Origin of the sequence: Pseudomonas khavaziana, from assembly GCF_019145205.1 — a bacterium.
In the GTDB taxonomy this organism is placed as follows: domain Bacteria; phylum Pseudomonadota; class Gammaproteobacteria; order Pseudomonadales; family Pseudomonadaceae; genus Aquipseudomonas; species Aquipseudomonas khavaziana.
In genome coordinates this window covers 564672-622342 of sequence record NZ_JAHSTT010000002.1, presented here as the reverse complement: position 1 = coordinate 622342, position 57671 = coordinate 564672, and the positions used below count along the sequence as shown (strand labels likewise).

Sequence of the window (57671 nt, the reverse complement as noted above, 5' to 3'; positions counted from 1 at the left end):
TCGGTGAGGTTGGGGAACTCGCCCACGGTGCGGATGCCCAGCGGGTTGATGATCTTGCCGAAGCTGGTCAGACGGCGGGCGTAGCCCTTGTCATGGGTCAGCATTTCAAAGAAATCCTGGCCATGACCCTGGGTGAAATCGGTGCCGATGCCGATGGCGTCTTCGCCGACGATATTCATGGTGTATTCGATGGCTTCGGCGTAGTCGTCGATGGTCGAGTCGATACCTTTGGCCAGGAACGGCGCGAACATGGTCACGCCGACAAAACCGCCATGATCGGCGATGAACTTGAGCTCTTCATCGGATTTGTTGCGCGGGTGCTCCTTGAGGCCCGACGGTAGGCAGTGGGAATAACACACCGGCTTTTTCGATTCGAGGATCACCTCTTCGGAGGTTTTGGACCCGACGTGTGACAGGTCGCACATGATGCCCACGCGGTTCATCTCGCCGACGATTTCGCGACCGAAACCTGACAGGCCACCATCGCGCTCGTAGCAACCGGTGCCCACCAGGTTCTGGGTGTTGTAGCACATCTGCACCACCCCCACGCCGAGCTGCTTGAAGATCTCCACGTAGCCGAGCTGGTCTTCAAACGCATGGGCATTCTGGAAGCCGAAGATGATGCCGGTCTTGCCTTGTTCCTTGGCGCGGCGGATGTCGGCGGTGGTTTTTACCGGGATCACCAAGTCGCTGTTCTCACGGATCAGGGTCTGGCTGGCAACAATGTTATTGATCGTGGCCTGGAACCCTTCCCACACCGACACGGTGCAGTTGGCGGCGGTCAGGCCACCCTTGCGCATGTCCTCGAACAGGTCGCGATTCCACTTGGCAATGATCAGCCCGTCGATAACGATGCTGTCGGCGTGCAATTCGGCTGGGCTCATCAGGCGTCCCCTTATTGGCGATTCATGCGCCGAATCGTATGCCGGCGCTTTGGGGCCAGCATATGCCCAGGGATCGACGGAGCCGGGTGCAAAAACGACAGGGGAATTGCCGAAAGCGTCAATCCGCGACAAAGGCTATGTAGACATGCCTGCTGGGCGGCTGTTCTTTGTCTTACGCTTGAGCCAGAATTGCGCATCACTTGATATGAGACGGCGCAATGAAATCGATTTTCCTGGCTTTGGCACTCATCGCAACCACCGCCCACGCAGCCGAAGACACCGACAGCACACCGTGCGACGGCATTGAAAACGACAAACAGACCCTGGCCTGCGCCGCCTACAACAAAACCACCGCCGAGCAACTGCTCAAGGATAACTACCAGGGCCTGCTGGAACGCATGGGTTCGATCTATGGCAGCGACAAGACCAAGCTGGCCGACATTACCGCACGTCTGAAGGACGCCCAGCAGAAATGGGAAAAATTGCGTGACGCCGATTGCGCGGTAGATACCTTCCCGGCGGTGAACGGCAGCAAGGACTATGCGATTGCGCAAAATGATTGCCTGGCACGGATGAGTGATGAGCGGTCGGAGTTTTTGGAGTCGATTGGGCAGGAGTAAATGCCCCCCACAGCCATGCCATGGGGGACACCCTTACATTCAAGTCATGAAGGGTGACTTGAAGCGGGGCTTGGGCAATACCAATGGAGGGCTGGGATCGTAGGCGTAATCCAATGCGGTGATATCCATTACATCGCGGATACGATTGGTCCAGGGTTCGAGTACGTCATCGAAATTGTGCCCAGGCGGACCACCCTCCATTGGACAATAATGAGGTGCCAGGGTGGGTTTACCCAGCTTCATCTTCGCCTGCCAATCGGCCCAGATCTTGTCGACGAAGCAGTGATGCAGAAAAAACACCGGATCCTCAGGTGAGGTCATCGCCAGCATGTTGCCACCGATCCACAGGTGAACTCGATTGTGCAACTGCGAACCCGGGGTGGTGACTTGCGGGTCACCCTTCTGGGTAATCCAACCTTCCAGACGGTTTCGAAAACCTCTATTGAACGGGCTGGCGTTGTAATAGGGCTCGTCATAGATTTCTTCGTTCATTGCCTTGTTCAAATCGTCAGGCGTCGGCAACGTAAAGACCCATTGCCCAAACTGCCGTTTCAGACCCGGCTCTGGTAGACCGTCTTGCGGATACCCGGGTACGTCCCAATTATTAAATTTGTGTGCAAAGGGCCCATCTTGCACCCTGAAGTAATCTTTAGGATCACCGTTACCGCCTATCAGCCCCCATACCGGTGAGATCCAGGGCTCTGCCGCGTCCAATGTCCAATCCCAGTAAGGGATCGCTACTTCTTTTTGAGTGACGCGCAGAATGACCGCTTCCAACTGCAGCAACATTTCACGGTGCCAAGGCAAAAAGGCAGGGCCCAAGTGCGCACCGTTACGATAGTCGGGGTCCTGGGGTTCATGAGGATGGACAGTAGGTACCATTACTGCGTGGTGCCAATGGACAAACTTGTCGTATTCTTTCGCGGCTTTGACCGCCAACAACGCATTGAGAAATTCCATCCACTCATGCCCGCTCAATGTGCGAATTTCCTTACGTATCTTCATTGCGCAACTCCTTTGTAGGAAGGCGTGGAGCTACGAGAACTCCTGTCCCGAATCTAGATGCGGGTCCCACTAAGGTCTACTGTCAGATCTGACAGTTCAGGCACTACCTCCGACAAATGGTCGAAACCTCTGCACCTCGCCGAGCCTGTTACCATGCACGACTTCTTCACGCGTTCAAGGCAACGTCCATGACCCTCTGCGGCATCGAAATCAAAGGCAGCGAAGCCATCATCGCCCTCGCAACCCTGGACAACCAGGCGCTGACCCACGTCGCCCTGGCCACCAAGAAAATCGCCCTGGATGACGACGATGAGGCCGCCAACGTCAAAGCCTTCGCCGCCCAGGTAAAGGCCTTCGTGCAGGACAACAGCATCCAGCGCATCGCGATCAAGAAGCGCAGCAAGAAAGGTGAATTCGCCGGCGGCCCGACGACGTTCAAGATTGAAGGGGTGTTTCAATTGCTGGAGGGGGTTGAGGTGACGCTGCTGTCGCCGCAGACCATCAATGCGCAAAACAAGAAGCACACCTTTGACCTGCCGGCGACGCTCAACAAGTATCAGCACGAGGCGTATAAGACCGCGTGCTCATGCCTGATGAAGAAATAACCGCGATCAACTTTTGACGCAGTGCTCCAAGCCGTGCCCGCCGCCTTCGTATTCAGGACCGTAGTAATACTTGACGAAGGACACCTTGCCTTCCGGGGTCGGTGTCACTTGTGCCACGCCCACGCCAAAGTCTTTCAAGGCCGGATCGGTGTGGGCAAAGTAGATGCCCAGCGTATCCGAGGTGCCGGCGGCCATGCCTTCATAGCGGGACTTGTCCTCCAGGGTCAGGGTGAAGGTATAGGCGGCGTACTTGCCAGTGCTTTGCTTGGCATCGAGTTTCATCTCGACAACGCCCTTGAAGTTGCCGATATGTTTATCCTGGCCGTTACATTCATAACGCCCGCTGTAATCGGCGCCAGTAAAAGGCACTGGCGCCTGGGCAGCCCACAGCGGGGTGGAAACGAGGGCCATCACAGCAACGAGTTTTTTCAGCATGCCAACCTCTCAGGGGTTACGTAGTGGCGCTCCTGACGTAGACGCTTGATTTTCAAAGCACTTGGTCAGAAGCAACATGGAGACCCATGGACGTTAGCAGGCTCTTTCTATAGGTCGTAGTTAACGGCAAAAAACAAGAAACTTCCGACAGCTTTTGGGACGTTCTTTACAAGATACGTCTGACGCTGTCTTAGTGTGATGTACGACTTTTATGCCGTAGCCAATCACCGAACGACTTGTCCTCCAAGGCATAGCCCCCCCGGCTCGACTTCCACACCAGCTCCTTGTCGCGCAAGGCATCGATACACGCCTGGATGGTCTGGGTGCCCGGCACCACGTCACTGCCCATATCCTCCAGTTTTTTGCTGACTGCCGTAAGGGTGCTGTCAGTGAATGGCGCAAATGGCTCATTGGCGTGTGAACGCTCCACCATCACTTCCAACACGGCACGTTGCGGGACGGTCAGGGCGTTCCAGGCGCTTTCGAATTCGGTCCACACCCCGGCGCGCAGCAGTTCGGCGCGACTGTGCAACAGTTGGCCCAGGTTGCTCGCCTCCCCCAGTTCCAGTGCCACTTCACCAATGATGGTGCGCAGCATCTCGGGACGACGGCCTACCAACTCAAACGCTTCGTCGATATCCGCTGCTTTGAACTGGTTGGTCTTGGCCAGATGGGCGTTGAGGTGCGCCGTGTAAGCTTGGGTGAACTCTTTGCCCAGCAAGGGGAACGGCGTGATGCTGGAGCCGAAAAACGGTTGGCTTTTACCCAGCACCAAATGCGCGAGCTTGTCGCGATTAGAGCCGGTGAACACCAGGTGCAAGCCACTGCCCTCGCCTTCACGGCCCTGGTTAAGCTGATCCCGCGCGGCCTTGAGCGCAAACATGGAGTTAAGGCCAGCTTCAGTGGTCAGCGCGTGTTGCGCTTCATCGATCACCAGCACCACGGTTTTTTCGGCGGCGCTGTGGAGTAATTCCAGCGCTTGCGTAAGCGTCGCCCCGGCCGGTAGTTGCGGCGTGGTGAAATCCCAGGACACTGTGCGTAGAAAACTGAGTTTTTCGATACCGATATTTTTCGCCAGCTTGCGTACCCCCTTTTCAAAGGGCACCAAGGCACCGGCGATAGCACTGGCGATCAGGTCGGCAGGATCTTTTTCCTTGTCGGCCCACAGGTCGACATACACAACCAACCAGCCATGGGCCTGGCATTGCGGGACGAGATCTTCACGCAGGAACGTACTTTTGCCCGTACGGCGCGGGGCCGCGAGAAACAGGCCAGAAGTGAAATCCTGGATACCGGCCCCCACCAGGCCATCGACAATGCTGCTTGCCAAGGTGGGGCGGCGGAACACAAAGCCGCCGTGCTTGGACATGGTTTTATACTCAATTATGAAAGAAACTATAAATTATAGTTGCGAGTATAATTAACTATAATTGCCCGTCAAACCATCTCCCGTCGCCGATCCTCTCTCGGGCACTTGGCAAACCTGGCTCGATAGCTACGGGTGAAATACGACGGCGACTCAAAGCCGCACGCAATACTCACCTCCAGCACACTCATGCCGCTCTGGCGCAGCAGGTTCCGGGCTTTCTCCAGGCGCAGGCCGAGATAGAAGTTGCTCGGCGTGTCGTTGAGGTGCAGACGAAACAGCCGCTCCAGCTGGCGCCGGGTGACCTTGATCGCCTCGGCCAGGGCCAGGGTGCTCAGGGGCGGTTCAGTGTGTTGCTCCATCTCGCCAATCACCTGCACCAACTTCTTGTTGTTGATGCCATAGCGCGTGGCGATCTGCATGCGCTGGTGGTCTTTGCGTGGGCGGATGCGGCCGAGCACGAATTGCTCCGAGACCTGGATCGCCAGGTCAGGGCCGTGGGCCTGGGCGATCAGGTCGAGCATCAGGTCGATGGACGCGGTGCCGCCGGCGCAGGTGATGCGGCGGCGGTCTATTTCGAACAGTTCCTGGGTCACGCTCAGGTGTGGATAGGACTCTTTGAAGGCGTCGATGGCTTCCCAGTGCAGGGTCAGGCGGTGACCGTCGAGCAGGCCCGCCTCGGCCAGCACGCAGGCCCCAGTATCGATGGCACCGAGGGTCACTGCGTCGTGGTCGAGACGACGCAGCCAGTGTTCCAGGGCCGGCGTGGCGAACTGCAAGGGTTCGAAGCCGGCCACCACCAACAACGTCGCGCCTTTTTTCAGCGGCTCCAGTGCAGCATCAGCGTTGACCGACATGCCATTGCTCGCCAGCACCGCGCCGCCATCGGCGCTCAAGATGTGCCAGCGGTACAGCTCGCCGCGAAAGCGGTTGGCGACTCGCAGCGGTTCCAGCGCGGAGATAAAGCCGATTGCAGAGAAACCCGGCATCAGCAGGAAGTAGAAATCCTGGGACATGGTGGCGCTCTCGTAGGACGGGCAGCGTGGTCACTGTGATACGCCAGTTCAACCGTCCATTCAAGAGCACAGGTCGCTGCAGTGCAAGAGTCGGTCGCCGCCGTGCGTTTTGTTGGCACTCAAGCTGCGTAACTTGATGCCACGGCGCACAAGACGCCGGACCCCACAATAACGACCTGCCGAGGGATCCACCATGAACCGACTGATCAGCCGCTGTGCGCTTGCACTCAGCGCCAGCGCTATTTTGAGTACCCACGTGATGGCAGCGGACGCCGCTTCTTGCCAGAACGTGCGCATGGGCGTGGTGAACTGGACCGACGTCATCGCCACCAGCGCCATGGCTCAAGTGCTGCTCGACGGCCTCGGCTACAAGACCAAGCAAACCAGCGCCTCCCAGCAAATCATCTTCGCCGGCATCCGCGACCAGCGCCTGGACCTGTTCCTCGGCTACTGGAACCCGCTGATGACCCAGACCATCACGCCGTTCGTCAACGCCAAACAAGTCAAGGTCCTCGACAAGCCCAGCCTGGAAGACGCCCGCGCCACCCTGGCGGTGCCCACCTACCTGGCGGACAAGGGGCTGAAAACCTTTGCCGACATCGCCAGGTTCGAGAAAGAGCTGGGCGCCAAGATCTACGGCATCGAGCCAGGCTCAGGCGCCAACACTCAGATCAAGGCGATGATCACCAAGAACCAGTTCGGCCTGGGTAAGTTCCAGTTGGTGGAGTCCAGCGAAGCCGGCATGCTCGCCGCCGTGGACCGTGCCGTGCGGCGCAAGGAGGCCGTGGTGTTCTTCGGCTGGGCGCCGCACCCGATGAACATCAATGTAGCGATGACTTACCTCACCGGCAGTGAAGACGCCCTGGGCCCGAACGAAGGCAAGGCCACTGTCTGGACCGTGACAGCGCCGAGCTATGCCGAGCAGTGCCCCAACGTGCACAGACTGCTGACCAACCTGACGTTCACCGCCGCCGACGAAAGCCGGATGATGCAGCCGTTGCTGGATCACAAGGACGCCCTGGAGTCCGCCAGACAGTGGCTCAAGGACCACCCGCAGGACCAGGCGCGCTGGCTGGAAGGGGTGACCACCTTTGACGGCAAACCGGCTGCGACCCAACTGCAATTGACCAACCAATAACCCACTGTTCATCACCGCTTCGCAGCCCATAACGGCTGCGAACGGCACCACTACGCCCGTAAGGAACCGCCCATGAACCACGACGTCATCATCACCTGCGCACTCACCGGTGCTGGCGACACGACCGCCAGGAGCCCCCACGTGCCGGTCACGCCCAAACAGATCGCCGCCGCCGCCGTAGAAGCCGCCAAGGCCGGCGCCACTGTGGTGCATTGCCATGTACGCGACCCGCAAACCGGCAAGTTCAGCCGCGACGTGGCGCTGTACCGCGAAGTGATGGAGCGCATCCGTGAGGCCGACATCGACATCATCGTCAACCTCACCGCCGGCATGGGTGGCGACCTGGAGATCGGCGGCGGCGAAAATCCGATGGCGTTCGGCCCCAACACCGACCTGGTCGGCCCGCTGACCCGTCTGGCCCACGTCGAGGAGCTGTTGCCGGAGATCTGCACCCTGGACTGCGGCACCCTCAATTTCGGCGATGGCGACACCATTTACGTGTCCACTCCGGCGCAACTGCGGGCCGGTGCCAAGCGTATCCAGGCGCTGGGCGTAAAGGCCGAGCTGGAAATCTTCGACACCGGCCATCTGTGGTTTGCCAAGCAGATGATCAAGGAAGGCCTGCTCGATAACCCGCTGTTCCAACTCTGCCTGGGCATCCCCTGGGGCGCACCGGCCGACACCACCACCATGAAAGCCATGGTCGACAACCTGCCCGCCGACGCGGTGTGGGCCGGCTTCGGGATTGGCCGCATGCAGATGCCGATGGCGGCGCAAGCGGTGCTGCTGGGTGGCAACGTACGGGTCGGCCTGGAAGACAACCTCTGGCTGGACAAAGGCGTGCTCGCCACCAATGGCCAACTGGTGGAACGCGCCAGCGAAATCCTCAGCAGACTGGGTGCGCGAGTCATGACCCCGGCCGAGGGCCGAATCAAGATGGGCCTGACCAAACGCGGTTAAAAAATGTGGGAGGGGGCTTGCCCCCTCCCACATTGAGCTGATTCCAAAAAAGAACTTTGAATACTTCAGGAAATTCACCAATGAGCTTTATCACTGAAATCAAAACCTTCGCAGCCCTGGGCAGCGGTGTAATCGGCAGCGGCTGGGTATCCCGCGCCCTGGCCCACGGCCTGGACGTAGTGGCCTGGGACCCGGCGCCCGGAGCCGAGGTTGCCTTGCGCAAACGCGTCGCGAACGCCTGGGGTGCCCTTGAGCAACAAGGATTGGCGCCTGGTGCATCTCAAGGCCGCCTGCGCTTTGTGAGCACCATCGAAGAATGCGTCAAAGACGCCGATTTCATCCAGGAAAGCGCCCCGGAACGCCTGGAGCTGAAACTGGATCTACATAGCCGGATCAGCGCGGCGGCCAAGCCCAATGCACTGATCGGTTCGAGCACGTCCGGGCTGTTGCCGAGTGAGTTTTACGAAGGTTCCACACACCCGGAACGCTGCGTGGTCGGCCACCCGTTCAACCCGGTCTACCTGCTGCCACTGGTGGAAGTGGTCGGCGGCAAAAACACCGCCCCCGAAGCGATCCAGGCCGCGATCAAGGTGTATGAAGCCCTCGGCATGCGCCCGTTGCATGTGCGCAAGGAAGTGCCTGGGTTTATTGCTGACCGTTTGCTCGAAGCGCTATGGCGCGAGGCGTTGCACCTGGTCAATGACGGCGTGGCGACCACCGGTGAAATCGATGACGCGATTCGCTTTGGTGCCGGCTTGCGCTGGTCGTTCATGGGCACCTTCCTCACCTACACCCTGGCGGGCGGTGATGCCGGCATGCGCCACTTCATGGCGCAGTTCGGGCCGGCGTTGCAGTTGCCGTGGACTTATCTACCAGCGCCTGAACTGACCGACAAATTGATTGATGATGTGGTCGATGGCACCCGTGACCAATTGGGCAGCCACAGCATTTCGGCGCTGGAGCGCTACCGTGATGACTGCCTGCTGGCGGTGCTGGAAGCCGTAAAAACAACCAAGGCCAAGCACGGCATGAGTTTCGCCGAATAACAGGACCCTAAAATGCCCGCATTGACCACCTATACCACCCAGGTCCTTCCAGCGTGGGTGGACTACAACGGCCACCTGCGCGACGCGTTCTACCTGCTGATCTTCAGCTACGCCACCGATGCGCTGATGGACGCCCTGGGCCTGGACAGCGACAACCGTGAAGCCAGCGGCCACTCGCTGTTCACCCTGGAGCTGCACCTGAACTACCTGCACGAAGTGAAGCTCGACGCCGAGGTGGAGGTGCGCACCCAACTGATCGCCCATGACGCCAAACGCCTGCACCTCTACCACAGCCTGTATAGGGTGGGCGAAGACCGCGAGCTGGCGGGCAACGAACAGATGTTGCTGCACGTTGACCTCGCCGGCCCACACGCGGCGCCGTTCACTGCGACCACGCTGGAAAAACTCACGGCCATCAGCGCTGCACAGGCCGAGCTGCCAAAACCTGCCCTGCTTGGCCGCGTCATCGGTTTGCCGGTCAGGAACTGAGCCAAAAAAAGCCCCGGTCCAGCCGTGACTGGATCGGGGCAGAGTGCCTTGTGTGAGCCGTGCATCCCGAGGGTGACCAAACCATCAAGCTGCGTGCCTGGGATTGAGTGTGCCGAATCCTTCTAAAGGTGAGTGACCCGAAAACGACCTGTTCATAGCCATCCGAGCCATTCGTTGATTCTGCCCTTGCCGACCGGCCGGGGGCCTACCAGAATCCAAGTCAGTTCCCGCTCCCTACACCAGGATGAACGTCATGATGCACGCGGATTTGATTGACCAGGATGACCTGCTGAGCCAACTACGCTCGCTGGGTTTTGAAGTGTCCAGCGGTACCACCGCCGAGCAGGCTTGCGAGTGTGCGGTGCGCGGTTTGAGCGAGGCGCGGGCCAAAGCGCTCAAGGGTATGGTTGAAAAGATGTACAGCGGCAGTGCGACGATTTTGCCGGCGGTAAGGCAGGCGATCGACAAGCAGTTGTTGCCGGCTTTGATGCAGTTCAAACAGAACTCAGGCGTCTGACAGATCGCTATCGGGGGCAAGCCCCCTCCCACCTTTGGAATGCATTCCCCTGTGGGAGGGGGCTTGCCCCCGATGCAGGCGACCCGGTTTAAAGCCTTACACTGGCAAACGTCGATTCATTCCTGGCCTGGCTCAACGCCGACATCGGCCCCGACAACGGTGACAGCACCAACGCCTGGGGAATCGGCATCATCGCCACCTGCTGGGTGGTATTGGAGCCGACGCGCTCATCGCGCGGCGGTATGCCGAAGTATTCGCGGTAGCACTTGGAGAAGTGCGGCGTGGAGACAAACCCGCACACCGACGCCACTTCGATGATCGACATCGGCGTTTGCTTGAGCAATTGCCGCGCGCGGATCAGGCGCAGCTTGAGGTAGTAGCGCGATGGCGAGCAATGCAGGTATTTCTGGAACAGCCGCTCCAACTGCCGACGCGACACGGCGACATACACCGCCAGTTCATCCAGGTCGATCGGCTCTTCCAGATTGGCTTCCATCAGCGCGACGATTTCCTGCAGCTTCGGCTGGTTGGTGCCGAGCATGTGCTTGAGTGGCACGCGTTGGTGATCCTGTTCGTTGCGGATGCGCTCGTACACAAACATCTCGGAGATCGCCGCCGACAATTCACGGCCGTGGTCGCGGCTGATCAGGTGCAGCATCATGTCCAGCGGCGCGGTGCCACCGGAGCTGGTGAAGCGGTTGCGGTCGAGAGTGAACAGGCGTGTGCTCATGGATACCCGCGGGAAGGCTTCCTGCATCGACGCCAGGCATTCCCAGTGCACACTGCAATCAAAACCGTCGAGCAACCCCGCGCAAGCCAGGGCCCAGCTGCCGGTACACACCGCGCCGAGACGTCGGGACTGGCGCGCCTGGCTTTGCAGCCACGACACATGTTCACGGGTGACGGTGCGTTGGATACCCACGCCGCCGCACACGATGACAATGTCCAGGGCCGGCGCTTTATGCATGGAGGCATCGGGGGTGATCTGCAGGCCATCGCTGGCCCATACCTGGTTGCCGTCGACGCTCAGGGTCGTCCAGCGGTACAGCTCGCGGCCGGACAACTGGTTGGCCATGCGCAGCGGTTCCACTGCCGAAGCCAGGGAAATCAGCGTGAAATTGTCCAGCAGCAAAAAGCCAATGGATTGAGGCGCACGGTTCTGGGGTTGGGCCCCGGAGTTGAACGACGTCATCGCGGTATCTCCTCACACAAAGCGGGTGTTGGCCTCAGGCGAGGCTCTTGTTATGGCGGTCGTCCTCAGGAAGGCGACGCTTTGAATTGATAGAGCAAATGCCATGCCTAAATTGGATGGCTATTCAATAACTCCTGAAAACGACCTGTTGACGCGTCTATATAAGCCCGCGCCTGGGCAGCCCGACAGGTCGGATTGCGAGTGATGTTCAAGGGGTGTGAGCAGATCGGTAGCACTTGTGGGAAGGCGCTTTGCGAGCGTAGGAAAAGTCTGTCACCCAAAGCACATTGCGCGGGTGATCGTGTAGGAATAGTTCGGAAGCTACTTATCTATTTGCGACGCGCTAAAAGGTGGCGTTTTTGGTTGGAATGTTCACTTTATGAGCAGTGTTGACCGGACCACCGCTACCGGGAGCAAGCCCCCTCCCACACTTGACCGAGTTCCAACATGAGAATGTGGTCAAAAATGTGGGAGGGGGCTTGCTCCCGATGCAGGCGACTCGGTCTCAGCACTCAACAGCACTCACCGCCAACCCACCCCGCGAGGTCTCTTTGTACTTGTCATGCATATCCGCGCCGGTATCGCGCATGGTGCGGATCACCCGGTCCAGGGAAATAAAGTGCTGGCCATCGCCACGCAGGGCCATTTGCGCCGCGTTGATCGCCTTGACCGCCGCAATCGCATTACGCTCGATGCACGGTACCTGCACCAGCCCGCCCACCGGGTCGCAGGTCAGGCCGAGGTTGTGTTCCAGGCCGATTTCAGCGGCGTTGCACACCTGCTCAGGTGTGGCGCCGAGAATCTCGGCCAAGCCGGCCGCAGCCATGGCACAGGCGGAACCGACCTCGCCCTGACAGCCGACTTCAGCACCGGAGATCGAGGCGTTCTTCTTGCATAGAATGCCCACCGCCGCCGCGCCGAGCATATAGTCGACCACGTTGGCTTCGGTGACTTCCTCACTGAATTTCATGAAGTAGTGCAGCACCGCCGGAATGATCCCCGCCGCGCCATTAGTCGGTGCCGTGACCATGCGCCCGCCGGCAGCGTTCTCTTCGTTGACCGCCAGGGCGAACAGGTTCACCCATTCCATGGCGCTCAGGGTCGAGCCGATCACATTGGGTTTGCCCAGTTCCTGCAAGCTGCGGTGCAACTTGGCCGCGCGGCGGCGCACGTTCAAGCCGCCGGGGAGGATGCCTTCGTGCTTGAGGCCCTGCTCCACGCAATCCTGCATGGCGCGCCAGAGCTTCATCAGGCCACTGCGGATTTCCTCTTCGGAACGCCAGGTTTTTTCATTCGCCAGCATCAGCTCGGCGACGCGCAGGTTATGGGTCTTGCACAGCTGCAACAGCTCCACTGCGCTGGAGAAATCGTAGGGCAGTTCAGTGCGATCCATGTCCGCCACCCCGCTCTGGGCCTGGGCCTCATCCACCACAAACCCACCGCCGACCGAATAGTAGGTATCACGGTGCAGTTCGCCGTCATCGCCCCATACCACCAGGGTCATGGCATTGGGATGGAATGGCAGGTTTTCGTCGAGCAGGCGCATGTCCCGCGCCCATACAAAAGGCACCGGCAGGCGGCCGTCGAGCAGTAGAGTGTCGGTTTCGCGCAAAGTGTGGATGCGCACGCCGATCTGCGATGGGTCGATCGCATCGGGCCACTCGCCCATCAGGCCCATGATGGTGGCGGTGTCGCTGCCATGGCCGATGCCGGTGGCCGACAGCGAGCCGTAGAGCTGAACCTCGACACGCCGCACCTGTTCCAGCAAGTCACGTTCACGCAATGCCTGGACGAACAGCGCCGCGGCGCGCATGGGGCCGACGGTATGAGAACTCGATGGCCCGATGCCGATCTTGAACAGGTCGAAAACGCTGATAGCCATTAACGTATAACTCCTCGATAAGCACGGGCCGGGCTTGAACGAGGTGCTACGCTCAGATCGCCCAGATGGCGGCATCATCAAGCTTTTATTGCCGCTCACGGCGTCTCACACCGACGCATCCATGCTCACCAGCGTCGCTCGCGTGTGATCGCCTGTTTTGGCCGTTTTTTGCGGTGCAGAGGGATGAAAACAGCAGTTTTACCTTCGGAAAAACCTGTAAACGACGTCATCGGTACTGGATGCGACCCTCCCTGTACTGGATACGACGCCCCCTGTAGGCGTCAGATTTTCACTGGTACATGATCAGTTACGACTCGTTTGCAAGGCACCGTGCCAGAGCTGTTGTCGCACGCTCCAACCGCAACACTTATAAAGTGCGGCCTACGCCGCCAGAAAAAACACAGGAGAGCCCTATGAAAGCTTCACCCTCGTTGTTGTTGGCCGCCATGTTGAGTCTGCCAGCCCTGGCACACGCTGCAGAACCGGAACAGTGCAAGACCGTCAACTTCTCCGATGTCGGCTGGACCGACATCACCGTCACTACCGCGACCACCAGCGAAATCCTCAAGGGCCTGGGCTACAAGCCGCGCACCACGATGATTTCGGTACCGGTGACCTACAAGTCCCTGGCTGACGGCAAGAACATGGACATTTTCCTCGGCAACTGGATGCCGACCATGGAAAACGACATCAAGCAGTACCGTGATGCCGGCACCGTGGAAACCGTACGCGCCAATCTGGAGAACGCCAAGTACACCCTGGCGGTGCCCGAGGCGCTGTACGACAAAGGCCTGAAAGACTTCGCCGATATTGTCAAATTCAAGAACGAGCTGGGCGGCAAGATCTATGGCATCGAGCCGGGTAACGACGGCAACCGCACAATCCAGACCCTGATCGACAAAGACGCCTTCGGTCTCAAGACCGCAGGGTTCAAAGTGGTCGAGTCCAGCGAAGCCGGCATGCTTTCCCAGGTCGAACGCGCCTCCAAGCGCAACCAGGCCATCGTGTTCCTCGGCTGGGAACCGCACCCGATGAACACGCGCTTCAAGATGAAGTACCTGACCGGAGGGGACGACTCGTTCGGCCCCAACTACGGCCAGGCCACCATCTACACCAATACGCGCAAGGGCTACACCCAGGAATGCAGCAACGTCGGCCAGTTGCTGAAAAACCTGGTGTTCACGCTGGACATGGAAAGCACCCTGATGGGTAACGTCCTGGACGACAAGATGAAGGCAGACGCCGCCGCCAAGGCCTGGCTGCAGAAGAACCCGCAAGTGCTCGACACCTGGCTCGCCGGTGTCACCACCGTTGATGGCAAACCAGGGCTCGACGCCGTTAAAGCTTACCTCGCCAAATAGCACCCGCTGACCCCGGGCCGGTGCGCTGGTCCGGGATGTTTTCCCTTCGCATGTGGACATTCACTACCATGCTGACTGAACAGAAAATCCCACTAGGCCAGTACATCGCTGCCTTCGTCGATTGGTTGACCCAAAACGGTGCCAACTACTTCGACGCAATCGCATCGACACTGGAAACGATGATCCACGGCGTGACGTTTGCGCTGACCTGGTTCAATCCACTGGCATTGATCGGTCTGATTGCGCTGCTGGCTCACTTTATCCAACGTAAATGGGGCCTGACGGTCTTTGTCATCGCCTCCTTCCTGCTGATCCTGAACCTGGGGTACTGGCAGGAAACCATGGAAACCCTGGCACAGGTGCTGTTCGCCACCCTGGTCTGCGTGGTCATCGGCGTACCGCTGGGCATTGTTGCCGCGCACAAGCCGATGTTCTACACCATGATGCGGCCGGTACTCGATCTGATGCAAACCGTACCGACCTTCGTCTACCTCATCCCTACCCTGACCCTCTTCGGGCTGGGTGTGGTGCCTGGGCTGATTTCCACGGTGGTGTTCGCGATCGCCGCGCCGATCCGCCTGACCTACCTGGGTATCCGCGATGTGCCGCAAGAGCTGATGGACGCCGGCAAGGCCTTCGGCTGCTCGCGCCGCCAGTTGCTCTCGCGCATTGAACTGCCCCACGCCATGCCGAGCATCGCCGCCGGTATTACCCAATGCATCATGCTGTCGTTGTCGATGGTGGTGATTGCCGCACTGGTGGGTGCCGACGGCCTCGGCAAGCCGGTGGTCAACGCACTCAACACGGCCGATATCGCCTTGGGCTTTGAGGCAGGCCTGGCCATCGTGCTGCTCGCCATCATGCTCGACCGTATCTGCAAACAACCCGACGCTAAAGTAGGGGGTGATGCATGAGCATTATCCGATTCGACAAAGTCGACGTGATCTTCTCCAAAGACCCGCGCGAGGCGCTCAAGCTGCTGGACCAGGGCATGAGCCGTAACGAAATCCTGAAAAAGACCGGGCAGATCGTCGGCGTCGAAAACGCCAGCCTGGATATCGAGAAAGGCGAGATCTGTGTGCTGATGGGCCTGTCGGGCTCCGGCAAGTCGAGCCTGTTGCGCTGCATCAACGGCCTCAACACCGTGAGCCGTGGCCAACTGTTTGTGGAGCATGAAGGGCGCCAGATAGACATCGCCTCTTGCACCCCCGCCGAGCTGAAAATGATGCGCACCAAGCGCATCGCCATGGTCTTCCAGAAGTTTGCCCTGATGCCCTGGCTGACGGTACGCGAGAACATCAGCTTCGGCCTGGAAATGCAGGGTCGCCCGGAAAAAGAACGGCGCACCCTGGTGGATGAAAAGCTCGAACTGGTGGGCTTGAGCCAATGGCGCAACAAGAAGCCCGATGAGCTGTCCGGCGGCATGCAGCAGCGTGTCGGCCTGGCCCGCGCGTTGGCGATGGACGCCGATATCCTGCTGATGGACGAACCCTTCTCGGCCCTCGACCCACTGATTCGCCAGGGCCTGCAAGATGAACTGCTGGAACTGCAACGCAAGCTGAGCAAGACCATTGTGTTCGTCAGCCACGATCTCGATGAGGCGCTCAAGCTCGGCAGCCGAATCGCGATCATGAAAGACGGCAAGATCATCCAGTACAGCGTGCCGGAAGAAATCGTGCTGAACCCGGCGGACGACTATGTGCGCACCTTCGTCGCCCACACCAACCCGCTGAACGTACTGTGCGGGCGCAGCCTGATGCGCACGCTGGATAACTGCACGCGGGTCAATGGTTCGGTGTGCCTGGATCCGGGCGGCGACTCATGGCTGGACCTGGCTGAAGGCAACACCATCCAGGGCGCACGCCAGAACGGCGTGGTGATGAATTTGCAGAACTGGGCACCAGGGCAAGCGGTGGAGGATTTGGGTCGGGTCCCAACCCTGGTGGACTCCAATATCGGCATGCGCGATGCGTTGCAGATCCGGTATCAAACGGGGAACAAGCTAGTGCTGCATGACAACAACAAGGTGGTGGGGATCCTGGGCGACAGTGAGCTTTACCATGCCCTGCTAGGCAAGAATCTGGGCTGACAGACACTCAAAAACCAACTGTAGCAACTGGGTCAATGTGGGAGGGGGCTTGCTCCCGATGCAGTGTGTCAGTCAGTACATCTGCTACTGAGACACCGCTATCGGGAGCAAGCCCCCTCCCACATTTAATCTCTATTTCAACACAGAGCAGGTGGTGTCAGTGAGGACACCACCAGGCTTCGACTATCAGCTATAGACACGGCCAAGGAGCTGCCGATGGCTTTCGAACTGATCGAGCACATCCCGGGTAATTTGCTCCTGGGTGAAGCCCATCAGGTCATATTCCTGCGGCCCGTTATGCAGGTACACCTCGGCACGGTAGTAGCGGGTGCGTTCTTCTTCGGGCAAGTCGTTGGGCGCCGACGAGTAAGCATCCAGGCTCACTTCATAGACAAACGGGTTGCCCTCTTGCATCTCGATGCGTACGCCGATACAGCGCTTGGATTTGCCCAACAGCGTCTGCACTTCCAACCCTTGATCACGCAGCGCAAGCGCCGCTTCTTCAAGCGCTGGCGTTACGTGCTTGTCCATAAAACGTTGCACGGTGGCCTGGCTCGGTTGCAGGTCCAGGGCTGTCAGACGCTCGCTGAAACCACGACGCCCGCGCTCAGCCAATTGCGCCTGCTCCTGTTCGATGGCCACATCCTGGCGCATGGCCTTGTGCAAGCCGAACATAAACAGGATCAGCACCACCGAAAACGGCAGCCCCGCCAGCACGACCATGGTTTGCATGGCTTCGAAGTTACCGGCAAACAGCAGGCCGATGGTCACCAGGGTGATCACCACCGACCAGAAGATTCGCAACCAGTGCGGCGCATCTTCATCCACATTGCCGCCTTTGCAGGACAGGTTAGCCATCATCACCGCGCCGGAGTCCGCCGGGGTCAGGAACAGCACGAAGCCCACGAAAATCGACACGCCGATGACGACTTTCGACGCCGGGTAATGCTCAAGCAGTTGGTAGATGGCCATGGAGGGCTGTTCCAGCGCCGTCTTGCCCAACTCCACGGCACCATGGTTCAACACCAGATCCAGGGCCGAGTTACCGAAGATCGACAACCACGCCAAGGTGAAGCCCAGCGGGATCAGCAACACGCCGGCCACCAGCTCACGCACGGTACGACCCCGGGAAATACGTGCGATGAACATGCCCACGAATGGCGCCCAGGAAATCCACCAGGCCCAGTAGAACAGGGTCCACAGGCCCATCCAGCGTTCGGTCTTGGCACCGTCGCCTTCATACACATAGAGGTCGAAGGTTTTCAGGATGATGCCGTTGAGGTAATCACCGGTGTTCTGCACCAGGCCGTTGAGCAGGTGCAGGGTCGGGCCGAACAGCAGCACAAAGATCAGCAAGCCGCTGAACAGCACGATATTCAGGTTGGACAGACGGCGAATGCCGTTTTCCACACCCGACACAGCGGCGATGGTCGCCACGGTGCTCATTACGATGATCACGATCAACAGGTTGGTGTTGCTGTGCTCCATGCCGAACAGGTTTTCCAGCCCCGACGACACCTGCATCGAGCCGATCCCCAGGTTGGTCACCAGGCCCAGCAGGGTCACGAACATGCCGAAACCGTCTACCGCGTGGCCCGCCGCGCCCTTGACCCAACGCTCGCCCATCAGTGGGTACAGCGCCGAACGCAAGGCCAGCGGCTGATTGTGACGGTAGGCAAAGTACGCAACAGCCAGGCCGACCAGTGCATAGATCGCCCAGCCGTGCAGGCCCCAGTGCAGGAAGGTCAGTTGCAGCGCCTGGCGGGCCGCACCATTACTGGCCGCAGCGCCCTCGGGCGGGTTGAAGTAATGGTCCAACGGCTCGGACGCACCGAAATACAACAGCGAAATACCGATGCCCGACGAGAACAACATGCCGGCCCAGGCGCCGTAACTGAAGTCCGGGGTGTCGTCTTTACTACCCAGTTTCAATTTTCCGTAGGACGAAAACGCCAGGCCGACCACAAACACCAGGTAGGCGGCGATGACCACCATGTAGTACCAGCCAAAGCTTTTGGAAAGCCAGGCCTGGGCGACGCCGAGCATGCGCCCGGCCTCCTGCGGGGCGATGATCAGGATGGCGGTCAACAACAGAATCAGCGCGGTGGAGGTGTAGAACACCCAACCGTTGACCCGGACCTTTTCCGGCGGGGTCTTTATAAGAGAGGCAGAACTCATGGCGCAGATGCTCCAGGCAGTGCGAGAGAGAAACACAAGGCAGCGGTTATCCCGGGACATCGATTTTTCGGCAGTCGACGGACGGGTGTTATAAAGACACCCCGAAATTCTTGAGCCCGCCGAAGCGGTGATCAGGCTCTGGTATGGCCTGTTTCAAGGGTTTTGCAGGTGTCAGCGGTTGCGGCCAGCAGGTAGGAAACATCTGTAGGTAGCGACCATTTGTCGCAGATCTTATTCTTTGTTGATTGAACGTTCAATCAAAACAAAATAGACTGGCCCTCAAGCCGACGGACGTTCTTCGCCCATCGGCAGGCCTAAGGAGAGGTGCTACATGCCCAAGGTCGGTATGCAACCCATACGCCGCCAGCAATTGATCGAAGCCACCTTGACGGCCATCGATCAGGTCGGGATGGGAGATGCCAGCATTGCGCTGATTGCGCGTCTGGCCGGCGTCTCGAACGGCATCATCAGTCACTACTTTCAGGACAAGAACGGCCTGATCGCAGCGACCATGCGCTACCTGATGAATGCGCTGATCGAGAACGTCCAGGAACGCAGGCGCGCCTTGAAGGATGACAGCCCACGGGCACACCTTCAGGTGATCATCGAAGGCAACTTCGACGCCAGCCAGGTCAACGGCCCGGCAATGAAAACCTGGCTGGCCTTCTGGGCCACCAGCATGCATCACCCGTCATTGCACAGGTTGCAGCGGATCAACGATCACCGCCTGTATTCCAACCTGTGCTGCCAGTTCCGCCGTGCGATGCCGTTGTCCGAGGCTCGCAGCGCAGCCCGCGGCCTGGCGGCGTTGATCGACGGTTTGTGGTTGCGCGGCGCCCTGTCGGGAGACGCTTTCGACACGGAGCAGGCGCAACGGATCGCTTACGAATACATGGATTTCCAATTGGCCAAGCAGGTGAGTTAGAGCACTTATAAACGCTCAACCCCTGAACGTCCGCCGCTCAGTGTTGCCACAACCCCATGGCCCACTGATCGGCGGGTAACGCCAACCACTTATGCACTTGCGAGGACTTTATGGCCCGTTTCGACCTGCAAAAACTCTACATTGACGGCGGCTACAGCGACGCTGGCAGCGATGCCACCTTCGAAGCCATCAACCCGGCTAACGGTGAAGTTCTCGCCCAAGTGCAACGCGCCACGAAAGAAGACGTCGAGCGTGCCGTGGTCAGCGCTGAAAAAGGCCAGAAGGTCTGGGCTGCCATGACCGCCATGGAGCGTTCGCGCATCCTGCGTCGTGCTGTCGACATCCTGCGCGAGCGCAACGATGAACTGGCCGCCCTGGAAACCCTGGACACCGGTAAAGCCTTCTCCGAAACCAAGTACGTCGACATCGTCACCGGCGCCGACGTGCTGGAATACTACGCCGGCCTGGTGCCTGCCATCGAAGGCGAGCAGATCCCGCTGCGTGACACCTCGTTCGTCTACACCCGCCGCGAGCCGCTGGGCGTAGTGGCCGGTATCGGCGCATGGAACTACCCGATCCAGATCGCCCTGTGGAAGTCCGCCCCGGCCCTGGCGGCCGGTAACGCGATGATCTTCAAGCCAAGCGAAGTCACTTCGCTGACCACCCTGAAACTGGCCGAGATCTACACCGAAGCCGGCGTTCCAGCGGGCGTGTTCAACGTCTTGACCGGCAGCGGTCGTGAAGTCGGCACCTGGCTGACCGAGCACCCGCGCATCGAGAAAGTCTCGTTCACCGGCGGCACCGACACCGGCAAGAAAGTCATGGCCAGCGCTTCGAGCTCATCGCTCAAGGAAGTGACCATGGAACTGGGCGGCAAGTCGCCGCTGATCGTGTTCGAAGATGCCGACCTGGATCGCGCCGCCGACATCGCGATGATGGCCAACTTCTACAGCTCCGGCCAGGTCTGCACCAACGGCACCCGTGTATTCGTGCCCAAGCACCTGCAGGCTGCGTTTGAAGCCAAGATCCTTGAACGCGTTGCGCGCATCCGTGTGGGTGACCCGCAGGACGACAACACCAACTTCGGCCCGCTGGTCAGCTTCGCCCACATGGAAAGCGTGCTGGGCTATATCGCCAAAGGTAAGGAAGAAGGCGCCCGCCTGCTGTGCGGCGGCGACCGCTTGACCGACGGCGATTTCGCCAAGGGTGCCTTCGTGGCCCCGACCGTGTTCACCGATTGCACCGACGAGATGACCATCGTCCGTGAAGAAATCTTCGGCCCGGTGATGAGCATCCTCACCTATGAAACTGAAGAAGAAGTGATCCGCCGCGCCAACGACACCGACTTCGGCCTGGCTGCTGGCCTGGTAACCAAGGACCTGAACCGCGCCCACCGCGTGATTCATCAGTTGGAAGCGGGTATCTGCTGGATCAACGCCTGGGGCGAGTCCGACGCCAAGATGCCGGTCGGTGGCTACAAGCAATCCGGTGTGGGCCGTGAGAACGGCATCAGCTCGCTGAACAACTTCACCCGCATCAAATCGGTACAGGTTGAGCTGGGCGATTACGCCTCGGTGTTCTAAGAGCCGAGCCTTGTATTGCCTGTAAGGCCGCCATCGGGCCAAACCCCCTTCCACCTTTGACTGTGTGAACCCGATCAAATGTGGAAGGGGGCTTGCCCCCGATGAGGCCTGACCTGACTAGACTTCAAAGAGGGTGCATCCAATGTCCCAAGAATACGATTACATCATTGTGGGTGCCGGCTCCGCCGGTAACACCCTGGCGACCCGTCTGACCGAAGACGAAGGTGTCACCGTTTTGCTGCTGGAGGCCGGTGGCCCCGACTACCGCCTCGACTTCCGTACCCAGATGCCAGCCGCCCTGGCCTTCCCGCTGCAGGGCCGCCGCTACAACTGGGCCTATGAAACCGATCCAGAGCCACACATGGACGGTCGCCGGATGGAGTGCGGCCGCGGCAAGGGCCTGGGTGGTTCGTCGCTGATCAACGGCATGTGCTACATCCGTGGCAACGCCATGGACTACGACAACTGGGCGAAGCTGCCGGGCCTGGAAGACTGGACCTACCTCGACTGCCTGCCGTATTTCCGCAAGGCCGAAACCCGCGACATCGGCCCCAACGACTACCACGGTGGCGAAGGCCCGGTCAGCGTGACCACGCCGAAAGCGGGCAACAACCCGCTGTTCCACGCCATGGTCGAAGCCGGCGTACAAGCCGGCTACCCGCGTACCGAAGACTTGAACGGTTACCAGCAAGAAGGCTTCGGCCCGATGGACCGTACCGTCACGCCGAACGGCCGTCGCGCCAGCACCGCACGCGGTTACCTGGACACGGCTAAAAAGCGTTCGACCCTGACCATCGTCACCCACGCCCTCACCGACAAAGTGTTGTTCGAAGGCAAGCGAGCCGTAGGCGTGCGCTATCTGATCGGCGCCGCCGAAGAGCGCGTCGAAGCCCGCGCGCGTAAAGAAGTGCTGGTGTGCAGCGGCGCAATCGCTTCGCCGCAACTGCTGCAACGCTCCGGCGTCGGCCCGGCCAAACTGCTCGAAAGCCTCGACATCCCGGTGGTCCACGACCTGCCAGGCGTCGGCGAAAACCTGCAGGACCACCTTGAGCTGTACCTGCAATATGCGTGCACCCAGCCGGTGTCGCTGTACCCATCATTGCTCTGGTACAACCAGCCTGCGATTGGTGCCGAATGGCTGTTCAACGGCACCGGCATCGGTGCCAGCAACCAGTTCGAAGCCGGGGGCTTTATCCGTTCGCGTCCGGAATTCGAATGGCCGAACATCCAGTACCACTTCCTCCCGGTGGCGATTAACTACAACGGCAGCAACGGTGTGAAAGAGCACGGTTTCCAGGCACACATGGGCTCCATGCGTTCGCCTAGCCGTGGCCGCGTGCAATTGAAGTCGAAGAACCCAAGGGACTACCCGAGCATCCTCTTCAACTACATGGCCACCGAGCAGGACTGGCAGGAATTCCGCGACGGCATCCGCCTGACCCGTGAAATCATGCAGCAGCCGGCGCTGGATCCCTACCGTGGCCGCGAAATCAGCCCGGGCATCGAAGTGCAAACCGATGAGCAACTGGACAAGTTCATCCGCGAGCACGCCGAAACCGCGTTCCACCCGTCCTGCTCGTGCAAGATGGGCACCGACGAGATGGCCGTGGTGGATGGCGAAGGCCGCGTGCATGGCATGCAGGGCCTGCGGGTGGTGGATGCGTCGATCATGCCGATCATCACCACTGGCAACTTGAACGCGCCGACGATCATGATCGCCGAGAAAATCGCCGACAAGATCCGTGGCCGCAAGCCACTGCCGCGCAGCAGCGCCGACTACTACGTGGCAGGCGATGCGCCGGTGCGTGGCAAGCCGTTGCGTGAAGTGGGGCCGACTGCGCAGTAACTGAAACACCGCGGCGCCTTCATGGGGAGCAAGTCGAATCGTCGCACCGCCCCTCCCACATTTGACTGTATTTACACATCTGGATTTGTGAACACAGTCAGTGTGGGAGGGGCGGTGCGACGATTCGACCTGCCCCCGATGAGGCCCTGACAGACACCACAAAACCTCCCCCTACACTTTCCTTGATCAGCTCCCCGCCCCGGCCTACTCTGTTGGTCTGCCGCGCGCTGAGCCGCCCACAAGGAAGGCCCCATGTTCGAACACCACACCATACTCAAAAAGCACTTCAGTGCCCTGCGCACCCGCGCTGAATTCTTCTCGCTGCGCTACGTGCGCGAATCCGGCCAGTACCTGTCGGTGCGCAAGAACGTCGCCGAACCGCCACATTTGGGTCACGACGAAGGCGCCATGCTGACCGTGCGTCTCAATGGCGTGGAAGCCTACGCCGCAACCAACGATATTTCCCTGGCCGGCCTGCAAGCTGCCCTTGAACGCGCCGAACAGCAAGCCCGGCTGATCCAGCCCCACGCCCTGCTCGACCTGCGCCAGCAGCCAGTTTCCAGTGATGTCGGCGACTACCTGTCTCCCGACCTCGAGCAGCCCTTCCCGTCCCTGAGCGATTGCTACCAACTGCTGGGCGACGAGTCTGCCGCCGTGCCCAAGGATGAGCGCCTGGTGACCTGGGAAGTCAGTCTGGGTACCACCCAGGTTGAACAGATTTACCTCAACAGCGCCGGCGCGCAATTGCGCCAGGCCCAGCGTTTCGTCTTTCCCGGCCTGAGCGTCACCGCCTTCGATGGCGACGACAGCCAGACCCGCACCCTGGGCGGTACCAACTTCGGCCAGCAAGGCAGTGCCGGCGTGATCCAGCGCTTTGGCCTGGTCGGCGCTGCCAGCCAGGTGGCCGACGAAGCCCTGCAATTGCTGCTCGCACCGAACACGCCCCAAGGCCCACGCGACCTGCTGTTGATGCCCGACCAGATGATCCTGCAGATCCACGAATCCATCGGCCACCCGCTGGAGCTGGACCGTATCCTCGGTGACGAGCGCAATTACGCCGGCACCAGCTTTGTGAAGGCCAGCGACTTCGGCCATCTGCAATACGGCTCACCGCTGCTCAACGTGACCTTCGACCCGGACATTCCCGAACAGCTCGCCAGCTACAGCCACGACGACGACGGCACCCGCGCCAGCAAGCAATTCCTGATCCGCGATGGCCTGCTGCTCAAGCCCTTGGGCGGTGCGTTGTCGCAATTTCGCGCCAACCTGCAAGGCGTCGCCAACAGCCGCGCCTGCGGCTGGAACCGCCCGCCCATCGACCGCATGGCCAACCTGAATATCGAGGCCGGCGATAAAAGCTTCGCGCAACTGGTGGGCGGCATCGAACACGGCATCCTCATGTCGACCAACCGTTCGTGGTCCATCGACGATGCGCGCAACAAGTTCCAGTTCGGCTGCGAGTGGGGCCAGTTGATCGAAAACGGCGAACTCAAGGGCGTGGTGAAGAACCCTAACTACCGGGCGATTTCCGCGCAATTCTGGCGCAAGCTCAGCGCCGTCGGCGATGCCAGCACGTTCAAGGTATTGGGCACGCCGAACTGTGGCAAAGGCGAACCCAACCAGGTGATCCGCGTCGGCCATGCATCGCCGGCCTGCGTGTTCAGTAACGTCGACGTATTTGGGGGAGATGCCTGATGGATAACTTCAAGGCATTGGTGGACTGGCTCAAGCAAGCCATCACCGACAAGGAACAATTTCACCTCGGCTACGCGGATGAGGCGTCCGAGTTCGTACGCTTCAACCACGCCAAGGTGCGCCAGGCCGGACAGGTGCAACAGGCCAGCCTGAACCTCAAGCTGATCGACGATGGTCGCCATGCGGACCTTGGCATCACCTTGTCCGGCGAGCCGGAACTGGACCGCCAGCGCCTCGCCGATGGCCTGGAACAACTACGCCAGACCCTGCCACTGCTGCCCCAGGACCCTTACCTGCTGCTCAACCACAACGCCTGGCGAAGCCACAACGAACAACTGCGACCACTGCCGGACCTGGCCCAGGTGCTGCAAGACATCAGTCAGGCTGCCGAAGGTGTGGACCTGGTCGGTTTCTACGCAGCCGGGCCCATCAGCCGTGGGTTCGCCAGCTCGGAGGGTGCGTTCGGCTGGCATCGGGCCAATAGTTTCAACCTCGATTTCAGCCTGTTCCACGCCAATGGCGAAGCGGTAAAAGCCAGCTACGCCGGGCACACCTGGAACAGTGCCGAATTCAGCGCCCGCTTGCAGCAAGCGCGCGAGCAGCTGACGTTTCTCGGTCGCCCGCTGCACAACCTGGCGCCCGGCCAGTACCGTGCCTACCTCGCCCCGGCGGCGCTGGAAGAGATCATCAGCATCATCACCTGGGGAGGGTTCTCCGCCCAGGCCATCGCCAGCAAAGGCAGTTCATTGCAGCGCCTGTATGCCGGTGAGCAATCACTGAGCCCGCTGGTGACGCTTGGTGAGCAGATCAGCGGCTCCCTGAGCCAGGCGTTTTCCACCGAGGGCTACCCGCGCGAGGACGTCACCCTGATCGGCGCCGGCAAGGCGCGAGGCCAACTGGTGAATTCGCGCAGCGCCGCCGAATATGGCTTGAGCGCCAACGGCGCCAGCAGCGATGAGTCGCCCAGCGCCTTGCAAATGGCGCCAGGCAACCTGGCCCAGGCCGATATCCTCAAGCAGTTGGGCACCGGCCTGTATATCAGCAACCTGTGGTACCTGAACTATTCCGACCTGCCGGCGGCACGCCTGACCGGCATGACGCGCTTCGCCACGTTCTGGGTGGAAGACGGCAAGATCAAGGCGCCGGTCGGCACCATGCGTTTTGATGACAGCGTCTTCCAGTTGCTCGGTTCGCAATTGGAAGCGCTGACCGCTGATCGGGAGCTGTTGCTGTCGGCCAGTACCTACGACCAGCGCAACACGGCCTCCAGCCTTCTGCCTGGCGCCTTGGTAAAACGCCTGACGCTGACCTTGTAAGCACCGGCTCCCTGTGGGAGCGGGCTTGCTCGCTCCCACATTGGACTGCATCTCTCCTGCGCGGCCTGTTGTCGCCTGCAAAAAACCTCGATATAACGGTTGGTGGCCACCCGCCACCCCACCCACGAGAGCACGACCTTGCCTGGGAAAGGGCAAGCTGGAGCGTTGACATGAATCATGGAAGTTTTGTCATTGAAAAGCTGGTCAAGCACTACAACGTTCATGTTGAGCAACTAGGAAACAATCCGGAAAAGAAAACCGTACTGATGGTCAACGGCGCGCTCTCCACTACCCGCTCCTTTGCCCGTACCAGCAAATGCCTGGCCGAGCATTTCAATGTGCTGCTGTTCGACCTGCCCTTCTCAGGCTATTCACGCGAACACAACACCGACCTCGACCTGGTCAACAAGGATGACGAAGTACAAATCCTGCGTGCCCTGGTGGAACGCTTCGAGGTCGACCATCTGGTCTCGGCCTCGTGGGGCGGCATCTCCACGCTGCTGACCCTGGCGCACAACCCGCCCTCCATCGAAAGCTCGGTGGTGATGGCCCTGGCGCCCAACCTCAATCTGGCCATGCTCGAATACGTGGAGCGCGTGCGCGTGTTAATCGAGGCCGATGACAAGTCTGCGGTCGGCCACCTGCTCAACGAAACGGTCGGCAAATACCTGTCTCCCCGCCTCAAGCGCAACAACCACCGGCACCTGTCGAGCATGACCAGCAGTGAGTACCGCCAGGCACGCTTTCATATCCACCAGGTACTGGACTTGGGCGATGGCAACTACCTGCCCGCACTCCAGCAGATTAAAACCCCAGTGCACTTTCTCAACGGTACCCTGGATGAATACACCCCGGCCACGGACGCCCAATTGTTCAAACAGTATGTAGGCCGCAGCAGCTTCGCCGTTGCCGCACACACCGGTCACCTACTGGACCTGGAGTCCCGCGAGGCGGCATTGGCAGTGCACCGCGCGTTGTTGGATTTTCTCGTCGGAGAGCATGCAGCGTTATCGGGCATGGATGAACCGCCAGTGGGAAAAAGCTTAAGGGTTAGCGCATAATCGCCAACACATAGCCTGCTAACCAAAGGGTCTCCATGCCGAATCGCGCCCCTCTCGATGCCAAGACCGCCCGCTGGCTACCCTGGGTGGTAGCAATTGCCTTCTTCATGCAGTCGCTGGATGGGACGATCCTCAACACCGCACTGCCGGCCATGGCCCGGGACCTGGCAGAAAACCCGTTGCGCATGCAGGGGGTGGTGATCGCCTACATGCTCACCGTCGCCTTGCTGATTCCTGCATCGGGCTGGATCGCCGACCGCTTCGGCACCAAGAAAATCTTCTTTGGCGCGATCATGCTATTCAGCATCGGCTCGCTGCTGTGTGCATTGTCCAGCAGCCTGACCATGCTGGTGGGTGCACGGGTGATCCAGGGCTTGGGCGGTGCACTGATGCTGCCGGTGGGGCGCTTGGTGGTACTGCGGGCTTATCCGCGCTCCGAGTTGGTGCGCATCATGGGCTTCATCACCATCCCTGGCCTGCTCGGCCCGTTGCTGGGCCCGACCATGGGCGGCTGGATGGTGCAGTACCTGACCTGGCACTGGATCTTCCTGATCAACCTGCCGGTGGGCATGATCGGCTGTTACGCCGTGTGGAAGTTCATCCCCGACCTGCGCGGCAGCGAGCGCACGCGCTTCGACGGCCTGGGTTTCCTGCTGTTCGGCGCAGCCATGGTGTTGATCACCATCGCCATGGAAGGCCTGGGCGAACTGCACCTGCCGCACCTGCGGGTAATGTTGCTGCTGTTCGGCGGGCTGGCGTGCCTGGCGGCGTACTGGTTACGCGCCGGGCATATCGATAACCCGCTGTTCTCCCCAATACTGTTCAAGACCCGCACGTTTGCCGTGGGCATTCTCGGCAACCTGTTTGCGCGATTGGGCAGCGGCGCATTACCGTTCCTGGTGCCACTGCTGTTGCAGGTGGCGCTGGGCTACTCGCCGTCGGAAGCCGGGATGAGCATGCTGCCGCTGGCGGCGGCGGCGATGTTTGCCAAGTCCGTGGCCCGGCCGCTGATCGAGCGCCTCGGCTACCGTATCGTACTGACCGGCAACACCTTGGCCCTGGGCCTCATGTTGGCGAGCATGGGCCTGGTCAGCGAGCACACGCCCTACCCGTTGCTGTTGGCCATGCTGGCGGTGCTGGGGGCGATCAACTCCCTGCAATTTACCGCGATGAACACCGTGACCCTGATCGATCTCGACGACGCCCAGGCCAGCAGTGGCAACAGCTTGTTGTCGGTGGTGGCGCAATTGTCCCTGAGCCTGGGCGTGGCCTGCGCCGGTGCATTGCTCGGCGGCTTTACCGCCGAGGCGGGCAACGACGGCGTGGAAAGCGTGCTCGGGGCCTTCCAGTTGACCTTCCTTACTGTGGGCATCATGGCGATGCTGGCGGCGGCGATCTTCCTGCAATTGTCGCCAAAAGACGGCAAAAGGGTAGTCAGCCGCGAGCACGATATCGAGCACTGACGGGCTTCTCGTCGAGAACTTGCAGGGAAAATCCCACGGGACTGGTACACTGCGCGACATTTTGTTTTGCAGAGCCAGTCCCGTGACTACCATCGCCACCGCTTTTAATACTTTGCCCCTGTCCGCCGCCATGCTGGCTAACCTCGACTCACTGGGTTATGTCGAGATGACGCAGATCCAGGCGCAAAGCTTGCCGGTGATCCTCAAGGGGCTGGACCTGATTGCCCAGGCCAAGACCGGCAGCGGCAAGACCGCCGCCTTCGGCATCGGCCTGTTGAACCCGATCAACCCACGTTACTTCGGTTGCCAGGCGCTGGTAATGTGCCCGACCCGTGAGCTGGCCGACCAGGTCGCCAAGGAAATCCGCCGCCTGGCCCGCGCCGAAGACAACATCAAGGTGCTGACCCTGTGCGGCGGCGTGTCCCTCGGCCCGCAGATCGCTTCCCTGGAGCATGGCGCCCACGTGATCGTCGGCACCCCGGGCCGTATCCAGCAGCACCTGCGCAAAGGCTCGCTGGTGCTCGACGGCTTGAACACGCTGATTCTCGATGAAGCCGACCGCATGCTCGACATGGGCTTCTACGACGCCATCGAAGACATCATCAGCAAGACCCCGCCCCGCCGCCAGACCCTGTTGTTCTCGGCCACCTACCCGGTCAGCATCAAGCAACTGGCGTCCAAGTTCATGCGTGCGCCGCAACAGGTCAAGGCCGAAGCGTTTCACTCCGATGACCAGATCGAGCAGCGCTTTTACGAGATCTCCCCGGAAGAACGCATGGATGCAGTGACCAAGGTCCTGGCGCACTTCCGCCCTGCTTCCTGCGTGGCGTTCTGCTTCACCAAGCAGCAAGTGCAGGAAACCGTGGATCACCTGACGTCCAAAGGCATTTCCGCCGTCGGCCTGCACGGTGACCTGGAACAGCGCGACCGTGACCAGGTACTGGCCATGTTCGCCAACCGCAGCACCTCCGTGCTGGTCGCCACAGACGTCGCCGCCCGCGGCCTGGACATCGACTCGCTGGACATGGTGATCAACGTCGAACTGGCCCGCGACTCGGAAATTCACATCCACCGCGTCGGCCGCACCGGTCGTGCCGGTGAGACCGGTATCGCCATCAGCCTGGTGGCGCCGTCCGAAGCGCACCGCGCCCAGGCCATCGAGCAACTGCAGAAGTCGCCGCTGAACTGGGATCAACTGGACAACCTCAAGCCGCAAAGCGGTGGCCCGCTGCTGCCGCAGATGAGCACCCTGTGCATCGCCGCCGGGCGTAAAGACAAGGTCCGCCCAGGCGACATCCTCGGCGCGTTGACCGGTGAAGCCGGCATCCCGGGCACCCAGGTCGGCAAGATCGCGATCTTTGATTTCCAGGCATTCGTGGCCGTGGAACGCGGGATCGCCAAGCAGGCGTTGCAGCGCTTGAATGATGGCAAGATCAAGGGCCGGTCGTTGCGCGTGCGGATCCTGTAAAACGACCTTTAATCCAATGAAGATCCAATGTGGGAGGGAGCAAGCCCCCTCCCACATTTGACTGTATTCCAATTCAGAATTTGTATGAGGACACCGTTTTGCGCTCGACCGAAGTTGTGATCATTGGCGCCGGCGCCGCAGGCTTGATGTGCGCACTGACTGCTGCCGGACGCGGGCGCAAGGTGATGCTGATCGACCACGCCAACAAAGCCGGCAAGAAGATCCTGATGTCCGGTGGTGGGCGCTGTAACTTCACCAATATGTACACCGAGCCGGCCAACTTCCTTTCGCACAATGCACACTTCTGCAAGTCGGCCCTGGCGCGCTATACCCAGTGGGATTTTATCGCGCTGGTGGCCAAGCACGGCGTGCCCTACCACGAGAAGAAACTCGGCCAGCTGTTCTGCGATAACAAGTCCAGCGACATCCTCGGCATGCTGCTCGATGAATGCATCCAGACCGGCGTGAGCCTGCACCTGGACACTTCGATTGAGGAGATTGCCAAGCTCGACAGCGGCTATCAGCTGCAGACCACCCTGGGCGAACTGCGCTGCGAATCCCTGGTGATTGCCACTGGCGGTTTGTCGATCCCCACGCTGGGCGCCACCGGTTTTGGCTATCAAGTCGCCAGGCAATTCGGCCATGAACTGCTGCCGACCCGCGCCGGGCTGGTGCCGTTCACCATCACCGACCAGCTCAAGGAATTATGCGGCGAGCTGTCCGGCACTTCGGTGGATTGCCTGGTCAGCTGCAACAACCAGAGTTTTCGCGAGAACATCCTGTTTACCCACCGAGGCCTGAGCGGGCCGGCGATTTTGCAGATCTCTTCCTACTGGGAATCGGGCGACACGGTGGAAATCAACCTGTTGCCCGATCATGACGCCCATGACTGGCTGCAACAGCAACAGGCCGAGCATCCCAACAGTGAGTTAAAGACCCTGCTGGGGGAGATTTTCACCAAGAAGATGGCCAACCTGCTGGCCCAAAGCTGGTTCGAATCCAAACCGATGAAGCAGTACACCCACGCTGAAATTGCCGATATCGCGCAAAAACTTGGGAGCTGGCAACTCGTACCGGCCGGCACCGAGGGCTATCGCACTGCTGAGGTAACCTTAGGTGGAGTGGATACGCGGGAGGTGTCGTCCAAGACTATGGAGTCGCTGAAAAGCCCTGGCCTGTACTTCATCGGTGAAGTGCTGGATGTGACCGGCCACCTGGGCGGGTTCAATTTCCAGTGGGCCTGGGCATCTGGTTACGCAGCCGCACAATACGTCTGACACAACGCAGTAAAAATGTGGGAGGGGCGGTGCGACGATTCGACTTGCTCCCGATAACGGTGGACCAGTCAACTCATCAACTGACTGACGCACCGCTATCGGGAGCAAGCCCCCTCCCACATTGGTTTTGTAGGGATCTTGAAAAATTTGCTGTTGGATGTGATCACCACCCTTGCCGTGGCGTCCTTGATAGCTCAATTTAGCGACACTGTCCCGGAAGACTCCAGACTTCATGTCATCGACCTCGTTCAAGCAGTCCATGCGGCGCCTGTGGGCGCTGGATAAATTCAGCTACAGCGTACGGGTGTTCATCGCCCTCACCGGCAGCATGGCGCTGTGTTGGTACCAGGATGAAATGACGCTGCTGATCCCGCTGTTCCTGGGGATTATCGCCAGCGCCCTGGCCGAGACCGATGACAGTTGGCAAGGCCGCCTCAATGCCTTGGCGGTGACGCTGGTGTGTTTCAGCATCGCTGCGCTGTCGGTGGAGCTGCTGTTCCCCTACCCCTGGATCTTTGCCATCGCCCTGGCCCTGGCCAGTTTCTGCCTGACCATGCTGGGCGCGTTGGGTGAGCGCTATGGCGCGATTGCCTCGGCCACGTTGATCCTGTCGGTCTACACCATGATCGGCGTCGACCAGCGCGGCGGCGCCGTCACCGACTTCTGGCATGAACCGTTGCTGCTGGTGGCCGGCGCCGCCTGGTACGGGGTGCTGTCGGTGCTGTGGCAGGTACTGTTTTCCAACCAGCCGGTGCAGCAGAGCCTGGCGCGATTGTTCCGTGAGCTGGGGCGTTACCTCAAGCTCAAGTCATCCTTATTCGAACCGATACGCCAGTTGGATGTGGAAGCACGCCGTCTGGAACTGGCCCAGCAAAATGGCCGGGTGGTCGCGGCGTTGAATGCGGCCAAGGAAATCATCCTGCACCGCGTCGGCAACGGTCGGCCGGGCTCGAAGGTCAGCCGCTACCTGAAACTCTACTTCCTGGCCCAGGACATCCACGAGCGCGCCAGTTCCTCCCACTACCCCTACAACGCCCTCACCGAAGCCTTCTTCCACAGCGATGTGCTGTTCCGCTGCCAGCGCCTGCTGCGCCAGCAAGGCAAGGCGTGCCAGACCCTGGCCGAGTCGATCCAACTGCGCCAGCCGTTCATCTATGACGACAGCTTCGCCGAAGCCCTGGGCGACCTCAACGCCTCCCTGGAACACCTGCGCATCCAGAGCAACCCGGCCTGGCGTGGCCTGTTGCGCTCGCTGCGCGCCTTGGCGGCCAACCTGTCCACCCTCGACCGCCTGCTGGGCGATGCCAGCAACCCCGATGCCCTGGCCGACGCCACCGACAGCAACCTGCTGGACCGCGCCCCGCGCAACCTCAAGGAAATGTGGACACGCCTGCGCACCCAATTGACGCCGACCTCACTGCTGTTTCGCCACGCCTTGCGCCTGTCATTGGCGCTGACCATCGGCTACGGCACCCTGCATGCGATCCACGCGTCCCAGGGTTACTGGATCATCCTCACCACCCTGTTTGTCTGCCAGCCCAGCTACGGTGCTACGCGGCGCAAGCTCGGCCAGCGCATCATCGGTACCGCCATCGGCCTCACCGTGGCCTGGGCGCTGTTCGACCTGTTTCCCAACCCCGTGGTGCAATCAATGTTCGCCATCGCCGCGGGCCTGGTGTTCTTTATCAACCGCACCACGCGCTACACCCTGGCCACGGCGGCGATCACCCTGATGGTGCTGTTCTGCTTCAACCAGGTGGGCGATGGCTACGGGCTGTTCCTGCCGCGCCTGTTCGATACCTTGCTCGGCAGCCTGATCGCGGGCCTGGCGGTATTCCTGTTCCTGCCGGACTGGCAAGGCCGGCGCCTGAACAAAGTGCTGGCCAACACCCTGACCTGCAACAGCATCTACCTGCGCCAGATCATGCAGCAATACGCCGCCGGCAAACGCGACGACCTGGCCTATCGCCTGGCCCGCCGCAACGCCCACAACGCCGATGCCGCGTTGTCCACCACCCTGGCGAATATGCTGATGGAGCCGGGGCACTTCCGTAAGGAAGCCGATGTGGGCTTTCGCTTCCTGGTGCTGTCCCACACCCTGCTCAGCTATTTGTCGGGGCTGGGTGCGCACCGCGAAACCCAGCTGCCGGCCGATGTGCGCGAGCATTTGATCGACGGCGCCGGGCAGGCCCTGGCGTTGAGCATCGACGAGATCGCCAGTGGGCTGGCGAATAAACAGCCGATTGCGATTCAGAGTGATGCCGAGGAAGCACTGGCGGCAGAGCTGGAGCAAATGCCCGATGAGATCGACGAAGGGCAACGGTTGGTACAGACGCAGTTGGCGTTGATTTGCCGGCAGTTGGGGCCGTTGCGCACGTTGGCGGCGCATTTGATCAAAGATACCCGCGCGGCTTAGGCCGCTATCGGGAGCAACCACCCTCCCACATTCGATTGGTGTACGCCGGTCCCTTGTGGGGGGGGCTTGCTCCCGATGAGGCCCGCAAGAACGCTACATCCCATGCGCCTTCATCAACCGCGCATAACTGCCATCAGCCTTCATCCTGGCAATCTCCCGATCAAAACCGGCGACGATCTGGGCATGCTCGGGGTTCTTCAGGCTGACCAGGATGTGCAGGCTGTTCTGGCTCAATGGCTTGCCCACAAAGACCACGGCATCGCGCACCCGCGGCGACTCCCGCGCCAGGTAATAGCGCGCTACGTATTCATCCTCCAGCGTCAGTCGCACACGCTGCGCCGCCAGCATGCGCACGGCCATGGCGAAGTTGTGCACTGGCACTTTCTGCAACTGGGTGTCTTGATCGAACGCTGCCGAGTAGGCGTAACCGCGCACCACGGCGATGGCCTCGTCGTGCAGTGCGTCCAGGCTGTGATAATCGATGGCATCGTCGCTACGCTTGAGAAAGCGCACACGGTTAAGCAAGTACTCGCCGGAAAACTGCCCCAGATGCGTGCGGTCCTCGTTATACCAGGCGTTGATCAGCACATCGTAGCGCCCATCCCCCACGCCCTTCAATGCGCGTGCCCAGGGCACCTGTTCAAAATCACTGGCATACCCGGCACGGGCCAGGGCCGTGCGGACGATATCAGTAGCCAAGCCGCCATTGACCAAGGTGGCATCAGTAAACGGTGGCCAGCCATCCGCCACCAGGCGCAAACGTTGTGCCAGCGCCGGTTGAACCAGCAACAACACTGCGATCAAAGCAACGGCACGAGTCAATCTCGGCATGCTTAAAGTCCTTGGCGGGCAGGCGATGGCCTGATAACAGTAGCTCATCAATGAGCTTGCATTGCAGATTACACAAAGAAGCCCGCGGCGCATGCACAGAATGATGGCAAATTGACGCCATTCACAAAATAGCCAATTTTAGACAGCAGCGCCCGTCGCGCTTACTATTCCTGGCAAGTCTTTATAAGAGCGCACATCATGACGGTTGATTGGGTCTGCAAACATCACGACGACTTGGGCAAGGAACAGCTGTACACCATCCTGCGCCTGCGCAGCGAGGTCTTCGTCGTCGAACAAAAATGCGTCTACCAGGACATAGATAGCCAGGACCTGGCGGGTGACACTCACCACCTTATGGCCTGGCAAAATGATGAGTTGGTGGCCTACCTGCGGCTACTCGACCCGGAGTCCCAGGGCGGCGATGTGGTGATCGGCCGCGTTATCGTTGCGCCCGTGGCACGGGGCAGCGGGCTGGGGCATCAGATGATGGATGAAGCGCTCAAGCGCATAGAGGATATCTGGCCGCAAATGCCGGTTTACCTGTCGGCGCAGGCACATTTGCAGGGATATTACGCACGGTATGGATTTGTGGTGGCGGGCGAGGAATACCTGGAAGACGATATTCCACATATCGGTATGCGGCGGGTTTGAGGGCCTCATCGGGGGCAAGCCCCCGATAGCGCCACCGCCACCGCCGAACTCAGGGATAACCCAACACCTGCTTGATAGACGCAAGATTGGCCTCGATCCACCGCCGATCAATCGCGCCCCACTCACGAATCCGATAATGCCCGGCATGGTTGCGCGCCCCTTCTTCCTGCTCAAACTCGCAGACGATATCCAGGTCCGCCAACGCCGCAATCGTGTCCTGGGCGGTACGCCGGGGCATGCCGGTGGCTTCGGTGAGCGCCGGCACGCTGCTGGCCAACTGGCTGTCGATCAGGTACGCCACGTACAGGCGCCGATAGAAGCTGCTTTTGGTCTTGCTCACATCCATGGTCAGTCGCCTTGTGCTCAGGGTTTGCCTTGCAGGTCTCGCCAGGTGAGGTAGACCCGTAGGTCGAACTCCACCTGATGGTAGTCCGGCATCATGTATTGGCAGAGTTTGTAGAACGCCTTGTTGTGGTCCGATTCTTTGAAGTGGGCCAGCTCGTGCACCACGATCATGCGCAGGAACTGCGGTGCCGCCTCCTTGAACAGCGAAGCGATGCGAATCTCCTTCTTGGATTTGAGATTACCGCCCTGCACCCGCGAAATCGTGGTGTGCAAACCCAGGGCACGATGGGTCAGGTCCAGACGGTTATCGAACAGCACCTTATCAATAGAGGGTGCGTTGCGCAGGTGTTCCTGCTTCAACGCCAGGGCGTAGGCGTACAGGGCCTTGTCGCTCTGCACGGTGTGGCGTTCGGGGTAACGCTGTTCCAGGTAGGCGCCCAACTGGTCGTTGGCGATCAGTTGGCGCACTTGCTCCTGTAGCGCAGCGGGATAGGCCTGGAGGTATTTCAAAGCGGTCATGGAGTCTGCAAGGTAATTCGGACGGGCGCCAGTGTAGCCAATTCAAGGCAAACGCGGGTACGACCAACCCGCAATGTCCTCGGCCATCAACGGCGCCGCCGCCCAAGGTCCCTGGATGTGCGTGCAGCCATTGGCCTTGAGCCACTGAACTTGCTCAAGAGTCTGCACCCCCTCGGCAATCACCAGCACATCAAAATGCCCACATAACTGGATGATACTGTGTGCCATCGCCGCATCCCGCGTCGAACCGGGCAGGCGCGCCACCAGTTGCGGGTCAAGCTTGAGGGTGTCGAACTGCAAGTCCCGCAAATGGGCCAGTGAGCAGTGACCTGAACCAAAGTCATCCAGGGCAATACGCACCCCAATCCGGCGCAATAGCTGCAGCTGTTTGGTCGATTCCTCCAGGTTACTCATCAGGCAGTTCTCGCCGATTTCCACCTCCAGTTGCCGCCCCTGCAGCCCATATCGCTCCAGGATCTGCTGCAGTTGGCTGGCCAGGTTGGGCATATTGAACTGGCTGCTGCTCAGGCTCACGCTCAGCACCAGCTCAGGGTCGAAGATGCCCTGCCAGGCCTGGCGCTGGGCAGCGACTTGCTGGTAGATCCAGGCGCTCAACTGGCTGATCAACCGCGCCTCTTCCAGCAGCGGCAAGAACAAACCCGGGGGTACATCGCCGACGCTCGGATGCTGCCAGCGCAACAACGCCTCGACGCCACGCAAACGTCCGTCCACCGCACAAACCTGGGGCTGGTACACCAGGGTGAAATCCTTGTTTTGAATGGCGGTGCGCACGCTGTCTTCAAGCATGAGGCGCGAACGGGCGCGTCCGTTCATTTCCTGGTCGTAATATCGATATTGCTGACGGCCGGCACGCTTGGCTTCGTACATGGCAATGTCCGCCGCGCGCAACAGGCCATTCAGGTCGGAGCCGCAATCAGGGAACGTCGCAATCCCGATGCTGACGCCAAGCATCACGTCCAAGCCGTCGACCTGCTGGCACACAGACACACGCTCGATGAGCTTTTCCGCGATCTTCGCCGCCTGTTCGGCGAATTCCAGTTCCAGCAATGCGGTGAACTCGTCCCCACCCATACGCCCGAGAATATCGTAGGAACGCAGGCAGGCCTGCATCTGTTCCGACACCCAGCGCAGCACGCGGTCGCCAGCGTCGTGGCCCAGCGTATCGTTGACCCGCTTGAAGCCATCCAGGTCCAGATACAGCAACACCAGCGCCTGTTCGTTGCGTTCGCTGCGCAACAAAGTGTTCTCCACGGCCTGATGAAATCCTCGACGATTGAGCAGCCCGGTCAACGGGTCGGTCACCGCTTGGAACTCCAGTTGCTGATGAAGATGGCGAACCTCGGACATGTCCAGCACCGTCACGACCATAGCCTTCTGCTCGGCGGGCAAGGGTGCACAGGACAACGCCACCGGCACCTGCTGGCCGCGCCCCGTACGCAAAATGGCGTCATGCTGGCGCCATGTCTCGCCTCTGCGATACGCCTCGTACATCGGGAAGCCCAACCAGGCGGGCACATGGGGTTTTTGCAGGAAACTCAGGAAACTCTCACCCTGCAGCTCATCCATCGTGGCATTCAACAGTCGTGAAATGGCCGGGTTGGCGTACTCGATCACACTGGCTTCACCCACCACCAGAATGCCCTCGGCGGCGTTATCCAGCACCGAGGCATTGAAGGCGCGGGCCAGTTCCAGGTCATGGCTCAGGCGCTGCAAGGCACGGCGGTTGCGCTGATGCTCAAGCAAGGCTTGCACCTTAGGCTTGAGGATATGCGGGTCAAACGGTTTGAACAGGTAGTCGATCGCCCCGCTGGCATAGCCTTCAAGCACTGCCGCGGGGGATTGGGCGGTGGCTGTCAGAAAGATAATTGGCGTCATGCGCGTACGTTGGCTGCCACGCATCAAGCGCGCCACCTCGAAGCCGTCCATACCGGGCATGCGCACGTCCAGCAGCACCAAGTCGACATCGTGGGCCAGCAGCAACTCCAAGGCCTCCATACCGGACGTGGCGGTGATCACCTGCCAGTCTTCACGTTGCAACAGCGCACGCATGCTGACGAGGTTTTCCGGGTAGTCATCGACCACCAGGAGAACCGAACTTGCACCGCCGGGTTGTGGAGCGCCATCCATGCTACGTCTCTTCCGTAAGGAGCTGCACCGGTCACTTCTGATACAAAGGCCGGATAAACACTGAGGGCTCACTCTAGCCCCGGTTCCAAAAAAGCAGAAGTGACGCAGATGCCCTCATTGCACCAAAGCCAAGGAAGCCGACTAACGGTAAGGCCCTGTAGCCCGCGATTCATGGGCAACATGGCTTTTTGGCATTCCTCTGACGCCAATAAATTGCCAGCAATTGTTTAACAATCGTACGAGCAGCGCCTATAAAGAACCGGTAAGGCCTGCGGGCCAACGCTTTCACCCTCTGTAAAAGGCCAACACCATGATCGACCTTTCCACCTGGAACCTGAGCATTCCGGTCGGCTCCCCGCCCACGACCATCGACACCCCGAGGCTACTGAGCGGCTTCAACGATCAATACTTCCAGGCCGAAGGCAGCGACGTGCAGTTCTGGACCCCCGTTACCGGCACCCGCACCGAAAACGCCATCTACCCACGCAGCGAACTGCGCGAAACCTACGCCGACGGCCGCTTGCGTAACTGGACCTACCCCGAGGCCGACAACTTCCTGCGCGCCACCCTCGCGGTGAACCAGGTGCCCTCCTCCGGCAAGATCGTGATCGGCCAGATCCACGCCTATGACAGCCAAAAGCCGCTGATCAAGCTGGAGTACCAGTTCAAGGAAAAAACCCAGACCGGCAACCTCGTCGCCAAGGTGCGCATGCGCCCGGATGAAGCCGACAGCCGGGTGATCATCGTCGCCTCCAATGTGCCGCTGGAGAAGAGCTTCACCTACGTGATCAACCTCAACAAAGCCGGGCTGCTCAGCGTGTATGCCGCCGACAGCGAGTGGAATGAACGCATAGGCGCGGCCTGGGGCGACAAGCCGTTGTACTTCAAGGCCGGGGTGTATGTGCAGGACAACAGTGGGGACAGCCAGGAAGGCGCGCGGGTGACGTTTGCGAAGTTGGATATTGATCACGAGTAAATGGATTAGCCTATTTCGAGTAGGCAACGTCCGATAAGCCCACGGATCATTCCCCGATAAATCCAGACGATTAAATCCCCTGTGGGAGGGGGCTTGCTCCCGATAGCAGTGTGTCAGCTCCAATAGCGGTGACTGACCCACCGCAATCGGGAGCAAGCCCCCTCCCACACTTGCCCCGCTTGGCCTGAGAGCCCGGTGCTAGTCCTACAGGACCGTTGCGGCCAGTCAATTCGCAGCTTATAGTTCCCCCGTCGCTGGCTGAACAGCGATAGGGTTTCGCAGCCCTACAGAGTTAAACCGCACCCGTCAAAACAGTCCCGGTATTCTTGCCGATGGCCGTCTTTGTTATGGCGGCTGTGCGTGGGAGACCTTCGGGTCTGCCGGGTCTTAACTCCTCGGTCTGCGAACCCGCGTACAGCTGCCACCTAATTTGTTTCGCAGCAAACGGTGGTCAATCTTCTTTCGAGTTAAGGATTCACCATGACCCAACAACTACCACCCCGCCGCTTCACCCCCTGCACCGAAACCGCCACCGATCACCCCGTGCTCCTGATCGACAGCGACGCCCCACTGCTCGACCTCCACGCCTGCCTGCGCGAACGCCTCAACGCGGCCCTTGAACACCTCAACCTGATGGCCTGTTCCAGCCTGCCGGACTTCGCTGAGCGCGACCTGAACAACATCGCCAACACTGCACGCATACTGGTTCAGGACGTGAGCGATGTGTTTCGAGTGATTGAGCATCGAGGGTTCGATACGCTCAGCGCCGTCTAATCAAACTCCGGCAAAAACCCGCATGTCTGCGGGTTTTTCATAGATCATATTTAAATAATCCTCTCGCGGGCCCGTCCTTATCCCGCGATAGCTTCGCCTAGCTACTGAGAAGGCAATGTAAATTTCGCCGGACCTTTTGAATTCACCAGCTCAAAAGTACAGTTTGTGATATTGCCATTTTTACATTCCTTTTCCTCACTCCAAGCGTTGCCTTTAGCCACTGGAGGTAAGGTAAATCGCTTGGACAGCCTTAAATAGTCATCCTTGCCTTTGCCTCCGTAATTGCAGATCACATAGCTATAAGGCAACTTCGTTTCGCTGTCTGCTCCCTGCTTGATCGCCGCGCCTAAAAACTCAAATTCCGCAGCCATCGAGCTATCTTCAATGAGCTGCTCGCCATTCCATTCCTGCTCGCCATCTGAAAATCGAATGCTCACCGCCTTGATAGTTGAGACATCCGGGCACGTTAGGGGCGCGGCATAGGCATTCCCCGTCAGCGCCAATGCGCTGACCAAAGTGATGCTTGGAAGGCACTTCAAAAGATGCGAATAGTTCATAGCGTATTCTTCCCTGGTTGATTTACTGCCCCCCCAGTGTGCGGAAATTAACGGCGAACGATACTGTCAACTTTGACAGTTTTAAATTGAAATTCGAAATAAGCGATGGAATATTAATAACTTCAAAAAGGCGTAGCTTTGGAGAACCTGTCCCTTCGCTAAATAAATCCGCTGTCCTTAATCAGTTCAAGCCATATAGCTAATAGCCAAACGTTATAAAAAACTGTCATCTTTGACAGGTCACGCCCCCCAGCAAATCTCTTAGTATTTCTCACGTCACTGAAGAGACGAAACACCTACCTATCTTTAAACAGAATGAAAGGAATATCATCATGGGACAACTCGTCGGAAACTACTTCGGCTCTTACGGCGGCGATCACATTTACCTATATATTACTAGCAGTGATGACATCGGCGGTCCAGTTACAGCCACTGCCAGCGTGAATGGACAAACCGGCACACTCACAGGACATCAAACCATCGGAGCAACCACCACGACTATTATGTTGACAGGCACTATCGGAAACAACTCTGAAAGCTGGACCTTCAATACTTCCGACTTTAGAACGTTAAGTGGCGGTCGTAACTTCGCAGGCCCAAATGGGGTTTGGACATATCAGGGCTTCGGGCTGGGCCGACAGTAACAATCGATTAAAAACAGTTGCTATTCGACTTTTTCATGCGCACGACATGATTCTTTCCAAGCATACCAGCGTAATAAGTTAAAAGCTTATGGCTTTTTAACGAAACCAAAAAAAGAACCCACACACTGTGGGTTCTTTTTTTAAGGCCTAAGGCTCAATTCACCTTAGCGTTCAACTCACCTTTCAAATACCGCTGGTACATCGCTTCCAACGAAATCGGCTTGATCTTCGAAGCATTGCCGGCAGTACCGAAAGCTTCGTAACGCGCGATACACACATCACGCATCGCCGTCACAGTCGCACCGAAGAACTTACGCGGATCGAACTCGCTCGGATTGGTGGCCATCAGGCGACGCATCGCACCGGTGGACGCCAGGCGCAGGTCAGTATCGATGTTGACCTTGCGCACGCCGTACTTGATGCCTTCGACGATTTCTTCAACCGGTACGCCGTAGGTTTCTTTAATGTCGCCGCCGTACTGGTTGATGATCGCCAGCCACTCTTGCGGTACCGAGGAAGAGCCGTGCATCACCAGGTGGGTATTAGGGATGCGCTTGTGGATTTCCTTGATGCGGTCGATGGCCAGCACGTCGCCAGTAGGTGGCTTGGTGAACTTGTAGGCGCCGTGGCTGGTGCCGATGGCGATGGCCAGGGCGTCGACTTGGGTCTTCTTGACGAAGTCGGCAGCTTCTTCCGGGTCGGTCAGCATCTGACTGTGATCGAGCACGCCTTCGGCGCCGATGCCGTCTTCTTCGCCGGCCATGCCGGTTTCAAGCGAACCCAGGCAGCCCAGCTCGCCTTCAACCGATACGCCGCAGGCGTGAGCCATGGCGACGGTTTGTTGGGTGACGCGTACGTTGTATTCGTAGTCGGTCGGGGTCTTGCCGTCTTCGCCGAGGGAGCCATCCATCATCACCGAGCTGAAACCCAGCTGGATGGAGCGCTGGCACACGTCAGGGCTGGTGCCGTGGTCCTGGTGCATGCACACCGGGATATGCGGGAATTCTTCGATGGCGGCGAGGATCAGGTGACGCAGGAACGGGGCCCCGGCGTATTTGCGCGCACCGGCCGAAGCCTGGACGATCACTGGGGAGTCGGTCTTGTCAGCGGCTTCCATGATGGCGCGCATCTGCTCAAGGTTGTTGACGTTAAAGGCTGGAACGCCGTAGCCGAATTCGGCTGCGTGGTCCAGCATTTGACGCATGCTGATAAGTGCCATTGTGTTGTCTCTCCCGGTCGAGGGTCGTTAATCGTGCAAGCCTGCCGTAGCGGCGGCTGCTATTCAAGTTATTGCAGATCAAGGGGTTGAGCCTTGTGCTGCTGAATCGTTATTGCTGGTGTAGCCGACTCAAATTCCAATCTGAAACCGAATCAATGTGGGAGGGGGCTTGCTCCCGATAGCGGTCATCCTGACACCTGTGTGCGGGCTGACACACTGCAATCGGGGGCAAGTCGAATCGTCGCACCACCCCCTCCCACATTTGGGTCTCATTTCATGATCTCAGTTGGCCTTACAGCCGCGCCCGATCAAATCATCGGTGGCCACCCAGTAAACCAGGCCTTCCTCACCCTTGGTGTGAAACGCCAACTGGCCATCGCTGTACAGCGCGCCCGAGGCCGCCACGTCCTGCTTGAGACGGTAAACCTGGTCCGAACCACCGAGGCGTACATCCACCTCGCTACGGGCCTGGTTAGCAAAGCGCCAGTTGACCTCGGCCTTGCTGTCGCAGGTCCAGGTGGTCCACTTATCGGCAGGCTCTGCCTTGTTAAACATGTTCATGCTGCTGCAGCCAGCCAACAGGGCCAGGGCTGCCAGGGCGAAAACGCCTTTCATTGCCAATCCTCGAACGGCGACCCCGGAAGGCCGCCTTTGCTGTCGGTTAGTGGATCAGACCCGTCATGGGCAGCCCTGTTCCTGACCGTTGGGCGCGGAATCGTATTTCTCCAGCCGTTCGTTGCCGATGCGCTTGTTGATCACCGGCATGGTCTCGGCTTGCCAGTCAGCCTGGTAACAGCTTTTTTTCAGCGGGGCCTTGGCGTTATCCACCTCGGGCGCCGCACTTGGCGTGCTGCTGCAGCCGGCCAGCAGGCCCGCTGCGACTACCAGTGCCAACGACTTGATCATGGGAACACTCCTTTTCCTGATCATGCGAGCCTTAGCCCTTGGCTCGGGTTTCCAGCACTTCCACGGCTGGCAGCACCTTGCCCTCGACGAACTCGAGGAAAGCGCCGCCACCGGTAGAAATGTAGGAGATCTGATCAGCAACGCCGTATTTATCGATGGCCGCCAGAGTGTCGCCACCGCCGGCGATGGAGAAAGCCGAGCTTTCGGCGATCGCCTTGGCCAGTACCTTTGTGCCGTTGCCGAACTGGTCGAACTCGAACACGCCCACCGGGCCATTCCACAGAATAGTCTGGGATGCCTTGAGCAGTTCGGCGAAGTTGGCCGCAGTTTGCGGGCCGATATCCAGGATCATGTCGTCAGCGGCCACGTCAGCGATGAGCTTGACGGTGGCTTCGGCGCTTTCAGCGAACTCTTTGGCAACGACCACGTCCACCGGCAATGGCACGCTGACTTTGGCGGCGATGGCGCGGGCGGTATCCAACAGATCCGGCTCATACAGGGACTTGCCCACCGGATGGCCGGCTGCGGCCAGGAAGGTGTTGGCAATGCCGCCGCCGACAATCAGCTGGTTGCAGATCTGGCTGAGGCTATTGAGTACATCCAACTTGGTGGAGACCTTGGAGCCGGCGACGATGGCGGCCATCGGCTGGGCCGGAGCGCCCAGGGCTTTGCCCAATGCATCCAGTTCAGCGGCCAGCAGCGGGCCGGCAGCGGCGACTTTGGCGAACTTGGCCACACCGTGGGTCGAACCTTCGGCACGGTGCGCAGTGCCGAAAGCGTCCATCACGAATACATCGCACAGCGCGGCATATTGCTGGGCCAGTTCGTCGCTGTTCTTCTTCTCGCCCTTGTTGAAGCGCACGTTTTCGAACAGCACGATGTCGCCAGGCTTAACATCAACGCCACCCAGGTAGTCAGCCACCAACGGCACATCACGGCCCAGGGCCTTGCTCAGGTATTCAGCTACCGGCTTGAGGCTGTTTTCAGCAGAAAACTCACCTTCGGTCGGGCGACCCAAGTGGGAGCAGACCATCACGGCCGCGCCTTTTTCCAGGGCCAGCTTGATGGTCGGCAGCGAGGCCAGGATTCGCGCGTCGCTGGTGACAACACCGTCCTTGACTGGGACGTTGAGGTCTTCGCGGATCAGTACGCGCTTACCTTGCAGATCGAGGTCGGTCATCTTCAACACGGTCATGGGTCGCAGTTCCTGAATTACTGTTGAGGTTGTTTAGAAGCGATGTGCAGATAATGTTCCGCAACATCCAGCATTCGGTTGGCAAAGCCCCACTCGTTGTCGAACCAGGCCAGGATGTTCACCAGCCTCGGGCCGGAAACGCGAGTCTGGCTGGCATCGACAATCGCCGAATGCGGGTCATGGTTGAAATCGCAACTGGCGTGGGGCAACTCGGTGTAGGCCAGCAAGCCTTTGAGCGGGCCGCTGGTGGCGGCCTCGCGCAGGATCCGGTTGACCTCCGTCGCATCGGTGTCGCTGACGGTTTGCATGGTGATATCCAGGCAAGACACATTCACCGTCGGCACCCGTACGGCTTTGGCCTGGATTCGCCCGGCAAGTTCCGGCAACAGTCGCTCGATGCCGCGAGCCAAACCTGTGGACACCGGAATCACCGACTGGAACGCCGAACGCGTACGGCGCAGGTCTTCGTGGTGATAGGCGTCGATTACCGGTTGATCATTCATCGCCGAGTGAATCGTGGTGATCGACACGTAATCAACGCCGATCGCCTGATCCAGCAGGCGCAACAACGGCACGCTGCAGTTGGTGGTGCACGAGGCGTTGGACACCAGCAGCTCATCGCCGGTCAGGCAATCCTGGTTGATGCCGTAGACGATGGTGGCATCGACATCTGCCTCGCTGGCCATCGGCTGGGAAAACAGTACACGCGGCGCGCCGGCATCGAGAAAACGCTGGCCATCGGCACGAGTGTGATAGGCACCGGAGCATTCCAACACCAGGTCGACGCCCAGCGCCGCCCAGTCGATGCCCTCGGGCGTGGCACTGCGCAACACTTTCACGCAGTCGCCATTGATATGCAGACAATCGCCGTCGACCCGCACTTCGCCGGGAAAGCGGCCGTGGGTGGAGTCAAAGCGTGTCAGGTATTCGATACTGGCCATATCGGCCAGATCGTTGATCGCAACAATTTCAAACCCGGCCGCCGCCCCTCGCTCGAACAGCGCACGCAAGACGCAACGACCAATGCGGCCGTAGCCGTTGAGTGCAACTTTGTAAGGACGCGGTTGGGGCATGGGGTTCTCGCATTGTGGGCGACACAAACCACTGTAGGAGCGAGCTTGCTCGCGAAGAACTTGAGAGCGCCGCGTTAAACCAGAAACACTGCGTTATCGTTAACGATCTTCGCGAGCAAGCTCGCTCCTACAGTAGAGGCGGTGACCAGTGGGCCACCGCGTTAGCGCCTTAGTCTTCCAGCAGCTCTTCAGCCTGACCCAGGATATTTTCCAGGGTGAAACCGAACTCTTCGAACAACGCTGGTGCCGGCGCCGACTCACCGTAGGTGGTCATGCCGATCACGCGGCCTTCCAGGCCCACGTATTTGTACCAGTAGTCGGCGTGGGCCGCTTCGACAGCGATACGCGCGCTGACCTGCAAAGGCAACACCGACTGCTTGTAGCCGGCGTCCTGGGCTTCGAACACGCTGGTGCACGGCATGGATACAACACGCACATTGCGGCCCTGGGCGGTCAGCTTGTCGTAGGCCTGGACGGTCAGGCCCACTTCGGAACCAGTGGAGATCAGGATCAGCTCCGGTTCGCCGATGCAGTCCTTGAGCACATAGCCACCACGGCTGATATCGGCGATCTGCGCGTCGGTACGCACCTGGTGTTGCAGGTTCTGACGCGAGAAGATCAGTGCCGAAGGGCCGTCCTTGCGCTCGATGGCGTGCTTCCAGGCCACGGCGGATTCGACCGCGTCGGCCGGGCGCCAGCAATCCAGGTTCGGCGTGGTACGCAGACTGGTCAGTTGCTCGACCGGCTGGTGCGTCGGGCCGTCTTCGCCCAGGCCGATGGAGTCGTGGGTGTACACATGGATCACGCGTTTCTTCATCAGTGCGGCCATGCGCACGGCGTTACGGGCGTATTCCATGAACATCAGGAAGGTCGCGCCGTATGGCACCAGGCCGCCGTGCAGGGACACGCCGTTCATGATGGCGCTCATGCCGAACTCGCGCACGCCGTAGTACATGTAGTTGCCGCTGGCATCTTCTGCCGAGACACCTTTGCAACCTTTCCACAGGGTCAGGTTGGAACCGGCCAGGTCGGCCGAGCCGCCGAGAATCTCAGGCAGCAGCGGGCCAAACGCGTTCAGGGTGTTCTGGCTGGCTTTACGGCTGGCGATGGTCTCGCCCTTGGCTGCGACTTCAGCGATGTAGGCCGAGGCTTTCGCCGAGAAGTCGGCAGGCAGGTCACCGGCCAGACGGCGTACCAGCTCGTTGGCCAGTTCCGGGAATTCGGCGGAGTAGGCAGCGAAACGCTGGTCCCATTCGGCTTCGGTGGCCAGGCCTTTCTCCTTGGCATCCCATTCGGCGTAGATGTCGGCCGGGATTTCAAACGGGCCGTGGTTCCACTTCAGCGCCTCGCGGGTCAGGGCGATTTCCGCGTCACCCAGTGGGGCGCCGTGGCAGTCTTCTTTACCTTGCTTGTTCGGAGAGCCGAAGCCGATAGTGGTCTTGCAGCAGATCAGGGTCGGCTGTGCGCTCTTGCGCGCGGTGTCGATGGCGATCTTGATTTCTTCAGGATCATGGCCGTCGACGTTGCGAATCACCTGCCAGTTGTAGGCTTCGAAACGCTTGGGGGTGTCGTCGGTAAACCAGCCTTCGACTTCACCGTCGATGGAGATGCCGTTGTCATCGTAGAAGGCAATCAGCTTGCCCAGGCCGAGAGTGCCAGCCAGGGACGCGACTTCATGGGAAATGCCTTCCATCATGCAGCCATCACCCAGGAACACGTAGGTGTGGTGGTCGACAATGTCGTGGCCGGGGCGGTTGAACTGCGCGCCCAGGACTTTTTCCGCCAGCGCAAAGCCTACGGCGTTGGCCAGGCCTTGGCCCAGGGGACCGGTGGTGGTCTCCACGCCTGGGGTGTAGCCGAATTCCGGGTGGCCCGGGGTCCGGCTGTGCAGCTGGCGGAAGCTCTTGAGGTCGTCGATGGTGACGTCGTAGCCGGTCAGGTGCAGCAGCGAGTAGATCAGCATCGAGCCGTGGCCGTTGGACAGCACGAAGCGATCGCGGTCGGCGAACGACGGGTTGCTCGGGTTGTGTTTCAGGTAGTCACGCCAAAGTACCTCGGCGATATCCGCCATGCCCATCGGGGCACCGGGATGGCCGCTGTTGGCTTTTTGCACGGCATCCATGCTGAGGGCACGAATGGCGTTGGCACGCTCACGACGGCTGGGCATCGCTGATCTCCTGGAGTTTGCTTAAAAGAAACGGAAAAAAGGACCGGCATTTTCCCTCAGCCACCGCCTGCGGGCAATGACAGATAGTCACTTGAAGGGCTTTTTCCCCAGGTTTCTACAGTTATCCCTTGCAGAACCCTGCCACAGGTTCGTCTAAGGGTTATAGCGGTGGCTTATAACCGCCACTTATCGATCAATATCAAAACTTTTTGATATTGACCTTGCGGGGATCCCAACCCGTCACTAGACTGCTGGCCTTATGAACATACCCGTGCCCTCCCTGCGTCCTGACGATGGCGATGAGCTTGCAGCCTTGTGCAAGGCCGCTGGCGATCCGTTGCGCTTGAACGTATTGCGTGCACTGGCCAACGATTCTTTCGGGGTATTGGAACTGGCGCAGATCTTCGCCATCGGCCAGTCCGGCATGAGCCACCATTTGAAGGTGCTGGCCCAGGCCGACCTGGTGGCCACCCGCCGCGAAGGCAATGCGATCTTTTACCGCCGCGCCCTGCCCCACACCGAACAGTTGGGCGGCAAACTGCACGCGGCCTTGCTTGAGGAAGTGGACAACCTGGGCCTGCCAAGCGATGTGCAAGCGCGGATCGGCCAGGTGCACGGGCAACGCGCCGCCGCCAGCCAGGACTTTTTTTCCCGGGTTGCCGACAAGTTCCGCGCCCAGCAGGACCTGATCGCCGGGCTGGCCCAGTACCGCGAAAGCGTGCTGGCGCTATTGGACAAGCTGAGCTTCAGTGATAAGGCCACGGCCCTGGAAGTCGGCCCTGGCGACGGCGGTTTCCTGCCGGAACTGGCGCGCCGCTTTGTGCAGGTCACGGCGCTGGACAACAGCCCGGCGATGCTGGAGCTGGCGCGCCAGCTGTGTGAACGCGAAGCCCTGGGCAATGTGCGCCTGCAGTTGGCCGACGCCCTGGATGACACCGGCCTGCGGGCCGATTGCGTGGTACTGAACATGGTCTTGCACCATTTCGCCGCCCCGGCCGACGCCCTCAAGCAAATGGCCGGGTTGCTGCACCCCGGCGGTAGCCTGCTGGTGACGGATTTATGCAGCCACAACCAGAATTGGGCCAAGGAGGCCTGCGGTGATCTCTGGCTGGGTTTTGAACAGGACGATCTGGCCCGTTGGGCCACCGCTGCGGGACTCGTTCCCGGGGAAAGCCTCTATGTAGGTTTACGTAATGGTTTCCAGATTCAGGTCCGCCATTTTCAGCGGCCGGCTGGCGACACTCACCATCGGTAAATATCAGGAAAACATCGAGATGAGCGAATACTCCCTTTTCACCTCCGAGTCCGTGTCTGAAGGGCATCCGGACAAAATCGCCGACCAGATCTCTGACGCGGTGCTGGACGCTATCATCGCTGAAGACAAGTTCGCCCGCGTGGCGTGCGAGACGCTGGTGAAAACGGGCGTGGCGATCATCGCCGGTGAAGTCACCACCACCGCCTGGGTCGACCTGGAGCAGATCGTTCGTGATGTGATCACCGATATTGGCTACAACAGCTCCGACGTCGGCTTCGATGGCGCGACCTGCGGCGTGATGAACATCATCGGCAAGCAGTCGCCTGACATCAACCAGGGTGTTGACCGTGCCAAGCCTGAAGACCAGGGCGCCGGCGACCAGGGCCTGATGTTCGGCTACGCCAGCAACGAGACCGACGTGCTGATGCCGGCGCCGATCACCTTCTCGCACCAGCTGGTGCAGCGTCAGGCCGAGGCGCGTAAATCCGGATTGTTGCCATGGCTGCGCCCGGACGCCAAGTCCCAGGTGACCTGCCGCTACGAAGGCGGCAAGGTCGTGGGGATCGACGCCGTTGTATTGTCGACCCAGCACAACCCGGACGTGTCCTATGCCGACCTGCGCGAAGGCGTGATGGAGCTGATCGTCAAGCACGTGTTGCCTGCCGAGTTGCTGACCAAGGACACCCAGTTCCATATCAACCCGACCGGCCAGTTCATCATCGGCGGCCCGGTGGGCGACTGCGGCCTGACCGGGCGCAAGATCATCGTCGACAGCTACGGCGGCATGGCCCGTCACGGCGGCGGCGCGTTCTCCGGCAAGGATCCCTCCAAGGTTGACCGTTCCGCGGCTTACGCCGGTCGCTATGTGGCCAAGAACATTGTGGCTGCCGGTCTGGCCGAGCGCTGCGAAATCCAGGTTTCCTACGCCATCGGCGTGGCCCAGCCGACGTCGATTTCGCTGAATACCTTCGGCACCGGCAAGATCAGCGATGACAAGATCGTCAAGCTCGTACGTGAGATCTTCGACCTGCGCCCCTACGCGATCACCACCATGCTTGACCTGCTGCACCCGATGTACCAGGAAACCGCAGCCTACGGCCACTTCGGTCGTACCCCGGCGCAGAAGACCGTTGGCGACGACACCTTCAGCACCTTCACCTGGGAAAAAACCGACCGCGCCAACGACCTGCGCACTGCCGCCGGCCTGTAAGCGTTCGCGCGACAGATAGAAACACCCGGTAAAAAGCCCCGAGCAGTCGGGGCTTTTTTGTGGGCACTTGGATGACTTAGGCTGTGCACCCTTCTTCGAGCAAGGATGCTCATGATGCATAGGTTCATGGCTTTTTTTCTCAGTGTTCTACCCGGCTGGGCGTGGGCAGAGGCATGCCCCGATGACGCTCACGCGCAACTCGATACCTTGACCAGACAGGTCAGCCAGTGGGACGACAGTTACCACCGCCAGGGCCATTCCCCCATCAGTGACGAACTCTACGACCAGGCCCGTCAGCGCCTGGCGCACTGGTACGAATGCGCTCACCAGCCCCTCCCGAAGGCTGATAATCCGCTGGCCAGTTCACGCGGCACATTACGCCATCCGGTCGCGCACACCGGCCTGGGCAAGCTGCTGGACGAGTCGGCAGTCAGTGACTGGCTCAGCACCCGTCACGATGTATGGGTCCAGCCCAAGGTCGACGGCGTCGGGGTGACGCTGGTGTATCGACAGGGCCGCTTGCACCAGCTCATCAGCCGGGGCGACGGACTGCTGGGGCACGACTGGTCAGCCTCCGGGCGCAGGATCCCGGGCATCGTGCAACAGTTGCCAGACGCAGTGGATGTGGTGTTGCAAGGCGAACTTTACTGGCGCCTGAACCACCACGTGCAATCGATGAAGGGTGGGCTCAGTGCACGCAGCAAAGTGGCTGGTTTGATGAACCGTCGACAGTTGAGCGATGCCGAGGCAGCAAGGATCGGCTTATTCGTCTGGGCCTGGCCCGATGGTCCGAGCGATTTCAACGAACGCCTGGCTACCTTGACGCACTGGGGCTTTACCGACAGCCAGCGTTACAGCCACCCTATCGAGAACATCAGCAAAGCTGCATATTGGCGCACGCACTGGTACAACGCGCCACTGCCCTTCGCCAGTGATGGCGTGGTGCTGCACCAGGCCGCGCGGGCGCCCGCCGAACGCTGGCAGGCCAGCGCCCCCTATTGGGCGGTGGCCTGGAAGTATCCGCCGGTGAAAGCCCTGGCGCTGGTGCGCAACGTAGCGTTCCAGGTCGGGCGTACCGGGCGTATTACCCCCATCCTCGAGCTGGAACCCGTGCGCCTGGATGATCGGCAGATCAGCCGGGTCAGCGCCAGTTCATTGAAACGTTGGGAGACCCTGGATATCCGCCCTGGCGACCAAGTGTCCATCAGCCTGGCAGGCCAGGTGATTCCCCGGTTAGATGAGGTGGTCCTGCGCAACGCCACAAGGGTGGATGTGCAGGTTCCCGATACCCGAGCCTTTCACGCCCTGAGCTGCTGGCAACTGGACCCCGGCTGCGAAGATCAATTGCTTGCCCGCCTGACCTGGCTGAGCAGCAAACAGGGCCTGGCCTTGCCGCATATGGGCCGTGAAACCTGGAACATATTGATCCAGGCGGGTCTAATCGCAGGCTTTCTCGATTGGTTAACCCTGGATGCGGCGCAGCTTGCTACCATTGAGGGCTTCGGTGATCGCACCCGCGCGCGGGTGCTCGACAATATTCAAAGCGCCCGGCAACGCCCTTTTTCACAATGGCTCAAGGCCTTGGGCGTACCACCGGCGGCGCGCAACAACCTGGAAGGCGACTGGCAGGCGTTGGTTGCCAAAGACACCCAAGCCTGGCTGGCCTCGGACGGCATCGGCCCGGGACGTGCGGCGCAACTCAGCGCTTTTTTTCGCGACCCGCAGGTACGAGCCTTGGCTGAAACATTACGTGGGGCCGGGATAGATGGGTTTTGACCCCCCAGCCACCTGATTGCGACCTTGGAGCTTTATATGAAATTTCTCGCCCCCCTTGCCTTACTGACCCTCGCAAGCTTCACGGCCACGCCACTGTTGGCCGCCGAAGAAGCGCAACCGCTCACCGGCTGTGCCGCCAAGCGCCAGGCCATCAGCACCCAGATCGAACAAGCCAAAGCCCACGGCAATAGCGCCCAACAGGCCGGGCTGGAGAAAGCCCTGAGCGAAGTCACCGCCAACTGCACCGACGCCGGCTTGAAAAAAGAACGCGAAAACAAGGTGCTCGACGCCAAGCACGAAGTCTCCCGCCGTCAGGCCGACCTCGACAAGGCCATGAAAAAAGGCGACCCGGACAAGATCAACAAGCGTAAGGACAAACTGGCCGAGTCGCGCAAAGAACTGCATGACGCGGTGGAAGAACTCGACCAGTAAAAACGATCAATGATCGCGGAACTGTTTATGGCAGGCGCTGCAGGCATCTTCGACTTTCTGCACCGCAGGCTGGAGATTGCTGGCCTTGTAGGGCTGCACTTGGCTGGCGATCACCAATTCACCGGTGGCTGCCTCAAGGTCGCGGGCCAGTTGCTGGAATTGCGCCTGTTTTTGCCAGACATCGTCCTTGGCGCTGGTGTGGTCTTCTTCACGCACACTCGGGAAATGCTTCCACGGTTCATGGGACAAGGCGTCCAGCTTGACTGCGCCATCGGCGAACTTGGCGCCGTCGAACGGGATACGTCCACGCAACATGCCGCCCAGGTCTTCGCCGGTCTTGAGCATCTGTTTGAAGATCGCCTTGCGCTGGCCCAGCGGGGAATTGGGGTCGACACCACCACAGGCGGACAAGGCCAGGCAGGCCAGCAGTACAACGGTGAGTTTTTTTAACATTTTGATGGCTTCAAGGTCACGGAAAACGGCGGCCAGTATCCTCGCACCGCCCACAAAGACCAATAGCCCTATTAATAATAAGGGTTGCCCCCCTGCAGCGACGCACGGGCAATCGTTTCAGGAATTGCCTAGATGAATGTCAGCTTGAAACCCTGGAGCCGCCGCCTGGCGTGGGCTCTGCCAATGATCGCGCTGCTGGCCGGCTGTGATGCAGGTAAAGTCACCGACAAAGAAGTCGCCAAAGAAGAAGCCAAGCCTCACGCCGTCGCCACCTATGTGAGCGCGCCTTGGGAAGCCTTGCCGGTTGTCGCCGACAGCGACTTGCTGGCCGGGTTTGAATCCTGGCGCAGCGCCTGCCAGCGCCTCAAGGCCGACCCGGTGTGGGGCACGACCTGCGCGGCAGCGGCCAGCGTGCCGGGCGAAGCCGTGGCGGTCCGTGGCTTTCTCAAGGAGCATCTGGATGTATTCGGCCTGCGTTCGGCTGACAACACGCCACACGGCTTGATCACCGGCTATTACGAGCCGGTCTACCCTGGCAGCCTGACCAAAACCGCCAGCGCCCACGTGCCGGTATACGGTGTGCCGGATGACCTGATCATCGTCAACCTCGAGAGTATCTACCCGGAACTCAAGGGCAAGCGTCTGCGCGGGCGCCTGGAAGGCCGCGTACTCAAGCCCTACGACGACGCCAGCACCCTCAACAGCCAAGGCTCGACCGCCAAGCCGATTGCCTGGCTGACTGACCCGATGGACCTGCAATTCCTGCAGATCCAGGGTTCGGGGCGTATTCAACTGGCGGGGGGGCGCCAACTGCGTGTCGGTTATGGCGACCAGAACGGCTACCCCTATCGCCCTATTGGCCGTTGGCTGGTAGAGCAAGGCGAGCTGAAAAAAGAAGAGGTGACCATGGGCGCCATCAGTGCCTGGGCCAAGGCACACCCGCAGCGCATTCCAGAGCTGCTGGCGAGCAACCCCAGCTACGTTTTCTTCAGCGCCCGCCCCGACAGCAACGAAGGCCCGCGCGGTTCGCTGAACGTGCCATTGACCGCCGGCTATAGCGTGGCGGTGGATCGCAAGGTGATCCCGCTGGGTAGCCTGCTGTGGCTGTCGACCACCAAACCCGACGGTTCACCGATCATCCGGCCTGTCGCAGCCCAGGACACCGGCGGCGCAATCACTGGCGAAGTGCGGGCAGACCTGTTCTGGGGCACGGGCGATGCGGCAGGCGAGCTGGCAGGGAATATGAAGCAACAGGGACAGATCTGGATGCTGTGGCCAAAGGGTGCGCCACTCCCCCAGTTACCAGAGGCGCCAGCTGGTACCTGACAAACGCTGAAGATCAAATTTGGGAGGGAGCTTGCCCCCGATTCGATGCGACAGTCGATGAATATGTCGACTGATACGCCGCCATCCGGAGCAAGGCCCCTCCCACAAGGTTTCTGCGTCAAGCGTTAGATCGAGACGAAGAAGAAACTCGCAATCAACACCATCCCAACAAACCACACCAGCGAACGTAAGATCGCCCAGTCCGCCAGGTAGCAAATGATGTACAGCAGACGGCTGGTGATAAACAGCACCGCCAGCACATTGATCGTCACCAGTTCTGCTGTACCGGCCAGGTGCGCGATGATCACTGCCGCAGCAAACGCCGGGGTTACTTCAAAGCTGTTGAGCTGGGCACTGTGGGCGCGTTTGGCGAAGCCTTCGAGGGTATCAAGGAAGGCCCGCGGGTCGTGGTTTTGCCGGGGCCCGAACTTGCCGCCGCTGAACTTGGCCACACCCGTGCACAGGTATGGCAGAAAAATTGCGATCAACACACACCAGAAAGCCACTGTCATCACTCATTCCTTTTTTGGATTTATCTGACGGTTAGAATTTCATCACGAACATGCCGATCAATACCAACCCACAGGCTATGAGCCGTGGCCGGCCGAAAGGTTCTTTCAAATAACGCATGCCGAACAGCACCACCAGAATCACGCTGACTTCCCGCAGCGCGGCGGCCTCGGCAATCGAACCCAACTGCATGGCCCAAAGTACCAAAGCGTAGCTCAACAATACACATAACCCCACGCTCAGCCCCAACCGCCACTGGGTGCGCCAGAACAGGCTGAACGCTGCGCGCCTACGCACCAACGCCAGTAACGGAAACGGCCAGGCGCTGAGCAGCGTCAGCCAGACCAGGTAATCGAATGGGTGCGACCAACGCCGCAATGCCTGTCCATCCAGAAAGGTGTAGCAACCGATGCACATACCAATCAGCAACACCACCGGCAGCATTGACCACGGCAACCGATCACCGCCCCCACCCTGCCACAACAGGCACAACATGCCGAACGGGATCAGCAAAATGCCCAGGATCTGCTGGGTACTCAGCACCTCGCCGGCAAACGCCAGGGTCAGCATCAGCACGACCAAAGGCGATAACCCGCGCATCAGCGGATACACCAGGCCCAGGTCACCGACCCGATAGGCCTGGATCAACAAATAGCGGTAGAGCAATTCAAACAGTGCCGAGGCGATGATCCACGGCCAGATGTCCAGCGGCGGCAAGGCCACAAACCCTACCGCAACCACCACGAACAGCAGCGCCACGCTGTCCATGCAGGCGATGACCAACAAGCGTTCGCCACTGAACTTGATCAAGGTGTTCCACGTCGCATGCAATAGCGCCGCTACCAGCACCAGAGCTGTTGCTACCACCAGGACCTCCGCAATTGATTCTTCATGTAACTGCACCTGTTTATACTAAACCCTGCTTCGGCGCACCTCGTGTGCCTACATTTCCCCGCTCCAAGGATCCCGGATGCTTGAACTTGTCGCCGCCTTCATTTGCCTTACCACCCTGCTCACCTATGTGAACTTCCGTTTCATCGGCCTGCCGCCAACCATCGGCGTGATGGTCACCGCGCTGATCTTCTCGCTGATCCTGCAAGGCCTGAGCGTGCTCGGCTTCCCTGGCCTGGAGGAACGCGTCCAGCAACTGATCGGCCAGATCGATTTCGGCGATCTACTGATGAACTGGATGCTCTCGTTCCTGCTGTTCGCCGGCGCCTTGCACGTCAACTTGAACGACCTGCGCAGCTATCGCTGGCCCATCGGCCTGCTGGCAACCTTTGGTGTGCTGATCGCCACCGTCGTGATCGGCAGCCTGGCGTACTACATCTTCGCCCTGTTTGGCTGGCACGTAAGCTTCCTTTACTGCCTGCTCTTCGGCGCACTGATTTCCCCCACCGACCCGATTGCGGTGCTTGGCGTACTGCGTACCGCCAATGCATCGAAACCGTTGAAAACCACCATCGTCGGCGAGTCGCTGTTCAACGACGGCACCGCCGTGGTGGTGTTTACCGTGCTGCTGGGCATCGCGCAGTTGGGCGAGACGCCCACCGTGAGCGCCACCGCTATGCTATTTGCCCACGAAGCCATTGGTGGCGTGGTCTTTGGCGGGCTGATCGGCTACCTCGTGTACCTGATGATCAAGAGCATCGAACAGCACCAGATCGAAGTCATGCTGACCCTCGCCCTGGTGATCGGCGGCTCGGCCATGGCTTCGGAACTGCACGTCTCGGCGCCGATAGCGATGGTGGTCGCAGGACTGATCATCGGTAACCTGGGGCGCAAGCTGGCGATGAACGACATGACCCGTCGTTACCTCGATGGCTTCTGGGAACTGCTTGACGACATGCTCAACGCCCTGTTGTTTGCGCTGATTGGCATGGAGTTGCTGCTATTGCCATTCAACTGGTTGCACGTGTTCGCAGCCAGCCTGTTGGCGCTGGCGATCCTGCTGTCACGCCTGTTGACGGTGGCCCCTGCCATCCTGCTGTTGCGACGCTGGCGCACAGTGCCACGCGGCACCATCCGCATCCTGACTTGGGGAGGCTTGCGTGGCGGCGTCTCGGTGGCACTGGCCCTGGCCTTGCCGCTCGGCCCGGAACGTGACTTGCTGCTGAGTATCACCTACATCGTGGTGCTGTCATCGATCCTGTTGCAGGGCTTGAGCATCGGCAAGCTGGTCAAGCACGTGACCCGGGACGAGCCCCAGGCCGCGCCTGAACCTCACTGATCCTTGTTGATCTGCTGCGGATGCCTTGGATCCGCAGCCGCTTTGCCCGGCAGGCTGCTTTCACTGCGGATCTGCGCGTGACTGATCAGTGCGAAGATGAAGCTGCCACCGATGATGTTGCCCGCCAGCGTCGGCCCGGCAAAGATCAGCCAGAAGTCCTTCCACGGCAGTTCGCCGGCAAATACCAGGTAGGACACCTCCGCCGAGCCGACGACGATATGGGTGAAATCCCCCAGCGCCATCAGGTAAGTGATCAGGATGATAATCCACATCTTCGCGCTTTCCATCGAAGGGATCATCCAGACCATGGTGGCGATCATCCAGCCGGACACAATGCCCTTGGCAAACATCTGTCCAGGATCGTTTTCCATGATCTTGCGCCCGATATCGAGGAAGGCCAGGTCAGTCTTGGTGTCAAAGATCGGCAGGTGCAACATTACGTAGGCCACCAACAAGGTGCCGCACAGGTTGCCCACCAGCACCACTGACCATAGGCGCAACAGACGACCGGCATTGCCCAGGGTAGGCTTGCTCATCACCGGCAGCACCGCAGTCAGGGTGTTTTCGGTAAACAGTTGCTGACGCGCCAGTATCACTGCGAGAAACCCCGCGCAATAGCCGAAGCTGGCTATCACCTTGAA

Annotated in this window: 53 protein-coding genes (2 of these 53 cut by a window edge); 30 read left to right on the top strand and 23 right to left on the bottom strand. The window is 60.0% G+C overall.

Annotation, left to right across the window (positions count from 1 at the left end):
• On the bottom strand, positions 1-884 hold the 5' portion of the coding sequence (locus tag KVH01_RS07370) for a dipeptidase (RefSeq protein WP_014720245.1). The gene continues 94 nt to the left of window position 1, outside the view; 884 of the gene's 978 nt are visible here — the first part of the coding sequence; the start codon lies at positions 882-884; its stop codon lies beyond the left edge, outside the window.
• A gap of 218 nt (positions 885-1102) precedes the next feature.
• On the opposite strand from KVH01_RS07370, the gene KVH01_RS07365 reads away from it, so the two are divergent.
• On the top strand, positions 1103-1504 hold the full coding sequence (locus tag KVH01_RS07365; protein WP_124402144.1) for a lysozyme inhibitor LprI family protein: 402 nt from the start codon (positions 1103-1105) through the stop codon (positions 1502-1504).
• A 39-nt stretch (positions 1505-1543) separates the two neighbouring features.
• Here KVH01_RS07365 and KVH01_RS07360 read toward each other — a convergent pair whose 3' ends face one another.
• On the bottom strand, positions 1544-2509 hold the full coding sequence (locus tag KVH01_RS07360) for a tyrosinase family protein (protein ID WP_217880913.1): 966 nt from the start codon (positions 2507-2509) through the stop codon (positions 1544-1546).
• Positions 2510-2697: 188 nt separating this feature from the next.
• Here KVH01_RS07360 and KVH01_RS07355 point away from each other — a divergent pair, with 188 nt between their 5' ends.
• Positions 2698-3114, top strand: a complete 417-nt coding sequence (locus KVH01_RS07355; protein ID WP_217880912.1) for a DUF3010 family protein — start codon at positions 2698-2700, stop codon at positions 3112-3114.
• A gap of 6 nt (positions 3115-3120) precedes the next feature.
• Here KVH01_RS07355 and KVH01_RS07350 read toward each other — a convergent pair whose 3' ends face one another.
• The 3 genes from KVH01_RS07350 to KVH01_RS07340 form a co-directional block, all read right to left on the bottom strand.
• Positions 3121-3549, bottom strand: coding sequence for a hypothetical protein (locus KVH01_RS07350; protein ID WP_043046155.1), 429 nt, complete (start codon positions 3547-3549; stop codon positions 3121-3123).
• 190 nt (positions 3550-3739) lie between these two features.
• Complete coding sequence (locus KVH01_RS07345; protein ID WP_217880911.1) at positions 3740-4918, bottom strand: AAA family ATPase; 1179 nt, start codon at positions 4916-4918, stop codon at positions 3740-3742.
• 68 nt (positions 4919-4986) lie between these two features.
• Positions 4987-5931 (bottom strand): GlxA family transcriptional regulator, encoded by a 945-nt coding sequence (locus KVH01_RS07340; RefSeq protein WP_217880910.1) that lies wholly within the window; start codon positions 5929-5931, stop codon positions 4987-4989.
• Positions 5932-6124: 193 nt separating this feature from the next.
• On the opposite strand from KVH01_RS07340, the gene KVH01_RS07335 reads away from it, so the two are divergent.
• The 5 genes from KVH01_RS07335 to KVH01_RS07315 all read left to right on the top strand — a co-directional run bounded on the left by KVH01_RS07335 (position 6125) and on the right by KVH01_RS07315 (position 10081).
• Positions 6125-7069 carry a choline ABC transporter substrate-binding protein gene (locus KVH01_RS07335; RefSeq protein ID WP_217880909.1) on the top strand — a complete coding sequence of 315 codons (945 nt, stop codon included), beginning with the start codon at positions 6125-6127 and terminating at the stop codon, positions 7067-7069.
• A gap of 72 nt (positions 7070-7141) precedes the next feature.
• Positions 7142-8029: a BKACE family enzyme gene (locus KVH01_RS07330; RefSeq protein WP_124379727.1), complete on the top strand. Its 888-nt coding sequence runs from the start codon at positions 7142-7144 to the stop codon at positions 8027-8029.
• An 80-nt stretch (positions 8030-8109) separates the two neighbouring features.
• The gene (locus tag KVH01_RS07325) at positions 8110-9075 is read left to right on the top strand and encodes an L-carnitine dehydrogenase (protein WP_217880908.1); all 966 of its coding nucleotides are present in this window, start codon (positions 8110-8112) and stop codon (positions 9073-9075) included.
• Positions 9076-9087: 12 nt separating this feature from the next.
• Positions 9088-9564 (top strand): thioesterase family protein, encoded by a 477-nt coding sequence (locus KVH01_RS07320; RefSeq protein ID WP_217880907.1) that lies wholly within the window; start codon positions 9088-9090, stop codon positions 9562-9564.
• A 253-nt stretch (positions 9565-9817) separates the two neighbouring features.
• A complete protein-coding gene (locus KVH01_RS07315) occupies positions 9818-10081 on the top strand; it encodes a hypothetical protein (RefSeq protein ID WP_046069865.1) in 264 nt (87 codons plus the stop codon).
• Positions 10082-10169: 88 nt separating this feature from the next.
• Here the strand turns inward: KVH01_RS07315 and gbdR are convergent, their stop codons facing one another.
• On the bottom strand, positions 10170-11273 hold the full coding sequence (gene gbdR / locus KVH01_RS07310; protein WP_043046168.1) for a choline metabolism transcriptional regulator GbdR: 1104 nt from the start codon (positions 11271-11273) through the stop codon (positions 10170-10172).
• 505 nt (positions 11274-11778) lie between these two features.
• Positions 11779-13155 carry an L-serine ammonia-lyase gene (locus KVH01_RS07305; protein WP_043046169.1) on the bottom strand — a complete coding sequence of 459 codons (1377 nt, stop codon included), beginning with the start codon at positions 13153-13155 and terminating at the stop codon, positions 11779-11781.
• 413 nt (positions 13156-13568) lie between these two features.
• Between KVH01_RS07305 and KVH01_RS07300 the strand changes: the two genes are divergently transcribed.
• The 3 genes from KVH01_RS07300 to choV all read left to right on the top strand — a co-directional run bounded on the left by KVH01_RS07300 (position 13569) and on the right by choV (position 16605).
• On the top strand, positions 13569-14516 hold the full coding sequence (locus KVH01_RS07300) for a choline ABC transporter substrate-binding protein (RefSeq protein ID WP_217880906.1): 948 nt from the start codon (positions 13569-13571) through the stop codon (positions 14514-14516).
• 68 nt (positions 14517-14584) lie between these two features.
• Positions 14585-15430: a choline ABC transporter permease subunit gene (gene choW / locus KVH01_RS07295; protein ID WP_043046173.1), complete on the top strand. Its 846-nt coding sequence runs from the start codon at positions 14585-14587 to the stop codon at positions 15428-15430.
• Positions 15427-16605, top strand: a complete 1179-nt coding sequence (gene choV / locus KVH01_RS07290) for a choline ABC transporter ATP-binding protein (protein WP_043046175.1) — start codon at positions 15427-15429, stop codon at positions 16603-16605. Before choW ends, choV begins: the two co-directional genes overlap by 4 nt.
• 186 nt (positions 16606-16791) lie before the next feature.
• Here choV and KVH01_RS07285 read toward each other — a convergent pair whose 3' ends face one another.
• Positions 16792-18726, bottom strand: a complete 1935-nt coding sequence (locus KVH01_RS07285) for a BCCT family transporter (protein ID WP_235387791.1) — start codon at positions 18724-18726, stop codon at positions 16792-16794.
• Positions 18727-19114: 388 nt separating this feature from the next.
• Between KVH01_RS07285 and betI the strand changes: the two genes are divergently transcribed.
• The 10 genes from betI to yccS all read left to right on the top strand — a co-directional run bounded on the left by betI (position 19115) and on the right by yccS (position 33833).
• The gene (betI, locus tag KVH01_RS07280) at positions 19115-19708 is read left to right on the top strand and encodes a transcriptional regulator BetI (protein ID WP_043046178.1); all 594 of its coding nucleotides are present in this window, start codon (positions 19115-19117) and stop codon (positions 19706-19708) included.
• A 110-nt stretch (positions 19709-19818) separates the two neighbouring features.
• Positions 19819-21291, top strand: coding sequence for a betaine-aldehyde dehydrogenase (gene betB, locus KVH01_RS07275; RefSeq protein ID WP_043046181.1), 1473 nt, complete (start codon positions 19819-19821; stop codon positions 21289-21291).
• Between the two features lie 142 nt (positions 21292-21433).
• A complete protein-coding gene (betA, locus tag KVH01_RS07270) occupies positions 21434-23137 on the top strand; it encodes a choline dehydrogenase (RefSeq protein ID WP_043046183.1) in 1704 nt (567 codons plus the stop codon).
• A gap of 252 nt (positions 23138-23389) precedes the next feature.
• Entirely contained in the window at positions 23390-24832 is a 1443-nt protein-coding gene (locus KVH01_RS07265) for a TldD/PmbA family protein (RefSeq protein ID WP_217880905.1), read from the top strand.
• Positions 24832-26148 carry a TldD/PmbA family protein gene (locus KVH01_RS07260; RefSeq protein ID WP_217880904.1) on the top strand — a complete coding sequence of 439 codons (1317 nt, stop codon included), beginning with the start codon at positions 24832-24834 and terminating at the stop codon, positions 26146-26148. Before KVH01_RS07265 ends, KVH01_RS07260 begins: the two co-directional genes overlap by 1 nt.
• A 170-nt stretch (positions 26149-26318) precedes the next feature.
• Positions 26319-27209 carry an alpha/beta fold hydrolase gene (locus tag KVH01_RS07255; protein WP_217880903.1) on the top strand — a complete coding sequence of 297 codons (891 nt, stop codon included), beginning with the start codon at positions 26319-26321 and terminating at the stop codon, positions 27207-27209.
• Between the two features lie 35 nt (positions 27210-27244).
• The gene (gene mdtD / locus KVH01_RS07250; RefSeq protein WP_124402158.1) at positions 27245-28672 is read left to right on the top strand and encodes a multidrug transporter subunit MdtD; all 1428 of its coding nucleotides are present in this window, start codon (positions 27245-27247) and stop codon (positions 28670-28672) included.
• Between the two features lie 130 nt (positions 28673-28802).
• A complete protein-coding gene (dbpA, locus tag KVH01_RS07245) occupies positions 28803-30140 on the top strand; it encodes an ATP-dependent RNA helicase DbpA (RefSeq protein WP_264083551.1) in 1338 nt (445 codons plus the stop codon).
• Between the two features lie 98 nt (positions 30141-30238).
• The gene (locus KVH01_RS07240) at positions 30239-31417 is read left to right on the top strand and encodes a BaiN/RdsA family NAD(P)/FAD-dependent oxidoreductase (protein ID WP_217880901.1); all 1179 of its coding nucleotides are present in this window, start codon (positions 30239-30241) and stop codon (positions 31415-31417) included.
• A gap of 232 nt (positions 31418-31649) precedes the next feature.
• Complete coding sequence (gene yccS, locus KVH01_RS07235) at positions 31650-33833, top strand: YccS family putative transporter (RefSeq protein WP_043046190.1); 2184 nt, start codon at positions 31650-31652, stop codon at positions 33831-33833.
• Between the two features lie 93 nt (positions 33834-33926).
• Here yccS and KVH01_RS07230 read toward each other — a convergent pair whose 3' ends face one another.
• Positions 33927-34664 carry a substrate-binding periplasmic protein gene (locus KVH01_RS07230; protein ID WP_217880900.1) on the bottom strand — a complete coding sequence of 246 codons (738 nt, stop codon included), beginning with the start codon at positions 34662-34664 and terminating at the stop codon, positions 33927-33929.
• A 198-nt stretch (positions 34665-34862) separates the two neighbouring features.
• Here KVH01_RS07230 and KVH01_RS07225 point away from each other — a divergent pair, with 198 nt between their 5' ends.
• A complete protein-coding gene (locus tag KVH01_RS07225; protein WP_217880899.1) occupies positions 34863-35315 on the top strand; it encodes a GNAT family N-acetyltransferase in 453 nt (150 codons plus the stop codon).
• Positions 35316-35364: 49 nt separating this feature from the next.
• On the opposite strand, the gene KVH01_RS07220 is transcribed toward KVH01_RS07225, so the two are convergent.
• The 3 genes from KVH01_RS07220 to KVH01_RS07210 are packed head-to-tail and all read right to left on the bottom strand — an operon-like array spanning position 35365 to position 38327.
• Complete coding sequence (locus tag KVH01_RS07220; protein WP_043046195.1) at positions 35365-35661, bottom strand: winged helix-turn-helix domain-containing protein; 297 nt, start codon at positions 35659-35661, stop codon at positions 35365-35367.
• Between the two features lie 17 nt (positions 35662-35678).
• A complete protein-coding gene (locus tag KVH01_RS07215) occupies positions 35679-36179 on the bottom strand; it encodes a M48 metallopeptidase family protein (RefSeq protein ID WP_217880898.1) in 501 nt (166 codons plus the stop codon).
• Between the two features lie 42 nt (positions 36180-36221).
• Positions 36222-38327, bottom strand: a complete 2106-nt coding sequence (locus tag KVH01_RS07210) for a putative bifunctional diguanylate cyclase/phosphodiesterase (RefSeq protein WP_217880897.1) — start codon at positions 38325-38327, stop codon at positions 36222-36224.
• Between the two features lie 310 nt (positions 38328-38637).
• Between KVH01_RS07210 and KVH01_RS07205 the strand changes: the two genes are divergently transcribed.
• Together KVH01_RS07205 and KVH01_RS07200 are read left to right on the top strand one after the other, a co-directional pair.
• The gene (locus KVH01_RS07205) at positions 38638-39303 is read left to right on the top strand and encodes a polysaccharide lyase family 7 protein (protein ID WP_217880896.1); all 666 of its coding nucleotides are present in this window, start codon (positions 38638-38640) and stop codon (positions 39301-39303) included.
• Between the two features lie 480 nt (positions 39304-39783).
• Complete coding sequence (locus KVH01_RS07200) at positions 39784-40077, top strand: fructose-bisphosphate aldolase (RefSeq protein ID WP_124402166.1); 294 nt, start codon at positions 39784-39786, stop codon at positions 40075-40077.
• Positions 40078-40178: 101 nt separating this feature from the next.
• Here the strand turns inward: KVH01_RS07200 and KVH01_RS07195 are convergent, their stop codons facing one another.
• Positions 40179-40634: a DUF3757 domain-containing protein gene (locus KVH01_RS07195; RefSeq protein WP_217880895.1), complete on the bottom strand. Its 456-nt coding sequence runs from the start codon at positions 40632-40634 to the stop codon at positions 40179-40181.
• A 332-nt stretch (positions 40635-40966) separates the two neighbouring features.
• Between KVH01_RS07195 and KVH01_RS07190 the strand changes: the two genes are divergently transcribed.
• A complete protein-coding gene (locus KVH01_RS07190; RefSeq protein ID WP_124402168.1) occupies positions 40967-41278 on the top strand; it encodes a hypothetical protein in 312 nt (103 codons plus the stop codon).
• A gap of 154 nt (positions 41279-41432) precedes the next feature.
• On the opposite strand, the gene fba is transcribed toward KVH01_RS07190, so the two are convergent.
• From fba to tkt, 6 genes are all read right to left on the bottom strand, one after another.
• The gene (gene fba / locus KVH01_RS07185; protein WP_003177554.1) at positions 41433-42497 is read right to left on the bottom strand and encodes a class II fructose-bisphosphate aldolase; all 1065 of its coding nucleotides are present in this window, start codon (positions 42495-42497) and stop codon (positions 41433-41435) included.
• A gap of 282 nt (positions 42498-42779) precedes the next feature.
• Positions 42780-43112, bottom strand: coding sequence for an MliC family protein (locus tag KVH01_RS07180; protein WP_217880894.1), 333 nt, complete (start codon positions 43110-43112; stop codon positions 42780-42782).
• Between the two features lie 63 nt (positions 43113-43175).
• Positions 43176-43403 carry a putative periplasmic lipoprotein gene (locus KVH01_RS07175; protein ID WP_217880893.1) on the bottom strand — a complete coding sequence of 76 codons (228 nt, stop codon included), beginning with the start codon at positions 43401-43403 and terminating at the stop codon, positions 43176-43178.
• Positions 43404-43434: 31 nt separating this feature from the next.
• Positions 43435-44598: a phosphoglycerate kinase gene (locus KVH01_RS07170; protein WP_043046203.1), complete on the bottom strand. Its 1164-nt coding sequence runs from the start codon at positions 44596-44598 to the stop codon at positions 43435-43437.
• Positions 44599-44615: 17 nt separating this feature from the next.
• Positions 44616-45671 (bottom strand): erythrose-4-phosphate dehydrogenase, encoded by a 1056-nt coding sequence (gene epd / locus KVH01_RS07165; RefSeq protein WP_217880892.1) that lies wholly within the window; start codon positions 45669-45671, stop codon positions 44616-44618.
• 169 nt (positions 45672-45840) lie between these two features.
• Entirely contained in the window at positions 45841-47838 is a 1998-nt protein-coding gene (gene tkt / locus KVH01_RS07160) for a transketolase (RefSeq protein ID WP_043046207.1), read from the bottom strand.
• 259 nt (positions 47839-48097) lie between these two features.
• Here tkt and KVH01_RS07155 point away from each other — a divergent pair, with 259 nt between their 5' ends.
• From KVH01_RS07155 to KVH01_RS07140, 4 genes are all read left to right on the top strand, one after another.
• A complete protein-coding gene (locus tag KVH01_RS07155; RefSeq protein WP_217880891.1) occupies positions 48098-49093 on the top strand; it encodes an ArsR/SmtB family transcription factor in 996 nt (331 codons plus the stop codon).
• 19 nt (positions 49094-49112) lie between these two features.
• Entirely contained in the window at positions 49113-50303 is a 1191-nt protein-coding gene (gene metK / locus KVH01_RS07150; RefSeq protein ID WP_043046210.1) for a methionine adenosyltransferase, read from the top strand.
• A gap of 111 nt (positions 50304-50414) precedes the next feature.
• Positions 50415-52079, top strand: a complete 1665-nt coding sequence (ligB, locus tag KVH01_RS07145) for an NAD-dependent DNA ligase LigB (RefSeq protein ID WP_217880890.1) — start codon at positions 50415-50417, stop codon at positions 52077-52079.
• Positions 52080-52115: 36 nt separating this feature from the next.
• Positions 52116-52511 (top strand): DUF1090 domain-containing protein, encoded by a 396-nt coding sequence (locus KVH01_RS07140; RefSeq protein WP_217880889.1) that lies wholly within the window; start codon positions 52116-52118, stop codon positions 52509-52511.
• Between the two features lie 6 nt (positions 52512-52517).
• Here the strand turns inward: KVH01_RS07140 and KVH01_RS07135 are convergent, their stop codons facing one another.
• Positions 52518-52964 (bottom strand): c-type cytochrome, encoded by a 447-nt coding sequence (locus KVH01_RS07135; protein ID WP_124402173.1) that lies wholly within the window; start codon positions 52962-52964, stop codon positions 52518-52520.
• A 132-nt stretch (positions 52965-53096) separates the two neighbouring features.
• Here KVH01_RS07135 and mltA point away from each other — a divergent pair, with 132 nt between their 5' ends.
• Positions 53097-54290: a murein transglycosylase A gene (gene mltA, locus KVH01_RS07130; RefSeq protein WP_217880888.1), complete on the top strand. Its 1194-nt coding sequence runs from the start codon at positions 53097-53099 to the stop codon at positions 54288-54290.
• A gap of 125 nt (positions 54291-54415) precedes the next feature.
• On the opposite strand, the gene KVH01_RS07125 is transcribed toward mltA, so the two are convergent.
• Positions 54416-54802 carry an MAPEG family protein gene (locus KVH01_RS07125; protein ID WP_043046220.1) on the bottom strand — a complete coding sequence of 129 codons (387 nt, stop codon included), beginning with the start codon at positions 54800-54802 and terminating at the stop codon, positions 54416-54418.
• 31 nt (positions 54803-54833) lie between these two features.
• Positions 54834-55667 carry an EamA family transporter gene (locus tag KVH01_RS07120; protein ID WP_217880887.1) on the bottom strand — a complete coding sequence of 278 codons (834 nt, stop codon included), beginning with the start codon at positions 55665-55667 and terminating at the stop codon, positions 54834-54836.
• 103 nt (positions 55668-55770) lie between these two features.
• Here KVH01_RS07120 and KVH01_RS07115 point away from each other — a divergent pair, with 103 nt between their 5' ends.
• Positions 55771-57030: a cation:proton antiporter gene (locus KVH01_RS07115; protein WP_043046221.1), complete on the top strand. Its 1260-nt coding sequence runs from the start codon at positions 55771-55773 to the stop codon at positions 57028-57030.
• On the opposite strand, the gene KVH01_RS07110 is transcribed toward KVH01_RS07115, so the two are convergent.
• A protein-coding gene (locus KVH01_RS07110; protein ID WP_217880886.1) for a formate/nitrite transporter family protein crosses the window boundary here: on the bottom strand, positions 57024-57671 show its 3' portion. Its footprint extends 240 nt past the window's final position; 648 of the gene's 888 nt are visible here — the last part of the coding sequence; its start codon lies beyond the right edge, outside the window — the gene reads right to left on this strand; its stop codon occupies positions 57024-57026. The two genes, KVH01_RS07115 and KVH01_RS07110, sit on opposite strands and share 7 nt — an antisense overlap.

Coding starts and splice junctions, on each gene's coding strand:
- KVH01_RS07365 (WP_124402144.1), top strand. CDS start 1,103: ATGAAATCGATTTTCCTGGCTTTGGCACTCATCGCAACCACCGCCCAC.
- KVH01_RS07360 (WP_217880913.1), bottom strand. CDS start 2,509: ATGAAGATACGTAAGGAAATTCGCACATTGAGCGGGCATGAGTGGATG.
- KVH01_RS07355 (WP_217880912.1), top strand. CDS start 2,698: ATGACCCTCTGCGGCATCGAAATCAAAGGCAGCGAAGCCATCATCGCC.
- KVH01_RS07350 (WP_043046155.1), bottom strand. CDS start 3,549: ATGCTGAAAAAACTCGTTGCTGTGATGGCCCTCGTTTCCACCCCGCTG.
- KVH01_RS07345 (WP_217880911.1), bottom strand. CDS start 4,918: ATGTCCAAGCACGGCGGCTTTGTGTTCCGCCGCCCCACCTTGGCAAGC.
- KVH01_RS07340 (WP_217880910.1), bottom strand. CDS start 5,931: ATGTCCCAGGATTTCTACTTCCTGCTGATGCCGGGTTTCTCTGCAATC.
- KVH01_RS07335 (WP_217880909.1), top strand. CDS start 6,125: ATGAACCGACTGATCAGCCGCTGTGCGCTTGCACTCAGCGCCAGCGCT.
- KVH01_RS07330 (WP_124379727.1), top strand. CDS start 7,142: ATGAACCACGACGTCATCATCACCTGCGCACTCACCGGTGCTGGCGAC.
- KVH01_RS07325 (WP_217880908.1), top strand. CDS start 8,110: ATGAGCTTTATCACTGAAATCAAAACCTTCGCAGCCCTGGGCAGCGGT.
- KVH01_RS07320 (WP_217880907.1), top strand. CDS start 9,088: ATGCCCGCATTGACCACCTATACCACCCAGGTCCTTCCAGCGTGGGTG.
- KVH01_RS07315 (WP_046069865.1), top strand. CDS start 9,818: ATGATGCACGCGGATTTGATTGACCAGGATGACCTGCTGAGCCAACTA.
- gbdR (WP_043046168.1), bottom strand. CDS start 11,273: ATGACGTCGTTCAACTCCGGGGCCCAACCCCAGAACCGTGCGCCTCAA.
- KVH01_RS07305 (WP_043046169.1), bottom strand. CDS start 13,155: ATGGCTATCAGCGTTTTCGACCTGTTCAAGATCGGCATCGGGCCATCG.
- KVH01_RS07300 (WP_217880906.1), top strand. CDS start 13,569: ATGAAAGCTTCACCCTCGTTGTTGTTGGCCGCCATGTTGAGTCTGCCA.
- choW (WP_043046173.1), top strand. CDS start 14,585: ATGCTGACTGAACAGAAAATCCCACTAGGCCAGTACATCGCTGCCTTC.
- choV (WP_043046175.1), top strand. CDS start 15,427: ATGAGCATTATCCGATTCGACAAAGTCGACGTGATCTTCTCCAAAGAC.
- betI (WP_043046178.1), top strand. CDS start 19,115: ATGCCCAAGGTCGGTATGCAACCCATACGCCGCCAGCAATTGATCGAA.
- betB (WP_043046181.1), top strand. CDS start 19,819: ATGGCCCGTTTCGACCTGCAAAAACTCTACATTGACGGCGGCTACAGC.
- betA (WP_043046183.1), top strand. CDS start 21,434: ATGTCCCAAGAATACGATTACATCATTGTGGGTGCCGGCTCCGCCGGT.
- KVH01_RS07265 (WP_217880905.1), top strand. CDS start 23,390: ATGTTCGAACACCACACCATACTCAAAAAGCACTTCAGTGCCCTGCGC.
- KVH01_RS07260 (WP_217880904.1), top strand. CDS start 24,832: ATGGATAACTTCAAGGCATTGGTGGACTGGCTCAAGCAAGCCATCACC.
- KVH01_RS07255 (WP_217880903.1), top strand. CDS start 26,319: ATGAATCATGGAAGTTTTGTCATTGAAAAGCTGGTCAAGCACTACAAC.
- mdtD (WP_124402158.1), top strand. CDS start 27,245: ATGCCGAATCGCGCCCCTCTCGATGCCAAGACCGCCCGCTGGCTACCC.
- dbpA (WP_264083551.1), top strand. CDS start 28,803: ATGCTGGCTAACCTCGACTCACTGGGTTATGTCGAGATGACGCAGATC.
- yccS (WP_043046190.1), top strand. CDS start 31,650: ATGTCATCGACCTCGTTCAAGCAGTCCATGCGGCGCCTGTGGGCGCTG.
- KVH01_RS07230 (WP_217880900.1), bottom strand. CDS start 34,664: ATGCCGAGATTGACTCGTGCCGTTGCTTTGATCGCAGTGTTGTTGCTG.
- KVH01_RS07225 (WP_217880899.1), top strand. CDS start 34,863: ATGACGGTTGATTGGGTCTGCAAACATCACGACGACTTGGGCAAGGAA.
- KVH01_RS07220 (WP_043046195.1), bottom strand. CDS start 35,661: ATGGATGTGAGCAAGACCAAAAGCAGCTTCTATCGGCGCCTGTACGTG.
- KVH01_RS07215 (WP_217880898.1), bottom strand. CDS start 36,179: ATGACCGCTTTGAAATACCTCCAGGCCTATCCCGCTGCGCTACAGGAG.
- KVH01_RS07210 (WP_217880897.1), bottom strand. CDS start 38,327: ATGGATGGCGCTCCACAACCCGGCGGTGCAAGTTCGGTTCTCCTGGTG.
- KVH01_RS07205 (WP_217880896.1), top strand. CDS start 38,638: ATGATCGACCTTTCCACCTGGAACCTGAGCATTCCGGTCGGCTCCCCG.
- KVH01_RS07200 (WP_124402166.1), top strand. CDS start 39,784: ATGACCCAACAACTACCACCCCGCCGCTTCACCCCCTGCACCGAAACC.
- KVH01_RS07195 (WP_217880895.1), bottom strand. CDS start 40,634: ATGAACTATTCGCATCTTTTGAAGTGCCTTCCAAGCATCACTTTGGTC.
- KVH01_RS07190 (WP_124402168.1), top strand. CDS start 40,967: ATGGGACAACTCGTCGGAAACTACTTCGGCTCTTACGGCGGCGATCAC.
- fba (WP_003177554.1), bottom strand. CDS start 42,497: ATGGCACTTATCAGCATGCGTCAAATGCTGGACCACGCAGCCGAATTC.
- KVH01_RS07180 (WP_217880894.1), bottom strand. CDS start 43,112: ATGAAAGGCGTTTTCGCCCTGGCAGCCCTGGCCCTGTTGGCTGGCTGC.
- KVH01_RS07175 (WP_217880893.1), bottom strand. CDS start 43,403: ATGATCAAGTCGTTGGCACTGGTAGTCGCAGCGGGCCTGCTGGCCGGC.
- KVH01_RS07170 (WP_043046203.1), bottom strand. CDS start 44,598: ATGACCGTGTTGAAGATGACCGACCTCGATCTGCAAGGTAAGCGCGTA.
- epd (WP_217880892.1), bottom strand. CDS start 45,671: ATGCCCCAACCGCGTCCTTACAAAGTTGCACTCAACGGCTACGGCCGC.
- tkt (WP_043046207.1), bottom strand. CDS start 47,838: ATGCCCAGCCGTCGTGAGCGTGCCAACGCCATTCGTGCCCTCAGCATG.
- KVH01_RS07155 (WP_217880891.1), top strand. CDS start 48,098: ATGAACATACCCGTGCCCTCCCTGCGTCCTGACGATGGCGATGAGCTT.
- metK (WP_043046210.1), top strand. CDS start 49,113: ATGAGCGAATACTCCCTTTTCACCTCCGAGTCCGTGTCTGAAGGGCAT.
- ligB (WP_217880890.1), top strand. CDS start 50,415: ATGATGCATAGGTTCATGGCTTTTTTTCTCAGTGTTCTACCCGGCTGG.
- KVH01_RS07140 (WP_217880889.1), top strand. CDS start 52,116: ATGAAATTTCTCGCCCCCCTTGCCTTACTGACCCTCGCAAGCTTCACG.
- KVH01_RS07135 (WP_124402173.1), bottom strand. CDS start 52,964: ATGTTAAAAAAACTCACCGTTGTACTGCTGGCCTGCCTGGCCTTGTCC.
- mltA (WP_217880888.1), top strand. CDS start 53,097: ATGAATGTCAGCTTGAAACCCTGGAGCCGCCGCCTGGCGTGGGCTCTG.
- KVH01_RS07125 (WP_043046220.1), bottom strand. CDS start 54,802: ATGACAGTGGCTTTCTGGTGTGTGTTGATCGCAATTTTTCTGCCATAC.
- KVH01_RS07115 (WP_043046221.1), top strand. CDS start 55,771: ATGCTTGAACTTGTCGCCGCCTTCATTTGCCTTACCACCCTGCTCACC.